54 protein-coding genes and 1 pseudogene (1 of these 55 cut by a window edge) are annotated in these 56372 nt (G+C 68.2%); 20 read left to right on the forward strand and 35 right to left on the reverse strand.

What is annotated here, in order from left to right; genetic code table 11:
• Positions 1-11: 11 nt before the first annotated feature.
• From RM543_RS01700 to leuC, 3 genes and pseudogenes are all read right to left on the reverse strand, one after another.
• Positions 12-326, reverse strand: a pseudogene (locus tag RM543_RS01700) (Gfo/Idh/MocA family oxidoreductase); the annotation flags it as partial.
• A 64-nt stretch (positions 327-390) separates the two neighbouring features.
• On the reverse strand, positions 391-909 hold the full coding sequence (locus RM543_RS01705; RefSeq protein WP_311689019.1) for an HdeD family acid-resistance protein: 519 nt from the start codon (positions 907-909) through the stop codon (positions 391-393).
• Between the two features lie 184 nt (positions 910-1093).
• Positions 1094-2497, reverse strand: coding sequence for a 3-isopropylmalate dehydratase large subunit (gene leuC, locus RM543_RS01710; protein ID WP_311689021.1), 1404 nt, complete (start codon positions 2495-2497; stop codon positions 1094-1096).
• A 355-nt stretch (positions 2498-2852) separates the two neighbouring features.
• Between leuC and RM543_RS01715 the strand changes: the two genes are divergently transcribed.
• A complete protein-coding gene (locus RM543_RS01715) occupies positions 2853-3035 on the forward strand; it encodes a hypothetical protein (protein ID WP_311689023.1) in 183 nt (60 codons plus the stop codon).
• Positions 3036-3126: 91 nt separating this feature from the next.
• Positions 3127-4488, forward strand: a complete 1362-nt coding sequence (locus RM543_RS01720) for a mechanosensitive ion channel family protein (RefSeq protein WP_311689025.1) — start codon at positions 3127-3129, stop codon at positions 4486-4488.
• A gap of 2 nt (positions 4489-4490) precedes the next feature.
• Here the strand turns inward: RM543_RS01720 and RM543_RS01725 are convergent, their stop codons facing one another.
• Positions 4491-5357 carry a CPBP family glutamic-type intramembrane protease gene (locus tag RM543_RS01725; protein WP_311689027.1) on the reverse strand — a complete coding sequence of 289 codons (867 nt, stop codon included), beginning with the start codon at positions 5355-5357 and terminating at the stop codon, positions 4491-4493.
• Positions 5358-5631: 274 nt separating this feature from the next.
• On the opposite strand from RM543_RS01725, the gene ilvD reads away from it, so the two are divergent.
• The 3 genes from ilvD (at position 5632) to RM543_RS01740 (ending at position 8644) form a co-directional block, all read left to right on the forward strand.
• Positions 5632-7395, forward strand: coding sequence for a dihydroxy-acid dehydratase (gene ilvD / locus RM543_RS01730; RefSeq protein ID WP_311689029.1), 1764 nt, complete (start codon positions 5632-5634; stop codon positions 7393-7395).
• An 86-nt stretch (positions 7396-7481) separates the two neighbouring features.
• A complete protein-coding gene (locus tag RM543_RS01735; protein WP_311689031.1) occupies positions 7482-8255 on the forward strand; it encodes a DUF6478 family protein in 774 nt (257 codons plus the stop codon).
• 11 nt (positions 8256-8266) lie between these two features.
• The gene (locus tag RM543_RS01740; RefSeq protein WP_311689033.1) at positions 8267-8644 is read left to right on the forward strand and encodes a hypothetical protein; all 378 of its coding nucleotides are present in this window, start codon (positions 8267-8269) and stop codon (positions 8642-8644) included.
• A 67-nt stretch (positions 8645-8711) separates the two neighbouring features.
• On the opposite strand, the gene uvrC is transcribed toward RM543_RS01740, so the two are convergent.
• The 11 genes from uvrC to RM543_RS01795 form a co-directional block, all read right to left on the reverse strand.
• Complete coding sequence (gene uvrC / locus RM543_RS01745) at positions 8712-10589, reverse strand: excinuclease ABC subunit UvrC (RefSeq protein ID WP_311689842.1); 1878 nt, start codon at positions 10587-10589, stop codon at positions 8712-8714.
• A 327-nt stretch (positions 10590-10916) separates the two neighbouring features.
• Positions 10917-11696, reverse strand: a complete 780-nt coding sequence (locus RM543_RS01750) for an SDR family oxidoreductase (protein WP_311689035.1) — start codon at positions 11694-11696, stop codon at positions 10917-10919.
• Positions 11693-12646, reverse strand: coding sequence for a calcium/sodium antiporter (locus RM543_RS01755; RefSeq protein WP_311689037.1), 954 nt, complete (start codon positions 12644-12646; stop codon positions 11693-11695). Before RM543_RS01755 ends, RM543_RS01750 begins: the two co-directional genes overlap by 4 nt.
• Before the next feature lies 1 nt (position 12647).
• A complete protein-coding gene (locus RM543_RS01760) occupies positions 12648-12827 on the reverse strand; it encodes a hypothetical protein (RefSeq protein ID WP_311689039.1) in 180 nt (59 codons plus the stop codon).
• Between the two features lies 1 nt (position 12828).
• A complete protein-coding gene (locus RM543_RS01765; protein WP_311689041.1) occupies positions 12829-13632 on the reverse strand; it encodes a S49 family peptidase in 804 nt (267 codons plus the stop codon).
• A gap of 75 nt (positions 13633-13707) precedes the next feature.
• On the reverse strand, positions 13708-14634 hold the full coding sequence (locus tag RM543_RS01770) for an electron transfer flavoprotein subunit alpha/FixB family protein (protein WP_311689043.1): 927 nt from the start codon (positions 14632-14634) through the stop codon (positions 13708-13710).
• On the reverse strand, positions 14634-15395 hold the full coding sequence (locus tag RM543_RS01775) for an electron transfer flavoprotein subunit beta/FixA family protein (RefSeq protein WP_311689045.1): 762 nt from the start codon (positions 15393-15395) through the stop codon (positions 14634-14636). The genes RM543_RS01770 and RM543_RS01775 overlap by 1 nt, the downstream gene beginning before the upstream one ends.
• A gap of 135 nt (positions 15396-15530) precedes the next feature.
• The gene (locus RM543_RS01780) at positions 15531-16103 is read right to left on the reverse strand and encodes a cob(I)yrinic acid a,c-diamide adenosyltransferase (protein ID WP_311689047.1); all 573 of its coding nucleotides are present in this window, start codon (positions 16101-16103) and stop codon (positions 15531-15533) included.
• A gap of 3 nt (positions 16104-16106) precedes the next feature.
• Positions 16107-16304, reverse strand: a complete 198-nt coding sequence (locus RM543_RS01785; RefSeq protein WP_311689048.1) for a twin transmembrane helix small protein — start codon at positions 16302-16304, stop codon at positions 16107-16109.
• A 65-nt stretch (positions 16305-16369) separates the two neighbouring features.
• Positions 16370-17200 (reverse strand): SDR family oxidoreductase, encoded by an 831-nt coding sequence (locus RM543_RS01790; protein WP_311689050.1) that lies wholly within the window; start codon positions 17198-17200, stop codon positions 16370-16372.
• Positions 17201-17276: 76 nt separating this feature from the next.
• Entirely contained in the window at positions 17277-17849 is a 573-nt protein-coding gene (locus RM543_RS01795; RefSeq protein WP_311689052.1) for an SH3 domain-containing protein, read from the reverse strand.
• Between the two features lie 151 nt (positions 17850-18000).
• Between RM543_RS01795 and parC the strand changes: the two genes are divergently transcribed.
• The 3 genes from parC (at position 18001) to RM543_RS01810 (ending at position 22838) form a co-directional block, all read left to right on the forward strand.
• Entirely contained in the window at positions 18001-20238 is a 2238-nt protein-coding gene (gene parC, locus RM543_RS01800; protein ID WP_311689054.1) for a DNA topoisomerase IV subunit A, read from the forward strand.
• Between the two features lie 141 nt (positions 20239-20379).
• Positions 20380-21654: a DUF898 family protein gene (locus tag RM543_RS01805; protein ID WP_311689056.1), complete on the forward strand. Its 1275-nt coding sequence runs from the start codon at positions 20380-20382 to the stop codon at positions 21652-21654.
• Positions 21655-21659: 5 nt separating this feature from the next.
• Positions 21660-22838 (forward strand): M48 family metallopeptidase, encoded by a 1179-nt coding sequence (locus tag RM543_RS01810; protein ID WP_311689058.1) that lies wholly within the window; start codon positions 21660-21662, stop codon positions 22836-22838.
• Positions 22839-22861: 23 nt separating this feature from the next.
• Here RM543_RS01810 and RM543_RS01815 read toward each other — a convergent pair whose 3' ends face one another.
• Genes RM543_RS01815 through folK form a run of 4 tightly spaced genes read right to left on the reverse strand, consistent with a single transcriptional unit; the run spans position 22862 to position 26731 of the window.
• Positions 22862-23497, reverse strand: coding sequence for a DUF2062 domain-containing protein (locus RM543_RS01815; protein ID WP_311689060.1), 636 nt, complete (start codon positions 23495-23497; stop codon positions 22862-22864).
• 34 nt (positions 23498-23531) lie between these two features.
• On the reverse strand, positions 23532-25682 hold the full coding sequence (locus RM543_RS01820; protein ID WP_311689843.1) for a RelA/SpoT family protein: 2151 nt from the start codon (positions 25680-25682) through the stop codon (positions 23532-23534).
• A gap of 22 nt (positions 25683-25704) precedes the next feature.
• Positions 25705-26064, reverse strand: a complete 360-nt coding sequence (gene rpoZ, locus RM543_RS01825; RefSeq protein ID WP_311689062.1) for a DNA-directed RNA polymerase subunit omega — start codon at positions 26062-26064, stop codon at positions 25705-25707.
• 40 nt (positions 26065-26104) lie between these two features.
• Positions 26105-26731 carry a 2-amino-4-hydroxy-6-hydroxymethyldihydropteridine diphosphokinase gene (gene folK, locus RM543_RS01830; protein ID WP_311689064.1) on the reverse strand — a complete coding sequence of 209 codons (627 nt, stop codon included), beginning with the start codon at positions 26729-26731 and terminating at the stop codon, positions 26105-26107.
• A gap of 79 nt (positions 26732-26810) precedes the next feature.
• On the opposite strand from folK, the gene RM543_RS01835 reads away from it, so the two are divergent.
• From RM543_RS01835 to rnhA, 5 genes are read left to right on the forward strand one after another with little or no spacing between them, the layout of a single operon-like run.
• Entirely contained in the window at positions 26811-27386 is a 576-nt protein-coding gene (locus tag RM543_RS01835) for a LabA-like NYN domain-containing protein (protein WP_116084969.1), read from the forward strand.
• A gap of 22 nt (positions 27387-27408) precedes the next feature.
• Positions 27409-27864, forward strand: a complete 456-nt coding sequence (locus RM543_RS01840) for a YqaA family protein (RefSeq protein WP_311689066.1) — start codon at positions 27409-27411, stop codon at positions 27862-27864.
• Between the two features lie 49 nt (positions 27865-27913).
• A complete protein-coding gene (ispH, locus tag RM543_RS01845) occupies positions 27914-28864 on the forward strand; it encodes a 4-hydroxy-3-methylbut-2-enyl diphosphate reductase (protein ID WP_311689844.1) in 951 nt (316 codons plus the stop codon).
• The gene (locus tag RM543_RS01850) at positions 28861-29313 is read left to right on the forward strand and encodes a DUF3429 domain-containing protein (protein ID WP_311689068.1); all 453 of its coding nucleotides are present in this window, start codon (positions 28861-28863) and stop codon (positions 29311-29313) included. The genes ispH and RM543_RS01850 overlap by 4 nt, the downstream gene beginning before the upstream one ends.
• 41 nt (positions 29314-29354) lie before the next feature.
• The gene (gene rnhA, locus RM543_RS01855) at positions 29355-29807 is read left to right on the forward strand and encodes a ribonuclease HI (RefSeq protein WP_311689070.1); all 453 of its coding nucleotides are present in this window, start codon (positions 29355-29357) and stop codon (positions 29805-29807) included.
• On the opposite strand, the gene RM543_RS01860 is transcribed toward rnhA, so the two are convergent.
• The 5 genes from RM543_RS01860 to def (RM543_RS01880) all read right to left on the reverse strand — a co-directional run bounded on the left by RM543_RS01860 (position 29797) and on the right by def (RM543_RS01880) (position 33354).
• Complete coding sequence (locus RM543_RS01860; RefSeq protein WP_311689072.1) at positions 29797-30684, reverse strand: serine hydrolase domain-containing protein; 888 nt, start codon at positions 30682-30684, stop codon at positions 29797-29799. The genes rnhA and RM543_RS01860 overlap by 11 nt on opposite strands.
• A gap of 1 nt (position 30685) precedes the next feature.
• Complete coding sequence (gene fmt / locus RM543_RS01865; protein WP_311689074.1) at positions 30686-31585, reverse strand: methionyl-tRNA formyltransferase; 900 nt, start codon at positions 31583-31585, stop codon at positions 30686-30688.
• Positions 31582-32079: a peptide deformylase gene (gene def, locus RM543_RS01870; protein ID WP_311689076.1), complete on the reverse strand. Its 498-nt coding sequence runs from the start codon at positions 32077-32079 to the stop codon at positions 31582-31584. The genes fmt and def (RM543_RS01870) overlap by 4 nt, the downstream gene beginning before the upstream one ends.
• Complete coding sequence (gene def / locus RM543_RS01875) at positions 32076-32573, reverse strand: peptide deformylase (protein ID WP_311689078.1); 498 nt, start codon at positions 32571-32573, stop codon at positions 32076-32078. Before def (RM543_RS01875) ends, def (RM543_RS01870) begins: the two co-directional genes overlap by 4 nt.
• Positions 32574-32832: 259 nt before the next feature.
• Positions 32833-33354: a peptide deformylase gene (gene def / locus RM543_RS01880; RefSeq protein ID WP_311689080.1), complete on the reverse strand. Its 522-nt coding sequence runs from the start codon at positions 33352-33354 to the stop codon at positions 32833-32835.
• 289 nt (positions 33355-33643) lie between these two features.
• On the opposite strand from def (RM543_RS01880), the gene RM543_RS01885 reads away from it, so the two are divergent.
• The gene (locus RM543_RS01885; RefSeq protein WP_311689082.1) at positions 33644-39115 is read left to right on the forward strand and encodes an alpha-2-macroglobulin family protein; all 5472 of its coding nucleotides are present in this window, start codon (positions 33644-33646) and stop codon (positions 39113-39115) included.
• Positions 39112-41139 (forward strand): penicillin-binding protein 1C, encoded by a 2028-nt coding sequence (gene pbpC / locus RM543_RS01890; protein ID WP_311689084.1) that lies wholly within the window; start codon positions 39112-39114, stop codon positions 41137-41139. Before RM543_RS01885 ends, pbpC begins: the two co-directional genes overlap by 4 nt.
• 63 nt (positions 41140-41202) lie before the next feature.
• Here the strand turns inward: pbpC and RM543_RS01895 are convergent, their stop codons facing one another.
• Genes RM543_RS01895 through RM543_RS01905 form a run of 3 tightly spaced genes read right to left on the reverse strand, consistent with a single transcriptional unit; the run spans position 41203 to position 43471 of the window.
• On the reverse strand, positions 41203-41649 hold the full coding sequence (locus RM543_RS01895) for a YaiI/YqxD family protein (protein ID WP_311689086.1): 447 nt from the start codon (positions 41647-41649) through the stop codon (positions 41203-41205).
• Positions 41646-42491 (reverse strand): S-formylglutathione hydrolase, encoded by an 846-nt coding sequence (fghA, locus tag RM543_RS01900; RefSeq protein WP_311689088.1) that lies wholly within the window; start codon positions 42489-42491, stop codon positions 41646-41648. The genes RM543_RS01895 and fghA overlap by 4 nt, the downstream gene beginning before the upstream one ends.
• Positions 42492-42541: 50 nt before the next feature.
• Positions 42542-43471 (reverse strand): AEC family transporter, encoded by a 930-nt coding sequence (locus RM543_RS01905; RefSeq protein WP_311689090.1) that lies wholly within the window; start codon positions 43469-43471, stop codon positions 42542-42544.
• A gap of 164 nt (positions 43472-43635) precedes the next feature.
• On the opposite strand from RM543_RS01905, the gene RM543_RS01910 reads away from it, so the two are divergent.
• Both RM543_RS01910 and RM543_RS01915 read left to right on the forward strand, forming a co-directional pair.
• Complete coding sequence (locus RM543_RS01910; RefSeq protein WP_311689092.1) at positions 43636-43818, forward strand: hypothetical protein; 183 nt, start codon at positions 43636-43638, stop codon at positions 43816-43818.
• A 52-nt stretch (positions 43819-43870) separates the two neighbouring features.
• The gene (locus RM543_RS01915) at positions 43871-44503 is read left to right on the forward strand and encodes a TetR/AcrR family transcriptional regulator (protein WP_311689094.1); all 633 of its coding nucleotides are present in this window, start codon (positions 43871-43873) and stop codon (positions 44501-44503) included.
• A 61-nt stretch (positions 44504-44564) separates the two neighbouring features.
• Here the strand turns inward: RM543_RS01915 and RM543_RS01920 are convergent, their stop codons facing one another.
• The 3 genes from RM543_RS01920 to RM543_RS01930 form a co-directional block, all read right to left on the reverse strand.
• Positions 44565-45281: an NYN domain-containing protein gene (locus RM543_RS01920; RefSeq protein ID WP_311689096.1), complete on the reverse strand. Its 717-nt coding sequence runs from the start codon at positions 45279-45281 to the stop codon at positions 44565-44567.
• Between the two features lie 60 nt (positions 45282-45341).
• Entirely contained in the window at positions 45342-45827 is a 486-nt protein-coding gene (locus RM543_RS01925) for a GNAT family N-acetyltransferase (RefSeq protein WP_311689097.1), read from the reverse strand.
• A 272-nt stretch (positions 45828-46099) separates the two neighbouring features.
• Positions 46100-47212 carry an S-(hydroxymethyl)glutathione dehydrogenase/class III alcohol dehydrogenase gene (locus tag RM543_RS01930; protein ID WP_311689099.1) on the reverse strand — a complete coding sequence of 371 codons (1113 nt, stop codon included), beginning with the start codon at positions 47210-47212 and terminating at the stop codon, positions 46100-46102.
• Between the two features lie 77 nt (positions 47213-47289).
• On the opposite strand from RM543_RS01930, the gene RM543_RS01935 reads away from it, so the two are divergent.
• The 3 genes from RM543_RS01935 to RM543_RS01945 all read left to right on the forward strand — a co-directional run bounded on the left by RM543_RS01935 (position 47290) and on the right by RM543_RS01945 (position 49199).
• Entirely contained in the window at positions 47290-47661 is a 372-nt protein-coding gene (locus tag RM543_RS01935) for an I78 family peptidase inhibitor (protein WP_311689101.1), read from the forward strand.
• A 74-nt stretch (positions 47662-47735) separates the two neighbouring features.
• Positions 47736-48446, forward strand: coding sequence for a hypothetical protein (locus tag RM543_RS01940; protein ID WP_311689103.1), 711 nt, complete (start codon positions 47736-47738; stop codon positions 48444-48446).
• A gap of 84 nt (positions 48447-48530) precedes the next feature.
• A complete protein-coding gene (locus tag RM543_RS01945) occupies positions 48531-49199 on the forward strand; it encodes a hypothetical protein (RefSeq protein ID WP_311689104.1) in 669 nt (222 codons plus the stop codon).
• Positions 49200-49202: 3 nt separating this feature from the next.
• On the opposite strand, the gene RM543_RS01950 is transcribed toward RM543_RS01945, so the two are convergent.
• The 5 genes from RM543_RS01950 to RM543_RS01970 form a co-directional block, all read right to left on the reverse strand.
• Positions 49203-50450, reverse strand: a complete 1248-nt coding sequence (locus RM543_RS01950) for a lytic murein transglycosylase (RefSeq protein WP_311689106.1) — start codon at positions 50448-50450, stop codon at positions 49203-49205.
• A gap of 256 nt (positions 50451-50706) precedes the next feature.
• Complete coding sequence (locus RM543_RS01955; protein WP_311689108.1) at positions 50707-51726, reverse strand: hypothetical protein; 1020 nt, start codon at positions 51724-51726, stop codon at positions 50707-50709.
• Between the two features lie 5 nt (positions 51727-51731).
• The gene (locus RM543_RS01960) at positions 51732-52823 is read right to left on the reverse strand and encodes a PAAR domain-containing protein (protein WP_311689110.1); all 1092 of its coding nucleotides are present in this window, start codon (positions 52821-52823) and stop codon (positions 51732-51734) included.
• Between the two features lie 75 nt (positions 52824-52898).
• The gene (gene rnr / locus RM543_RS01965) at positions 52899-55193 is read right to left on the reverse strand and encodes a ribonuclease R (protein ID WP_311689112.1); all 2295 of its coding nucleotides are present in this window, start codon (positions 55191-55193) and stop codon (positions 52899-52901) included.
• Positions 55194-55439: 246 nt separating this feature from the next.
• Positions 55440-56372, reverse strand: the final stretch of a protein-coding gene (locus RM543_RS01970) for a mechanosensitive ion channel domain-containing protein (protein ID WP_311689114.1). 1557 nt of this gene lie beyond the right edge of the window; only the last 933 of its 2490 coding nucleotides appear in the window; the start codon falls outside the window, past its right edge; its stop codon occupies positions 55440-55442.

Below are 56372 nucleotides of genomic sequence, written 5' to 3' on the forward strand. Positions count from 1 at the left end.
GCCGTTCCCGCCTGCCGGGCGCGCTGCGCCAGATCGAGGGCGGCCGAGACGGTCGGCGCCGGGGGCTTTTCCATCATCACGTCCCGCCCGGCGGCAATGGCCTTGCGCGTCATGGCGAGGCGCGCCTCGGGCGGAGCGGTGAGAGAGAGGGCGCCCTCCGGCCCATCGACCAGGAAGTCATCGTAATCGCTCCAGTTCTCCACGCCCTCGACGCTGTGATGACGGGAGACGGCGGCGCGCAGGGTGAAGTCCTCGGAGGCCGCGATGGCCGGCTCGTGCTTGCTCTGCGCGATATCGCCGATCCCGACGAGGATGAGATCCGTCATGTGCTGCGCCCGTTTGTTCTGGAACCGGCGATCAACCGAAGCGCACGCGGCGGGTTCCCCGCGATCAGCGCGAACCGCCCAATCTCAGGAACAGCGCCAGCGCGATCAGTGCAATCCCGTTGCCCAGAAGCTCGACGCCGAAGAGGATTCCGATGAGGATCGGAGAGACCTCCGCGAAGTTCGCCAGGATCACGCCCGCGATCAGGACGGAGGCGGCGCCGGTCAGCAGGAAGATCCAGAAAATCCGGGTACGCCGCATGCTCCAGGCGAGGACGAGGCGCACGCCCCCTGCAACGGCGAGGATCGCCGTCAGCAGAAGTGCGAGCGTGAATGTGCCGGCGAAAGGATCGGCGATGAGCAGAGCGCCGAGGCAGAACGTCAGACTTCCCAGGACGAGGGAGACGACCCGGTTGTCGTCCCGCCCTGCCAGTGCGGCATAGATCTGCGCCGCGCCCGCGAGCATCAGAAGGATGCCCGTCAGCGTGACTGCGGCGATGGCGGCCGCCACCACATTCGCGAGCGCGATGATGCCGAACGCAGAGGACAGGATGCCCGCGAACAGCCAGCGTTTCCAGGACAGCATGGGAGGTCTCCTTTGCCCTGGGTACGTAGGCCTCGGACGGAAGCGGCCAATGGCGGTCTTAGCGTGACTGACGCAGGGGACCGCGACCGGCGCGAGGGGGGGGCATGAAAAAGGGCCGGTCCGCGGCAACGGACCGGCCCTCTTCAAGGAGAAGGGCGCGCCGGACGCGCCCGCCGTCATCTGGTCACATCAGCTCGCGCACATCCGTCAGCCGCCCGGTGAGCGCGGCGGCCGCAGCCATCTGGGGGGACATCAGGTGCGTCCGGCCCCCGCGGCCCTGTCGACCCTCGAAATTGCGGTTGGAGGTCGCCGCACAGCGCTCGCCGGGGGAGAGCTGGTCGGGGTTCATCGCGAGGCACATCGAACAGCCGGCGAGGCGCCATTCGAAGCCCGCCTCGGTGAAGATATCCGCGAGGCCCTCTTCCTCGGCCTGGGCGCGGACGAGCCCGGAGCCGGGAACGATCATGGCGCGCAGCCCGTCCTTCACCTTCTTGCCCTTCAGGATCGCGGCCGCGGCGCGCAGATCCTCGATCCGGCCATTGGTGCAGGAGCCGATGAAGACCGTGTCGATCTCGATGTCGCTCAGCTTCTGACCCGCCTTCAGCCCCATGTAGTCGAGCGCGCGCTGCGCGGCGGAGACCTTGCCGCCCTCGAAGCTCGACGGGTCCGGCACGGTGGAGGTGATCGGCAGCACGTCCTCGGGGCTGGTGCCCCAGGTCACGACGGGGGCGATGTCCTCGCCGCGGATCGTCACGACCTTGTCCCAGTGCGCGTCGTCGTCGGAATAGAGCGTTTTCCACCAGGCGAGCGCGGCATCCCACTGGGCGCCCTTCGGCGCGTGGGTGCGACCTTCGACATACGCATAGGTGGTCTCGTCCGGCGCGATCAGGCCGGCGCGGGCGCCACCCTCGATCGCCATGTTACAGACGGTCATCCGCCCTTCCATGGAGAGCGAGCGGATCGCCTCGCCGCAATACTCGATGACGTGCCCGGTGCCGCCCGCGGTGCCGGTCTCGCCGATCACGGACAGGGTGATGTCCTTGGCCGTGACGCCCGGCGCGAGCTTGCCGGTGATCTCGACCTTCATGTTCTTGGATTTTTGCTGGATGAGCGTCTGGGTCGCCAGGACGTGCTCCACCTCGGAGGTGCCGATCCCGTGCGCCAGCGCGCCGAAGGCCCCGTGCGTCGCGGTATGGCTGTCGCCGCAGACGACGGTCATGCCCGGCAGCGTCCAGCCCTGTTCGGGGCCGACGATGTGCACGATGCCCTGCCGCACGTCGCTGACGGGATAGTAGTTCACCTCGAACTCGCGGGCATTGCGGTCGAGCGCATCGACCTGGATGCGGCTCTCCTCGTTCTGGATGCCGCCGGCGCGGTCCAGCGTCGTGGGGACGTTGTGGTCCGGCACGGCGATCGTCTTCTCCGGCGCGCGCACCTTGCGGTTCGCCATGCGCAGGCCCTCGAAGGCCTGCGGGCTCGTCACCTCGTGGACGAGATGGCGGTCGATGTAGAGCAGGCAGGTGCCGTCTTCGGCTTCGTCGACGACATGGGCATCCCAGATCTTGTCATAGAGCGTCTTGGGGGACATCGGTCCTCTCCCGGAATTGGCTGGCTTTGGGCTAAGGCGATCGGGCGGCACGCGAGTGGGCCGCACCTGTCTCATAGGTGCGCGAGGATCGTCAGGCGCGCGCCGTAGAAGCGCCAAGGCAGGCGCGCGCGGTCATCCATGTCGAAGATGCGTGTCATGGCCGGCGGAAATACGCCCTTCGCCCCTGTTCATCAAGGGGCGTCCCGCGACCGGCGGCAAAACGCCCGCGCGGAAGGGCACGAGGCGAGGCTGGGCGCGGAGGACAGCCCGCCGCAGGGCCGCACGCTGGCGCAGGGGCGCGCCCGTCGGCTAGACTGCTTCTCAAGAGGACACGAGCGCACCGGAGCCCGGCCACATGACGCGGCACGTCTACAACCTCACGCATGTCGTCCTGATCGCGGGTCTCGTCGCGGGCGCGTGCGTCGTGGCGGCGACGAGCGGCGCGTGGCAGCGCCGCGTCCCGGTGCAGACTCCGGAGGCGCCGGCGCCGCTTCCCGCCGACAGCACGGTCACGGCGCCCGAGCAAGCTCCCCGCTGATCCGTTCCCGCGCTTGAGCATTGCGCGCCGCTCGTGGCAGGCTAACTCCGCAGAGCGCTCGACATGTGGATTGCGGGGAGCCGGACCTCAGATGGACAGCGACTTCTCCAGGCTCCTTCTGAGCGCATGGTCCGACATCTCGGGCTTCGCCGGCACGCTCACGGGGCGCAAGCAGCTCTACCAGCTCGGCCTCATCGCACTCCTCGCGCTGATCGCGCAGCTTATCCGCATGTGGCTCTCGCCCAGGATGCGGTCCTGGATGCGCACCCTCGAGGGGGAAACCAAGTGGCGCCTGCGCGTCCTCCTCACGATCCAGCAGCGGATCCGGATCATCTCCTTCGTCGCGATGATCTACATCGCCAACCTCGTCGTCGCCGAGATCAGCCCCTGGCCGTCCTCCCGCTACCTGCTTGAGCTCGCCGCCTCCATCGCGACCGCCTGGCTCGTCGTCGGCTTCGCCGCGCGGCTCATCCGCAACGTGGTGCTGCGACGGCTGGTGGCCTGGGGCGCATGGATCGTCGTGACGCTCTATTACCTCGGCCTCTTGGACGTCGCGGCCAGCGTACTGGACGGCATGGCGCTGGAATTCGGGCAGTTCCGCCTCTCGCTTCTGATGATCGTGAAGGCGGTGGCGATTGTCGGCCTGCTGATCGCGGCCGCGCGGTTCGTGGCCGGCGCCATCTCGGGCCGGATCCGTCGCAACGAGGAAATCAGCCCCTCGATGCAGGTTCTGGCGGTGAAGTTCCTGCAGGTCGCGCTCTACGGTGCGGCGTTCTTCATCGGGCTGAAAGCCGTCGGGTTCGACCTCACAGGCCTCGCCGTCCTGTCCGGCGCCATCGGCGTCGGCCTCGGCTTCGGCCTGCAGAAGGTCGTCTCCAACCTCGTCTCCGGCATCATCATCCTGCTCGACAAGTCGATCAAGCCGGGGGACGTCATCACCGTCGGCAACACCTTCGGCTGGATCAACTCTCTCGGCGCCCGATACGTCTCGATCACCACGCGGGACGGCAAGGAATACCTCATTCCAAACGAGGACCTGATCACCCAGCAGGTGGTGAACTGGTCCCATACCAACAACTTCGTCCGGCTCGACGTCTATTTCGGCGTCTCCTACGGGGACGATCCGCACCTGGTGCGCCGCCTCGCCATCGAGGCCGCCTCACGGACGGAGCGGGTGATCTCCGCGCGTCCGCCGGTCTGCCACATCGTCGGCTTCGGCGATTCGAGCGTGGATTACATCCTGCGCTTCTGGATCATGGACCCGACCGGCGGTCTGACGAACATCCGCGGCAACGTCTTCCTGGCCCTCTGGGACGCCTTCAAGGACAACGGCATCACCATTCCCTTCCCGCAGCGGGAGGTCCGCGTGCTCGAAGGCTCCACGCTCCGGGCGAAAGCAGGCGACGGGGCGGGCGAAGGCGCGGGGCCGGCCCGCGGGGGAGCGCTCGACTAGGCTCAGACCCGAAGCGCCAGCCGCGCCGCCAGCCACAGCACGAGAAGAAGCGTGAGGTCCGTCGCGGCCGTCAGGACCACACCGGCCTCCTGCAACGCGGACCCTGCATGCCAGAGCGCGAGGGGGGAGATCGACGCGCCCGACGTCACGAAGACCAGCCCCGCGGCGTTCACCACCGCGGTCAGCGCCACGGCCGCCCCGATCGTCCCCGTCCGCCCGGTCAGATCCGCCGCGGCGAGGCCGAAGGCGCCGCCCCAGATCAGTCCCAGCCACGTCGCCTCGGGCGGCCCGCCGGAGGGCAGATAGGCCAGCGCGGAGATCGCCGCGGGCACCACGGCCCACCACGGACCCGTCGGCCAGCGCGCGGCGATCTGCTGTGCGAGATAGCCCCGGAAAAAGATCTCCATCGTCGCGGCCTGAAGCATCACGGCGGCGAGGGACAGCGGCAGAAGCAGGACCCAGGCCCCAATGGGAAGCGGCGTGCGCGCCGTTCCGCCCGCCTGCGGCAGGAGCAGCACCAGCCCCACGAGAAACGCCGCCGGCACGGCAACCCGCCGGGCATCGTCGAGCGCGTCGGGCAGGGAGCCGGCGGCGGAGAGCAGCCCCCGGTCGTGAATCGCGCGGAGCGAAATCGCGAGCCCGGCCGCGAAGAGACCGAAGAGCGAGACATTGATGACAGCCGGCACCGGTCCCGGCCCGATGAACCAGCCTTGCGCCGCGCCCGCCGTCAGGGATGTCAGCGTCATGATCAGAAGCTGGATGAGCGCGATCCCCGACAGGATCGCAATCAGCGCGCCGGCCACCGTCTGCCACGGGGCAGAGGTCTGACGCGCCGGTGCGGCGAACTCTCGAAGGCGGCGGTGTCTCATCCGCCGATGCCTAGGCGAGCCGCGCCGGCGCGGCAACGGGCCTTTGGTGGCCGGGACGTCTCAGCCGGGGCCCAGCCTCCGTCAAAAACGCGGGCGGTCCGAGCCGGGCCTGCCATCCGCACGTCGCATCGCAAGGCCGTCCTGGCGGGCCATCGAAACCGCCGCGCCGCCGGATCCCCCGTGCCCTCTCCCCCCTTCGCGCTTGCTCCGCTTTAAGGCCGGGTCTATGCCACGCGGGATCATAGAAGAGCGTCAGACCCCGGGGAGCCGAGCCATGCTTAAGAGCAAGAGCGACAAGTCCAAACTGCCCAGCCGGCATGTGACGGAGGGGCCGTCCCGCGCCCCGCACCGCTCCTATTACTACGCGATGGGTCTCAGCGAGGAGGAGATCGACCGTCCCTTCGTCGGCGTCGCCACCTGCTGGAACGAGGCCGCGCCCTGCAACATCTCCCTGTCGCGTCAGGCGCAGGCGGTGAAGCTCGGCGTCAAGGCCGCCGCCGGCACGCCGCGCGAGTTCACCACGATCACCGTCACCGACGGCATCGCGATGGGCCATGAGGGCATGCGCTCCTCCCTCGCCTCCCGCGAGGCCATCGCCGACACGGTCGAGCTGACCATGCGCGGGCATTGCTACGATGCGCTCGTCGGCCTCGCCGGCTGCGACAAGTCCCTGCCCGGCATGATGATGGCGATGGTCCGCCTGAACGTTCCCTCGGTCTTCATCTACGGCGGCTCGATCCTGCCCGGGAAGGTCCCCGCCGGCGCCGACGTGCCCGAGGATTTCGCGACCCGCGACCTGACCGTGCAGGACATGTTCGAGGCGGTCGGCCGTCACCAGAACGGCACCCTGTCGGATGCCGCGCTCGCCATCCTCGAGCGGGTCGCCTGCCCCTCGGCCGGCGCCTGCGGCGGACAGTTCACCGCGAACACGATGGCATGTGTCTCCGAAGCCATCGGCCTCGCGCTCTTCAACTCCTCGGGCACGCCCGCGCCCTACGAGAGCCGGGACCAGTACGCGACCGCCTCGGGCGAAGCGGTGATGTCCCTCATCGAGAAGAACATCCGCGCCCGCGACATCGTCACCCGCCAGAGCCTGGAAAACGCCGCCCGCGTCGTCGCCTGCACCGGCGGATCGACGAATGCCGGCCTGCACCTGCCGGCCATCGCCAACGAGGCCGGGATCGACTTCGACCTCTTCGACGTCTGCGAGATCTTCCACGACACGCCCTACTTCGTGGATCTCAAGCCCGGCGGCCAATACGTCGCGAAGGATCTCTACAATGCCGGCGGAATTCCGGTCGTCATGAAGGAGCTGCGCAAGGCCGGCCTCATCCACGAGGATTGCATCACCGCCTCCGGCCGGAGCATCGGCGAAGAGCTGGACCTCACCGCCGGCGAGCCCGATCGCAAGGTGATCCATCCGATCGAGACCCCGATCACGAAGACCGGCGGCGTCGTCGGGCTGCGCGGCAACATCGCTCCCGACGGGGCGATCGTGAAGGTGGCCGGCATGTCCGCAGAAGAGCAGGTCTTCACCGGCCCCGCCCGCGTCTTCGAATCCGAGGAAGAAGCGTTCGAGGCCGTGCAGAACCGCGAATACGAGGAAGGCGAGGTCATCGTGATCCGCAACGAGGGCCCCGCCGGCGGCCCCGGCATGCGCGAGATGCTGTCCACCACCGCCGCCCTGTCCGGGCAGGGCATGGGCAAGAAGGTCGCGCTCATCACCGATGGCCGTTTCTCGGGCGCCACCCGCGGCTTCTGCGTCGGTCACGTCGGACCCGAAGCGGCCCACGGCGGCCCCATCGCGCTGCTGAAGACGGGTGACGTGATCACCATCGACGCGGTGACCGGGAAGATCGACGTCGACCTGTCCGAGGCCGACCTCGCCGCCCGGAAGGACGAATGGGCCGGGCCGAAGCCGACCAACTACGCCTCCGGCGCGCTCTTCAAGTTCGCGCAGCTCGTCGGCGGAGCGCGGTACGGCGCGGTCACGCATCCCGGCGCTTCCGCCGAGACCCACGTTTACATGGATCTCTAAGAGGCTCACGATACCCTCCGAGGTTGCGCGGCTCTGCGGAGCACCCGCGCAGGAGCGGTCTCTGGGAATGCGGTAAAGGCGGCAGCATGGCAGGCAGGTTCGGCTCAGGGATCGACCGGATCGCGGAACGGCGCGCTCTCAGGCGCTGGCGCCGGGCCGCCGATGCCGCCCCGACCATGGAGCCCGCCGATCTCAAACGGGCGCGCGGCGAGGCGCGGGTCCTGCGCCGCGAGATCGACCGCGTTCTGCACGCCGCCGAGGGGCGGCTCGGCTTGAGCGGGCAGGCCCACGGCGCGATCCAGAAGCCGCTCGGGACGGACTGGGCGTGGCGCCCCGAACTCTGGACCGGACCGGTTCACCCGCCCGGCCTTGCCGCCATCGAGAGCCGTCAGGCGGTCGGCTCCGAACTCACGGTCTTCCACGATTGCCGCGTCAGCGAGCTCAGCCTGCGCCAGGTCCGCAATACCGGCGCGCTCGATCTCGCGCCGTTCGGTCTGAGGATGGACGTCTTCGCCTTCGACGGCTCCTTCCTCAGCCTCGTCCTAAACCTGCCTGAAGACGCCGCGAGCGGCCTCACACGCCGCCACCTCCTCGGTCTTCGCATTGCGGCCGAAACGGAGAAGCCGCTCGAGCTGTTCGCGCGCCTCAACGTGCGTCACGGGCCCAACACCGAGCAGCTCGTCCGGGAGATTCCGCTTGGCCGGGAAGAGGCGATGGTGGAGTTCGACCTCGGGTATTCCGACCTGAACGAGAAACGGGTGGAGCAGGCCTGGATCGATCTGATCTTCGAGGGGCCGGAACTGAACCAGATCCTGATCCGGGACCTGACCTTCACCCGACGCCGCCGCGCCGAGCTCTGAAAGGACCTGCCATGACCCTCACGCTGGGCGCGTCCGCCCTCCGCGCCGGAACCTGGATCGCGACCCTCGAGGGGGACGGCCGCTCCGATCCGCCGCGCCTTACCGCCGAAAGCGCCGGGGAGGCGCTGCCCGCACCGGACGTGACAGCGGATCCCGGCCGCCCTGGCACCTGGGAGGCGCGGCTGGCCATCCCGGCCGAGCTGCTGTCGGACGGTGTGCGGACCATCGTCGTGCGGGACGAGGAGACGGGAGACATGCTCGCAAGCTTCGCCATCGTCGCAGGCGCGCCGCTCGACGAGGACCTGCGCGCCGAGATCGACCTTCTGCGCGCGGAGCTGGACATGCTGAAGGGGGCGTTCCGCCGGCATTGCCTCGAAAGTACGGACTAGGCGCGCCCCTCTCGTGCCGCCAGCGAGCGTCCCTCGGCCCGCGTGACGGAGCGGGCGCGCGGCCTGATCAGCCGCGTTCGTGGAAGAAGTCGTAGATCTTCTCCGCGAGGCCGGCGCTGATCCCGTCCACCGCTTTCAGGTCGGCGAGGTCGGCGCGGGAGACAGCCTTGGCCGAACCGAAATGCGTCAGCAGCGCGCGCTTGCGGCCCGCGCCGACGCCCGGGATATCGTCGAGCGGGGTCGCGCCGACGCCCTTGGCCCGCTTCTGCCTGTGCGCGCCGATGGCGAAGCGGTGCGCCTCGTCCCTCATCCGCTGCACGAAGTAGAGCACCGGATCGTTGTGGCGGAGCGCGAAGGGCCGGCCCTTCGGGCGGTGGAACTCCTCCTTGCCGGCATCGCGGTCGATGCCCTTGGCCACGCCGACGAAGGGCACATCCTCCACACCGAGGTCGGCCATGATCTCGGCCACCGCCGAGACCTGACCCGCGCCGCCATCGATCAGCAGAAGATCCGGCCAGGTCTCGCCCTGCCGGTCAGGGTCTTCCTTCAGCAGGCGCTGGAAACGACGTGTCAGAACTTCCTTCATCATCCCGAAATCGTCTCCGGGGGTCAGCTCGGTGCCCTTGATGTTGAACTTGCGGTACTGGCTCTTCAGGAAGCCCTCCGGCCCCGCGACGATCATGCCGCCGACAGCGTTCGTGCCCTGGATGTGAGAGTTGTCGTAAACCTCGATGCGGGAGGGCGGCGCCGGCAGGTCCAGCGCTTCCGCCAGCCCGGCGAGAAGCTTCGTCTGCGCCGCACTTTCGGACATGCGCCGGGCAAGGCTCTCGCGGGCGTTGCGGGACGCGCTCTCGACGAGCTCCGCCTTCTCACCGCGCTGCGGCACGAGGATGGAGACCTTGCGGCCGGCCTTCTCCCCCAGCGCCGACTCCATCAGCTCCCGCTCCTCGATATCGTGGGACAGCAGGAGTTGCCGGGGCGGCTCCTTGCCGGAATAGAACTGGCCCAAGAACGCTTCGAGGACCTCTGTCGGACTCTCCACGCCGCCGAGACGGGGATAGTAGTCCCGGTTGCCCCAGTTCTGGTGCGCGCGGATGAAGAAGACCTGAACGCAGGCCTGCCCCCCCTCCATGTGCAGCGCGACGATATCGGCCTCCGCGACGCCCCTTGGATTGATCCCCTGAACGCCCTGCACCTGCGTGAGCGCACGGATGCGGTCCCGGATCGCGGCTGCGCGCTCGAACTCCATCTCCTCGGACGCCTCCGCCATCTCCTTCGCGAGCTGGCCCTGCACATCGGTGCTCTTGCCTTGCAGGAAGCGCTCCGCATCGCGGACGAGACCGGTATAGCTCTCGGCGTCGATATGGCCGGTACAGGGAGCGCTGCAGCGCTTGATCTGGTGCAACAGGCACGGGCGCGTGCGGCTTTCGAACACAGAATCCGAACAGTTGCGGAGCAGGAAGACCTTCTGCAACTGGTTCAGCGTGCGGTTCACGGCGCCGGCGCTCGCGAAGGGGCCGTAATACGAGCCCTTCTCCGACCGTGCGCCACGATGCTTCTTGATCTGCGGAAAGGCATGATCCTTCGAGACGAGGATGTTCGGGAACGATTTGTCGTCCCGCATCAGCACGTTGTAGCGGGGCTTGAGCTGCTTGATGAGATTCTGCTCGAGCAGCAGCGCCTCCACCTCCGTCCGCGTCGTGAGGAACATCATCGCGGCGGTGTCCAGGATCATGCGGGAGATCCGGGGGGAGTGCTGCGGCGAGGGGCGCGAGTAGCTGGAGACCCGCGCCTTGAGGTTCCGCGCCTTGCCGACATAGAGGACGCGGCTTTCGGAATCGAGCATGCGGTAGACGCCGGGAGAGCTGTCCAGCGTCCTGAGATAGCTTTTGACGCACGCATAGCCGCGCGGGCCGTCGGGCGCCGGGCGGCTGTCCTCGGTCATGGGCGCCTCGCCGGTGGCGTGGGGATCCGTCATCGCGTGCTCCAATCCTGAAGGGCCAGATCAGGGGTCGGGGGACAAGTCTGGAAGCCACCCACAGATTCTGTGGATAAGCCGGGGGATAACGCCCGCCCCAGCCTCATCGCGCCGCCCGGGTCAAGCGCTAAGTGACGGTTCTGTGACAGATGGTCCAAACACAAGTCATTGATTCCATTTCATTTAATATTCAGTCGGCGTTAACCTATTGTAAAGGTTTGCCTTTAAGCGGGTCCTCGAGGATGCCCCTCTGCCGTCTTGGCAACTTCTTGCCGCGAGGGCAGCGGATACCGGCTAGACGCCGCCCGTCATGTCGGGCGTTCGCCAGTTGAGATGCTGTCCCCCGTCGACGCAGAGAAGCTGGCCGGTCACCGCCTTGGCGTCCATGAAATACCCCAGCGCCGCACAGATATCGTCCGGATCGGACCCGCGCCCGAGGATCGTGGCAGCCCGCTGGCGGCGGTAGTGCTCCTCGGACTGGCCGGCGGCCTTCATCGTCGGACCGGGACCGATGGCATTGACGCGGATATCGGGCGCGAGGTCCCGCGCGGCCGTTCGGGTCAGCGTCCAGAGTGCGTCCTTGGCGAGGGTGTAGGTCGCGAAATGTGGCGTCAGCTTGCGGACGCGCTGATCCACCATGTTCACGCACAGCGCACGGGAGACGGGCTCGCCGGCCGCATCAGCTTCCGCCTTGGGAGCACGCTCCGCAAAGGATTGCAGGAGCCAGAACGGCGCTTCGAGGTTGGAGCGCATGTGCCGGTCCCAGCTCTCGGGCGTCGCGCTTGCAAGGCGGTCATATTCGAAGATCGAGGCGCTGTTCACCAGAAGATCGAGCGGCCCTCCAAGGGCGCCCGCGGCATCCGGAACGAGGCGGCGGACGGCTGCGCGATCGAGGAAGTCCGCCTGGACGGTCACGGCCGTCCGTCCCATCGCGCGGATCTCGCCCGCCACGGCGTCCGCGTCCTGCCCGGAGCCGTTGTAGTGAACGGCGACGGCGAGGCCCCGCCCCGCGAGGTAGAGCGCCATCGCCCGGCCGAGCCTCTGGCCGGCCCCTGTCACGAGCGCTCGCTTCATGCCACGGCGGCCACGAGATAGGCGGCGTAGAGAACCAGGAGCACGCCGCCGAAGACGCGGCCCATGCGCTTCTGCCACATCACGGCTGGCAGGAGCAGGAGCGCGGCGGCCGCCATGACCCAGAGGTCCACCCGCAGCAACTGGGGGTCGACCGGGATCGGGCCGACGAGCGCCGCGACGCCGATGATGCCGAGCAGGTTGAAGATGTTCGAGCCGATCACGTTGCCGATCGCCACGTCCGCCTGCCGCTGTTTCACGGCGGAGAAGGTCGTGGCAAGCTCCGGCAGCGACGTGCCGATGGCAACGAGCGTGAGGCCGATCACCGTGTCCGGGACATGCAACGTCTCGGCGATGGAGACGGCGGATGTCACGAGGATCTGGGCGCCTATGGGAAGGCCGACGAGGCCGAGAACGAGGTAGAGCGCGATCTTCTTGCCGGACATCGACGCATCGGCCCCTTCGAGATCCTCCTCGGGGCCCTTCGCCTTGCTTGCCTTCCGGTGGCGCCGCGCATCGAGCGCCGAGTCGGTCAGAACCGCCGCGAGGAGCGCCAGCAGGATCAGGCCGTGAATCCACATGAACGGCCCTGCGAAGGCCATCGCGATGAAGATCGCGGTCGCGCCCAGCATCACGACGAAGGACCGCTTCGAGTCCGGCCCCATGGAACTCATCCCGAAGACGAGCGCCGGCACGCCGATCACGAGGAGCACATTGGCGATGTTGGAGCCGACGACATTGCCGAGCGCCAGTCCGGCCGCATCGTCGAGAACCGCGGCGACGGAGATCAGAAGCTCCGGCGCAGAGGTGCCGAAGGCGACGACGGTGAGGGAGACGATCAGCGCCGGGATGCCGACCCGCAGCGCAAGATTGACCGCGCCCTTCACGAGCGCGTCGCCCGCGAAGAGGAGCAGCGCCAGCCCGACGAGAACGAGGAGGACATCGACGATCATGTCACTTTTCTCCGCAGGGGCACGGGCCGGTGCCGATGCGGGGCGCACCGCAGGCGCGGCACTTCGGCGGGCGCGCGGGCTTTCGGGCGCTGCGATGCGCATGGCCCGGCCAGCGCAGGCGGCCGAACATCGCAAGGACGATCATCGCGATGAGGAAGATGGTGACGATCTTGACGATCATGTCAAAGGCCGAGGCGTGCCCACTGGGCCCGCTCCTCCACGTGGTCGCCGGCGGCGGACAACATCTCCGTCGCCGCACCGAGGCCGATCCGCCGGAAGAGGCTGCGCTTGGGCGCCTGCACGTTGAACCGGACCTTGTCACCGAAACGGCGCTTCATCTCCGGCACGAGGTGCCCCACCCCGTCGGCGAGACCGAGCTCGACGGCGCGTTTGCCGGTCCAGAACTCGCCGGTGAACAGGTCCTCGTCGCTTCTCAGGCGGGCGCCCCGTCGGGCCACGACATGCGCGGTGAACGCCTCGTGGATCTCGTTCTGCAGGCGGCGGAGGCGCTCCACGTCCTCCTCCTTCTCTGCCCGGAACGGGTCGAGGAAGGACTTGGAGCCGACGGAGGTGTGGATCCGCCGTTCGACGCCGTGACGGTCGATGAACTCCTGAAACCCGAAGGAGGAGGAGATCACGCCTATGGAGCCGACGATGGAACTTGGATCGACGAAGATCTCGTCAGCCGCGGCCGCAAGCCAGTAGCCTCCCGAGGCCGCCGCATCCTCGATGAAGGCGATGACCGGAATCTCCTTCTCCTCGGACAGACGGCGGATCCGCGCGCCGATGAGGGAGGATTGCACGGGCGAGCCGCCGGGAGAGTTGATGGAGATCGCGACCGCCTTCGGACGTCGGCGGAAGGCCCGCTCGAGAAGCGGCGCCACTGTGGCGTCGTTCAGGCCGCGCGCATTGGCGGCGATCATGCCCGTGAGACGGACAACGGAAACGGACGGCTTTTTGGGGCCGAAGGGGGGAGGAAGAGCCATGCCGATCATCTATGGCGGCAGGGGCAGTGCGGCAAGGCGGCGCGAGAGATCATGGCCCCCGCGCCGCCATTTGGCTTACGCCTTCTCGGTCAGTTCCGGGACGAGCTCGAAGAGATCGCCGACGAGGCCGTAATCGGCGACCTGGAAGATCGGCGCCTCTTCGTCCTTGTTGATCGCGACGATCACCTTGGAATCCTTCATCCCGGCAAGGTGCTGGATCGCTCCAGAGATGCCGACGGCGATATAGAGATCGGGCGCCACGACCTTGCCGGTCTGACCGACCTGCCAGTCATTGGGCGCGTAGCCGGAATCGACCGCGGCGCGGGACGCGCCGACGGCGCCGCCGAGCTTGTCGGCCAGCTTCTCCACCAGTTCGAACTGCTCCTCGGAGCCGAGGCCCCGGCCGCCTGACACGACGATGGAGGCGGAGGTGAGCTCGGGACGATCGCTCTCGGCAACCTTGTCCTCGACCCATTCGGAGAGGCCCGGATTCTCGGCGGCGTCGATCTTCTCGACGGATGCCGAGCCGCCCTCGCCCGACGCGTCGAAGGTCGAGGTGCGGATCGAGAGGACCTTCTTGGCGTCCCCGCTCTCCACGGTCTGGATGGCGTTGCCGGCATAGACCGGGCGCTCGAAGGTGGAGTCGTTCACGATGCCGGAGACATCGGTGATGACCATCACGTCGAGCAGAGCCGCGACACGGGGCAGCAGGTTCTTGGCGCTCGTCGTTGCCGGCGCGCAGATATGCTCGTAATCGCCCGCGAGGCCGACCACGAGAGGCGCGGTCGCCTCGGGCAGGTTATGCCCGTAGGCCGCATCGGAGCAGCAGAGGACCTTGGAGACGCCATCGAGCTTCGAGGCAGCCTCCGCCGCACCCTCGCACCCTTCGCCGGCGACGAGGACGGTCACGTCGCCGAGCTTCTTCGCCGCGGTCAGCGCCTTGGCGGTGGCATCGAGGACGAGGTCGGCGCCGGAGACTTCGGCAATCAGCAGAACAGCCATCAGAGAACCCCCGCTTCGTTCTTCAGCTTGTCGAGAAGTTCGTCGACCGACGCGACGGTGATGCCGGCCTTGCGCTCCGCGGGCTCGACCGTCTTCACCACCTTCAGGCGCGGCGCGACGTCGACGCCGTAATCCTCGGGCGTCTTCTGATCGAGCGGCTTCTTCTTCGCCTTCATGATGTTTGGCAGGGACGCGTAGCGCGGCTCGTTCAGTCGCAGGTCCGTCGTCACGATGGCCGGCAACTTGACCTTCACCGTCTGTAGACCCCCATCGACCTCGCGGGTCACGGTCGCATCGCCGTCGCCCAGCTCGACGTTGTTCGCAAACGTCGCCTGGCTCCAGCCGAGGAGCGCCGCCAGCATCTGGCCGGTGGCGTTCAGGTCGTTGTCGATCGCCTGCTTGCCGCAGATCACCAGGTCCGGCTTCTCCTCGTCGACGATGGCCTTGAGGATCTTCGCCACCGCGAGCGGCTCGACATCCTGGTGCACGTCGTCCGACGCGGTGACGAGGATCGCGCGGTCAGCTCCCATCGCGAGGGCGGTGCGAAGCGTCTCCTGCGCCTTGGCCACGCCGATGGACACCGCGATGACCTCGTCGGCCTTGCCGGCCTCCTTCAGTCGGATCGCCTCCTCGACGGCGATCTCGTCGAACGGGTTCATGCTCATCTTGACGTTCGCAAGGTCCACGCCGGATCCATCCGACTTGACCCGAACCTTCACGTTATAGTCGATTACCCGTTTCACGGGCACCAGGATCTTCATCCGGCTCTCCCTCCTTCTGTCGAGCGCAGGCCGCTCGCCTTGATCTTGGGTCAAGACTTAGCCTGCACCGGTCCTATGAAAAACCGCGAATATCGGCGAATGGCGCTGGAAACGCGACGTTTCCGGATGGTACCGCTAACGACTTGCACCCGGCACCCAGAGGACGTCCCCCGCCCCGCCATTGTTGGCGTGCCGCGCGGCAACGAAGAACCAATCGCTCAGGCGATTGAGATACCGCACGACCGGGCCGCTCACGCTTTGCTCGTCCGCCAGGGCGACGGCGATGCGTTCGGCCCGCCTCGCGACGGTTCGCGCGACATGGAGGTGCGCCGCGAGGGTGGAGCCGCCCGGAAGGACGAAACTTCGCAGGGGCGCGAGGTCCGCGTTCATCGCGTCGATTTCCGTCTCGAGCCGCGCGGTCTGCGCGTCGGTGACGCGCAGGGGCGGGTACTCCGCCTCCTCTTCTCCCGGCGCGGTCGGACGACACAGATCGGCGCCGAGATCGAACAGATCGTTCTGGATCACCGTCAGGCGCTCGCCCATCTCCCCCTCCGCATGAAGGCGCGCGACGCCGATCGCGGCATTCACCTCGTCCACGGTGCCGTAGGCCTCGACGCGCAGGGACGTCTTCGCAACGCGGCTTCCATCGCCCAGGGCGGTTTCACCGCCATCGCCGCTTCGGGTGTAGATCTTGCTTAGAACGACCATGGCCTATCTCCGTATCAGCACGAACAGCAGGATAAGAACGACCGCGGCGAACTGGGCGATGATGCGCAGGCGCATGATCTTGTTGGCGTTCCTGCGGTTGAACTCGCCGCCCTTGGCGAAGGTGCCGATCCCCACCGCGAGGATCGCGACGACCACGAGCCCGGCCAGGGCGATGGCGATGAACAGCGGATCGTCTCTCATGTCGGCCTCATGTCGGATGCTGACCCGCACGTAGCACCCATGAGGCGGACCGCCAGTGCGACCGATCAGCCGCGGGAAATGATCCTGTCGAGCGCACGGCCGGGAAGGATGCGTCGCAAGACCCCCATCGCCTTCGTCGGGACCGTGACCGCATAGCGCGGCGCCGGGTTTCTCGCGCTCAGCGCCCGGCGGACCGCCTTCACCACCGCTTCCGGCGGCAGCTCGAACGTGTCCTTGCCGCGGCTTTCATAGAGACGTTTCAGCAGCGTTTCGCGGTACTGATCGGCGCGCGGCGAGGCTTCCCAGTCGATCCAGCGTTCGAAATGGGGGATGGAATTGACCCGGATGTTCGACGTGATCGGGCCGGGCTCGATCAGGACGACCCGGATCGGCGTGTCCCGCATCTCGAGCCGCAGCACGTCCGTCATCCCCTCCAGCGCGAACTTGGTAGAGACGTAGGCCCCTCTCCACTTCATCGGAACGAGGCCCAGGACGGAGGAGCAGTTGAGGATGCGGCCCGACCCTTGCGCGCGCATGATCGGAATGACCTGCCGCGTCAGCTCGTGCCAGCCGAAGACGTTGGTCTCGAAGATCGCTCGGAGCCCGTCGGTCGGCAGGTCTTCGAGGGCGCCAGGTAGTGCGAAGGCCCCGTTGTTGAAGAGCGCATCGAGCCGCCCGCCCGTCGCGTCCGTCACATGGGCCACCGCGGAGGCGATGCTTTCGGCGTCGTCGTAATCGAGCCGGATCCCCTCCAGCCCCTCCTGCCTCAGCCGCTCGGCATCCGCCTCCTGCCGACAGGCCGCGAAAACGCGCCACCCATCGGACCGAAGGCCCCGCGCTGCGGCCAGTCCGATCCCGGAGGAACAACCTGTGATGAGGATGGATCTCGTGGTCACTCGGAGCCTGAAACGCGAAAGGGTGGCGGGATCAGCCGCCACCCTCTACGCCCGGTTGCCTGACGGCAAGACGGTTTCAGCCGATCTCGTCGAGGAAGCGGCGGGCCATGAAGCCCTCGCGACCGCCGGACATCCGGATCTTCGCCCATCCGGATGCATCCTCGGAAACGAGTTCGACATCGGTGCCACGAACGAGGGAGTCGATGACACCGTGACCGGTCGACGGACCGGATCTGACATTCACGCGGGAGCCGGAGACTTCCAGCATCTGGGCATCCGCGGCCGGGTCGGCGGCGAGGGCCTCCCAGTCGCGATCAGCGTCGACGACGCCGCCCGCAGCAGCAAGAACGCGGCGCGTTTCGTCGGAAAGCTTCAGCGTGCCACTGGGGTTGGCTTCGGCCTGAGCGGCGGAATCGGGCGCATCGGATGCGACAGCGGGCTTCGCGCCGACGGAGCCCTGCACCGCCGCCTGAACGATATTCCGGGCCTGTTCGAGATCGGCCGGTTCGGCGCTGGCCTTGACGACCGGCGTGGCGAGGGCGGACGGTGCCGTCGCCGCACGGGTCACGTCGACATCACCGGTTCCTGGGACGAGAACCATCGCACCACCGAGGACGAGGAGCGTTCCTGCAACATACTTACCGAGCATTACTTTGCCTCCGCCTGGGTCGACCGTGCCTGGATGGAATAGTTATCGAGCGCGTGTTTCTGCATGGTTGCCGTAATGTCCTGCCCCGCGAGACGGACGCTCCTTTTTCGTTACCCTTGTAGCCACCGGGAGGCTTCGCTAGTCAGACCGCATGAGCGAAAGCGCCGACGAACCGGATCACCCTTCGCCGGCACTTGCCGAGCCGCTTCGCCGAGCCATCGGCGAGCGCTACCTGACGTATGCCCTTTCCACGATCATGAACCGCGCACTTCCCGATGCGCGCGACGGGCTGAAACCAGTCCATCGCCGTATCCTGTATGCAATGCGCGAACTTCGGCTGAGTTCCGCTGGCGGGTATCGAAAATCAGCGAAAATCAGCGGCGACGTGATGGGCAACTATCACCCGCACGGTGACAGCGCGATCTACGACGCGATGGCGCGCCTCGCGCAGGACTTCTCCATCCGCTACCCGCTGGTCGATGGCCAGGGGAACTTCGGAAGCATCGACGGAGACAACCCGGCGGCCGCGCGCTACACCGAAGCCCGCCTGACCGCCGCCGCGGAAGCCCTGATGGACGGCCTGACCGAGGATGCCGTCGATTTCCGGGACAACTACGACGGCACGCTCCAGGAACCCGTCGTCCTGCCCGCCGCCTTTCCGAACCTTCTGGCCAACGGATCCAGCGGCATCGCCGTCGGCATGGCGACGAACATTCCGCCACACAACATCGACGAGCTTCTCGGCGCCTGCCTCCATCTGCTGAAGACCCCGGATGCGCGGGACGAGACGCTGATGAGCTACGTCCAGGGTCCGGACTTCCCGACCGGCGGCGTCATCGTGGAGCCGCCTGCCAGCATGGCCGAGGCCTACCGGACCGGCCGCGGCGCGTTCCGCCTGCGGGCGCGGTGGGAGATCGAGGAACTCGGGCGCGGCCAGTGGCAGGTCGTCGTCACCGAGATCCCCTACCAGGTCCAGAAGTCGAAGCTCATCGAACGGCTCGCCGAGCTGATCCAGCTTAAGAAGATTCCGATCCTCGCCGATGTGCGGGACGAGAGCGCCGAGGACGTGCGTGTCGTCCTGGAGCCCCGCTCCCGCACCGTCGATGCCGACGTGCTGATGGGGATGCTGTTCCGCAACTCGGACCTCGAAGTGCGGTTCTCGATGAACATGAACGTGCTGATCGACGGGCGCACGCCGAAGGTCTGTTCGCTGAAGGACGTGCTGCGGGCGTTCCTCGACCACCGCCGGGACGTCCTTCTGCGTCGCTCGCGCCACCGCCTCGGCAAGATCGACGCGCGGCTGCACATCCTCGAAGGCTACATCGTCGCCTTCCTCAACCTCGACCGGGTGATCGAGACCATCCGCACCGAGGACGAGCCGAAGCCCGTCATGATGGCCGAGTTCGACCTGACGGAGACGCAGGCCGAGGCGATCCTCAACATGCGCCTGCGGTCGCTGCGCCGCCTTGAGGAGATGGAGCTCCGCCGTGAGCGCGACGAGCTGACCGAGGAGCGCGCCGGCCTGATGGATCTTCTCGGCAGCGAGGAGCTCCAGTGGCAGCGCATCGCCGCCGAGCTGAAGGAGGTCCGCAAGACCTTCGGCAAGAACAGCCCCGGCGGCGCCCGCCGCTCCGAGATTGCCGAGGCCAAGGCCGTGGCGGAGGTGCCGGTGGAGGCGATGATCGAGCGCGAGCCGGTCACCGTGGTCTGCTCGAAGATGGGCTGGATCCGGGCGATGAAAGGCCACGTCGCCGCCGATCAGCCGCTGAAGTTCAAGGACGGGGACGAGGGCCGCTTCGCGATCCATGCCGAGACGACGGACAAGCTGTTGCTCCTCGGCTCCAACGGCCGCGTCTATACCCTTCCCGTGACCTCCCTGCCCGGCGGGCGCGGGATGGGGGAGCCGGTGCGCCTCATGGTCGATCTGCCCAACGAGGCGGACATCACCGCGCTGCGGATCCACCGCAAGGGTCAGAAGCTTCTGCTCGCCTCGACCGCCGGCGACGGGTTCGTCGCCAATGCCGACGAGCTCCTCGCGCAGACCAAGGCCGGCAAGCAGGTGCTGAACGTGAAGGCCCCGGCAGCCGCCGCGCTCTGCAAGACCATCGACGGGGACCACGTCGCCGTCGTGGGGGAGAACCGCAAGATGCTGGTCTTCCCGCTGACCGAGCTGCCGGAAATGGCGCGGGGCAAGGGCGTGCGCCTCCAGAAGTACAAGGACGGCGGGATGTCCGACGCGACGACGCTGACGCTGGAGACCGGCCTGTCCTGGACCGATCCTGCGGGCCGGACGCGCACCGAGCGGGATCTCTCCGAATGGGTCGGCAAGCGCGCCGGCTCGGGACGCATGGCCCCCCGCGGCTTCCCGCGCGACAACCGCTTCAACTGACCCGGCGCCTCGCCGCCTGCCCGAAGTGACCCCATTGCCGCATAAGGCTCCGGGGCATACACGGATGCGTGACGCGGGAGGGACCATGGCATTAGGATTGCCCCTGCGTCAGAAGCGACCTTCCCGCGAAAGGCATTTCCGATGAGTGATACAGATACGGGGCCCTCCTCCGCATTCGGGGACGCCCTCGAGGCGCAATATGACGGCGAGGGCGGCCCGCTCTTCTGGCTTGCGCTCAAGACCGGCTTTCTCACGCTCATCACGCTCGGCATCTACCGCTTCTGGGCCAAGACGCGGATCCGCCGCTACCTCTGGTCCTCGATCCGGCCGGGCGGTTCGCCGTTCGAATATACCGGCACGGGCCTCGAGATGCTGCTCGGCTTCCTCCTCGCGGTGGTGGTGCTGGCGGTCTATCTCGGCGTCTTCCAGTTGATCCTCTTCGCCGTCGGTCTTTCCATGTTCTCCGGCGGCACGACGGACGCGGCGATCATGGCCCAGATGGCGACGTCCCTCCTCAGTTTCGCCGCCGTGGCGCCGCTGCTGTTCTTCGCGCGTTACCGGGCGCGGCGCTACCAACTCGCCCGCACGCGCTGGCGCGGCATCCGGTTCGGGATTGAGAAGGGCGCCCTCGGCTATACCTGGCGCGCCGTTTTCTATGCCATCGCCACGCTTCTGAGCTTCGGGCTGCTGCTGCCGCTCATGACCTTCCGCCTCGAGAAGTACATGATCGACAGGACCTATTACGGCACCGCGCGCTTCCAGCAGCACGGCAGGTGGACGATGCTCTATCGTGCCATGCGCCAGGTCTTCATCGCGCTCGCCATCCTGATCGCCGGCGCGGCCTGTTCGGGTTTCGGCACCATGCTCCCCCCCGGCCCGCTCGGCTATTCCTTCCTGTCGGGCCTCGGCATGGTGCTGCTGGCGGTCGGCTATGTCTGGATCTTCATCGGCGCGGTCTCCTACTCCGTCCAGTCCTTCCGCCTCATGGCGGCCGAGAAGGAGCTGGGCAACGGTATCCGCTTCGACGCGCAGCCAAGGACCGGCAGCGTCATCGGCATCTATATCGGTGGGACGATGCTGCTCGGCCTTTGCGTGATGGCGCTCGTGATCCCGCTGATCATCGTGGCGTTCGTGCTGGTCCTCGCCTCCGGAGGCTTCGAGCAACTTGCCTTCATGAACCAGGAGGTCGTCGGCCTCGGCGTCGTGATCCTGACGAGCATCGCCTATGTCGGCTCGATCCTCATGGCCGGAGCGCTGGCCGCCTGCTTCATCACCCAGCCGATCCTGAGGCACTATATCGAGACGCTGACGATCCTGAACGCCGGTCGGCTCGATCTCATCACCCAGCGGGAGCGGGACGAGGTCGTGGATGCCGAAGGCTTCGCCGACGCTCTTGATATCGGTGCGGGCTTCTGAGCGGCATGAAGGGATCCGCTCCTCACGGTCAGACCTCGGTTCCGGCCCTCTTCCACGACGGGCGGACCGCCGGCGAGCGAGCCGTGCGCGCGGTGGCCGATGCCGGGTCCGGCCGGATGACGATCCTCGCCGAAAGCGGTGCGCCCCTCGCGATCTGGCCCCTGAAGGACGTTCGGCAGGTGCGCGACCCCGGCTCGAAGGGCCACGGCGTCTTTCACCTGTCCGGAACGGACGAGGCGCGGCTGGTCGTGGAGGCGGCGCGCGACGTCGCCGCGCTCGCCGCGCTCTGTCCGAACCGCAAGGCCAGCACGACACCGCCCGGAACCGTGCGCAGGATCGTGGTGAGCGGCCTCGCCGCCATCGGCGCCATCCTCCTGATCCTCTTCGTCATCCTGCCACGCCTGTCGGACACGATCGCCCGCATGATCCCGCCCGACCGGGAGGAGCAGATCGGCACCACCGTCGTCGCACAGGTGGAGCGGGCCTTCGGCGCGCGCGGGGAGGACGCGATGTGCTCGACCGCCGAGGGCGATGCGGCGCTGCAGAAGATGCGGGATCGGCTCATCGCCGATCTCGACGTGCCCTACGATGTGAAGATCCGCGTTCTCGACAGCGGCATGGTGAATGCCTTTGCGGCGCCCGGCGGACATGTCGTCATCTTTTCGGCACTGATCTACGCCGCCGAGAGTCCCGAGGAGGTGGCCGGGATCCTGGCGCATGAACTCGGTCACGTCGCATCGCGGGACCCCCTCCGGCTGACGCTGCGGGCCGCGGGCTCGGCCGGGATCCTCTCACTCGTCATCGGCGATTTCGCAGGCGGTGCCGCCGCCGCCGTGATTGCCGAGCAGGTCGCCTCCGCAGCCTACACCAGGGAGGCCGAGGCCGCGGCGGACCGCTTCGCATTCGACATGCTGGCAGCGGCGGAGCTGCCCTCCGAAGCCATCGCCCAATTCTTCGACCGCCTGAGTGAGGAGCACGGGGACATGAACGGTGTGCTGGAATACGTCGCAAGCCATCCCAGTCTCGCCGGCCGCGCTGAGGCCGCCCGATCCGCCGAAACGCAAGGAGATGCCTTCGCCCCGGTCCTGTCCGAGGAGGAGTGGCAGGCCCTCCGCGCGATCTGCGACTGGCCGGAGGACGACATGGCCGAAGAAGCGGACACGGCCCTGCGGGAAGACGAATAAGGCATCCCGCCTGCCCGGTCTTCTTACCCGTTGTCCGGCTGGTGGGCGCCCCTCAGCCGCGCGGCTCGCCGCTTCACGAGGCCCTTGCGGCGCTTCTGATAGGCGGTGACGACAGGCAGGGAGAGGTAGAACGCGATGATCCCGGCGATCAGGCCGGGGAGCAGCCCCCCCACGAGATAGGGCAGGAACACCTCGGAATAGAACCTGTGGAGCCCCAGCCAATTCGCCTTGTCCGGGGTGAAGAGCGCGCCGAGATTGGCCCAGAGATCCGACATCGCCCAGGCGAATTTCTCGAACAGCGAGTTGCGCACCTCGTCCTTGAACTGCGTGCCGAGGATGAAGTGCCCAAGCGTCAGGCTCACCCACGCGATGACGGGGAAGGTGATCGGGTTGCCGAAGAAGGTGGCGATGAGCGCGGCGACGATGTTCGCCCGCATGATCCGGCCGATGATCAGCGCGAGCACGAAGTGAAGCCCGAAGAGCGGCGTGAAGCAGACGAATACGCCCGCGAAGATGCCCCGTGCGATGCGCTCGGGCCTGTCCGGGATGCGGCTTACGCGGTGCTGGACGTACTGGAAGGCGCGGCCGTAACCACCGCGCGGCCAGATCGCTGACCATGCGATTCGGGCCCAGCTCCGCTTTTCTCTCCGCTTGAACACGTCCAGAGGGCCTCGTTCGATTGGGACCGGCGGGTCATGCAGGTCCGCGTTCCAGGTTTCGCATCCGCGATATCTCTGCAACGTCGCTATCGGCCTCAAGTGCCGTCACGACCATGTGCAGATGCTCCACGTCTCGCAGGTCCACATCAATCAGCAACCTGTAAAAGTCAGGTTTCCGATCAAGAAACTGCAGATCCGAGATATTCGCCTTCTGCTCGGCCACAAGGGTGCATATCCGGCCGAGCGCGCCGGTCGCGTTGGCCAGGACCAGCTCGAGACGGACGGTATAGACCGGCGGGTGGGGGCCCGAATGCCAGTGCAGGTCGACCCAGCGTTCGGCCGCCTCCTCGAACTCCACCAGGAGCGGGCAATCGATGGCATGCACCACGACGCCGCGCCCGCGATACGTGATGCCGACGATTCGCTCTCCCGGCACCGGCTGACAGCACGAGGCCCGCTGCGGCGTCTGGTCGGGCGCGAGGCCGAGGACGGCGCGGGTCTGGTCCACCGGCTCCCGCTCGCCGCCGCTGTCGGCAAGCTTCGGATAGAGCGTGGTCACGACGTCCCGCGCGGAGAGCTCCGCGCTGCCGAGACGCGCCAGGAGCGTGTCCGCATCAGGCAGGGTCAGCTTCTTCGCCGCCATGCGCAGGGCCTTGTCCGTCGCCGTTCGTCCGACCTGCTCGAACGCCTGCCTCACGAGCTCCCGCCCCAGCTTGATGTAGCGTTCGCGGTTCTCCTCGCGGAGGGAGCGGCGGATCGCGGACTTCGCGCGGCCCGTCGCGACGATATCGAGCCAGGTCGCCTGCGGCCGCTGGCCCTCGGCGGTGATGATCTCGCAGGACTGGCCGTTCTTCAGCCGCGTCCACATCGGAACCCGGATGCCGTCGATCTTCGCACCGACGCAGGAATCGCCGATCCGCGTGTGGATCGAGTAGGCAAAGTCGAGCGGCGTCGCGCCCTTCGGCAGCTTCACCACTTCGCCCTTCGGTGTGAAGCAGAACACCTGGTCGGAATACATCTCGAGCTTCACATGCTCGAGGAATTCCTCGTGGTCGGTGTCTCCGAAGCGGTCGTTCAGCGTGGAAAGCCACTTGGCGGGGTCGACGGCGAAGGGGTTCTGCGCGCGCACACCGTCGCGGTAGGACCAGTGTGCGGCGACGCCCGCCTCGGCGACCTCATGCATCTGCCGGGTGCGGATCTGCACCTCGACGCGCTTGCCGTCCCGGCCCGAGACCGTGGTGTGGATCGATCGGTAGCCGTTCGACTTGGGCTGGCTGATGTAATCCTTGAAGCGGCCCGGCACGGCGGACCAGCGACGGTGAATCGCGCCGAGGACGGCATAGCAATCCCTCTCGGTATCCACGATGACGCGAAACCCGTAGATGTCCGACAGACGTGAGAAGCCCTGGCTCTTCTCCTGCATCTTGCGCCATATCGAGTAGGGGCGCTTCGCACGGCCGAACACGTCCGCATCGATCTGCGCCTTCGAAAGTTCGAGCCGTATGTCACCCGTGATCTTCTGGATCACGTCGCCGGTTTCGTTCTGGAGCCGCACGAAGCGACGCATGATGGAGAGGCGGCCCTCGGGGTTCAGCACCTGGAAGGCGAGGTCTTCGAGCTCCTCCCGCATCGACTGCATGCCCATCCGCCCGGCCAGGGGGGCATAGATGTCCATCGTCTCGCGCGCCTTCTTCACCTGCTTCTCGTGGCGCTGGAAGCGGATGGTGCGCATGTTGTGAAGCCGGTCCGCCAGCTTCACGAGGATCACCCGCAGATCGCGGGACATGGCGATGAAGAGCTTGCGGAAGTTCTCCGCCTGCCGCGTTTCCGAGGAGGAGAGCTGGAGATTGGTCAGCTTGGTGACGCCGTTCACGAGGTCGGCGATGTCGGCGCCGAACCGGTCGGAGATATCGGTCCAGTTCGCCCGGGTGTCCTCGATCGTATCGTGCAGGAGGGCGGTCACGATCGTCGAATCATCAAGCCGCTGCTCGGTCAGGAGCGCGGCGACGGCAACGGGGTGGATGAAGTAGGGTTCGCCCGAATCGCGAAACTGACCTTCGTGCATCTCCGCACCGTAAGCATATGCGGCGCGGATCAGATCGGTGTCGCTGCGCGGATTGTACGCCTTTATGAGCTCGACGAGATCCTCGACGTCGAGGGACGCGCCGTGATGCGGCGCGGCCAGCGTATGCGAGCTTTCGTTCGTCTTACTTCTGCTCCTGCGCTTCCATCAGGGCGCGCAGCAGCTTCTCTTCGGACATGTCGTCATCGGCCGGACGGTCGGCACTGCTCTCGGAGCCCATGAGGAGGGACATGCTGTCCTCTTCGGGCTCGTCGACTTCGATCTGGGTCTGGTTGGACTCGATCATCCGCTCCCGCAGATCGTCCGCCTGCTGGGTTTCGTCGCCGATCTCGCGCAGCGCGACGACGGGGTTCTTGTCGTTGTCGCGGTCCACGGTGGGTTTGGCGCCCGAGGAGATCTCACGCGAACGGTGCGCGGCGAGCAGGACGAGCTCGAAGCGGTTCGGGACCTTGTCGACGCAGTCTTCGACGGTAACGCGTGCCATGGAACGACTCTCCAGCGATCAGAGTGCGGAAAACGCGTCTCTAACGCCTTGTCGGCCGCTTTGCAAGGGAGAGGCTCATGGCTCGAGGTCCGCCACGCGCGCCGGCGGGGAGGCTTCGGATCATGTCCGCCGGGGTCTGGCCCGTGACGGGATGGTGCCAATCGGGCGCCGCCTCCGCCAGAGGCAGGAGCACGAAAGGCCGATCCGCGATGCGCGGGTGCGGCAGGATGAGCCGGTCCGGTGCCTCGGCCCGCTGCCGCTCCGGCGCCAGCTTGCGCCACCTTTGCCATTCTGCGCGCGCCGGAAGCACGCTGTCTCCCAGCCAGAGTAGGTCGAGGTCGAGCGCCCTCGGCGCCCAGCGCCTGTGCCGCCGCCGCCCGAAGGCCGCCTCGATCTCATGGAGCGCGGCGAGGGCGTCCCGAGGCCCCATTGCCGTGCCGACGCACACCACCACCGCGTTGACGAAGTCGGGTCCGGAGCCGGCGGGGAAGGCCGCGGTGCGATACAGTCGGCTCCGGCGCAGGATCACGAATCCGCACCGCTCCATCGCGCGCATGGCCGCCGTCACCGTCCGCGCAGGCGATCCGGCGCGCGATGCGGCATTCGAGCCCAGTGCGACGCCCCCGATTGTGTCGATAACGTGACGTTCATTGACTTGCAGCACCATGGGCTTTCCCTAGCTCTTGATCGGATGGGCGGACAAAGCCCCTTTTCGTCCTGCCATGCATTTTGAAAGGGCATTTTGAATGTTTTACCGCGACGAGCGCCTGGCGCTCTTCATCGATGGCTCGAACCTCTACGCCGCGGCCAAGTCGCTCGGGTTCGACATCGACTACAAGCTGCTCCGCCAGGAGTTCATGCGCCGCGGCAAGCTCCTCAGGGCCTTCTATTACACCGCCCTTCTGGAGAACGACGACTACTCGCCGATCCGCCCCCTCGTCGACTGGCTGCACTACAACGGCTTCTCAATGGTGACGAAGCCCGCGAAGGAGTACATCGACAGCCAGGGCCGCCGTAAGGTCAAGGGCAACATGGATATCGAGCTGACGGTCGATGCCATGGAGTTGGCTCCGCGCGTCGATCACATCGTGCTCTTCTCCGGGGACGGCGATTTCCGGCCGCTGGTCGAGAGCCTCCAGCGCTCCGGCGTACGTGTTTCGGTGGTGTCCACCATCCGCTCGCAGCCGCCGATGATCGCGGACGAGCTGCGCCGGCAGGCGGACAATTTCATCGAGCTCGACGAGCTGAAGGATGTGATCGGCCGCCCCCCGCGGGAGCCCCGCCCCGAACCGCAGGGCGCAGAGGCCCTGTCCCGGAGCTGACGGCAGGGGGAGATTGCCTGGCGTGACCACCGGCCATCCCCTCGCCGATCTCGCGATCCTGTTCCTCGCCGCCTTCGGGGCGGCGACCATCCTTCCGTTCCAGTCCGAGATTGTCTTCGCCGCGCTGCAATCGGCCGAAACCGCCCCGCTCTGGGTCATCGTTGCGGTCGCGTCCGTCGGCAATACGCTCGGCTCGGTGGTCAACTACGTCATGGGCCTCGGCATCGAGCGGCTGAAGGGGCGGCGCTGGTTTCCCGCCTCGGAGGCGCAACTGGCCCGCGCGCAGGACTGGTATTCGCGCTGGGGCATCTGGTCCCTTCTGCTGAGCTGGGCGCCGCTCGGGGATGCGATAACCGTCGCCGCCGGCATCTTCCGGACCCGGTTCGGGGTCTTCCTCCTCCTCGTGGCCATCGCCAAGACCGGACGATACATCGTCTTCGCCGGACTCGTGGACGGCGCGATCAGGACGTTCGGCTGACGCCTTTACGGCAGGGCCCGGCGGCCTTACCTCTTGGGCCATGACCGAGATGCCCCGCCCCCCGCTCACCATCCATCTCGCCGCCCCGCGCGGCTTCTGCGCCGGCGTGGACCGCGCGATCAAGATCGTCGAGATGGCGCTCGAGAAATGGGGCGCTCCCGTCTACGTGCGGCACGAGATCGTCCACAACCGCTACGTCGTCGACGGCCTGCGGGAGAAGGGCGCGATCTTCGTCGAGGACCTCGAGGAATGCCCGGAGGATCGCCCCGTGATCTTCTCCGCTCATGGCGTCCCGAAGGCGGTCCCGGCCGAAGCTGCGCGGCGGGAGATGATCTTCGTCGACGCGACCTGCCCTCTCGTCTCGAAGGTTCATATCGAGGCGGCGCGGCATTCGGAGGAAGGTCTCCAGATCGTGATGATCGGCCATGCCGGCCATCCCGAGACGGTGGGCACGATGGGGCAGCTCCCGGACGGTGAGGTCCTCCTGGTCGAGACGCCGGAGGACGTGGCGAGCCTGGACGTCCGCGATCCCCAGCGCCTCGCCTTCGTGACGCAGACCACCCTCTCGATCGACGATACCCGCGAGATCGTGGAGGCCCTGACGTCGCGCTTCCCCGCCATCGTCGGACCGCACAAGGAAGACATCTGCTACGCCACCACCAACCGCCAGGAGGCGGTGAAGGCGATGGCGCCGGCGATCGACGCGCTTCTCGTGATCGGGGCGCCGAACTCGTCGAACTCGAAGCGCCTGGTCGAGGTCGGCGCTCGCGCCGGCTGCCGCTATTCCCAGCTCGTCCAGCGCGCCTCCGATATCGATTGGCGTGCCATCGAGGGGGTCGAATCGCTCGGCATCACCGCCGGCGCTTCCGCCCCCGAGGTTCTGGTAAACGAGGTCGTGGACGCGTTCCGCGAGCGGTACGACCTCCGCGTCGAACTGGTCGAGACGGCCGTGGAGCGGGTGGAGTTCAAGGTCCCCCGCGCCCTGCGAGAGCCCGCGTGAGAGCCGTCCCACTTCCTGCGGCCCTCCTCGGTGCCGCGGGGCTCCTGCCATTTTTGTGGGGCGCGGCCTGCGCCCTTGTCCCCGCTCTGAACGACTGGGCCTACCTGTCGCTCGGCGGCCGCTTCACCGCGCCCTACGTCGCCGTCTTCTACGGCGTCGTGATCCTCTGCTTCATGTCCGGCGTTCTCTGGGGCTTCGCGGCGCGAGACGCCGGCGCCCGGTGGCACTGGTACGCCCTTTCGGTCCTTCCGGCCCTCTGGGCCTTCTTCTTCTCAGGCGGCGGAGGGGCGGATGCGGCGCGGGCCGTGATCGCCGGTTTCCTCGCGCTTCTGCTCCTGGACTGGCTCTACCAGCGTGCCGGTCTGGCGCCCGGATGGTGGTTGACCCTGCGCATTCCCCTGACGGCAATCGTCACGATCAGCCTCGGCCTCGTCGCCGCGCTGGCCTGACGGGCTGGACGCCGCTCCGCTCCCGCTCTATCCCCCGCGCCATGCCTCATCTTTTCGCCTTCACCGACGGAGCCTGCTCCGGAAATCCCGGCCCCGGCGGCTGGGGCGCCCTCCTCCAGGCCAAGGAGGGGGAGGCGGTTGTCCGGGAAAAGGAGCTGAAGGGCGGCGAGGCGAACACGACCAACAATCGCATGGAGCTTTTGGCCGCGATCCACGCGCTCGAAAGCCTCAAGCGTCCGACCCGCATCACCGTCGTGACGGACAGCGCCTACGTGAAGAACGGCGTGACCGGCTGGATCCATGGCTGGAAGCGCAACGGCTGGCGCACCGCCTCGAAGAAGCCGGTGAAGAACGAGGAGCTGTGGAAGCGCCTCGACGCGGCGCAGCAGACCCATGACGTGACGTGGGAATGGGTGAAGGGCCATGCCGGCCACCCGGAGAACGAGCGGGCGGACGAGCTGGCCCGCGCCGGGATGAAGCCGTTCAAGCCCTGAAGGACGCGAGGCGCACCGCCTCCGTTTCGGGCACACCCTCATCGGTGCCCGGCGAGAAGACGGCGACCGTCACCGGCGCCGCGAGATCGGCAAAGCGATAGACGGCGCAGCTCCCGATCGGCCCGCCGCCCGAATGACCGACGGCCCGTCCGAGCCTCGCAACCTCGCCCGACATCAAGCCGAGCGCGTAGCCATGCCGCGTCCAGGGGCGGCCCGGAATGCCATCCCCGAGCGGATGGCGCCGCTGCATCCGCTCCAGCGTCTCCGGCCGCAGAAGCCCGCCTCCGAGAATGCCGTCCATCATCCGCGCGGCATCCGTGGCCGTGCCGACGAGGCAGCCGTGATAGACCCAACCCGGATCGTAACCGTCCGCGTCCCAATGGAGCCGTGCGAAGTCCTCGGCTCCCGCAAGGCGCATGGTCTCAAGGCCGAGCGGATCGGCGACGAGGGTTCGGAGCGCCTCCGCGAGCGTCCCTCCCGCCGCGTCCGCCACGATGCGGCCGGCAAGCATGTAGCCGATGTTGGAATAGCGCCAGCCTTGCCCCGGCGGGTAAACGAGCCTCCCGGCCCCGGCGCGGCGCAGCAGTTCCTCCCGCGGCCACGGCGGGGCCCTCCGGGCAACGGCCTCGCGATACTCCGGCAAGGCGCCGTAATCGGGCAGGCCGGCACGATGCTGAAGAAGCTGGGCCATGGAGAACGGCTTGCCGGGAATCCGCGCCTCGATATCGAGCCTGCCCGTTTCGTGAAGCTTCAGCGCGGCAGCGGCGATCGCGGTCTTGGTGACGCTGAACCACGGGAAGAGCGCGTCCGCCGCGCCCCTGCACTCCGTCCGCCCACCGGCAAGCCACGCGGCCGGCAGGTCCGCGCGCGCCGTCATCTCAGCCGATCCGTCCCGGCAGGACGAGGCCGCGCAGGACCTCCTCCGCGGCAAGCGGCTTTCGGCCTTCGCGCTGAACCTCCAGCACCTCCACGGCTCCGGTCCCGCAGGCGATCGTGAACCCCGCCATGACCTGACCCGCCTCGCCGTCCCCCTGATGGGCGCGGGAGCGCAGGAGCTTCACGCGCTCGCCATCGATCTCGGTCCAGGCGCCGGGGAAGGGAGAGAGGCCGCGGATCTGCCGGTCCACCTCTTCGGCCGGGCGGGACCAGTCGATCCTCGCCTCGGCCTTGTCGATCTTGGCCGCGTAGGTGACGCCGTCCTCGGGCTGCGGCAGCGGCGTGAGACCCGCCAGCCCGTCCAGCGCCGCGACGATCGCCGTGGCGCCGATCGCGGCCAGCCGGTCATGCAGGTCGCCAGCCGTATCGGTCGGGCCGATGGGGGTTTCCTGACGCAGAAGGACGGGGCCGGTATCGAGCCCCGCTTCCATGCACATGATGCAGACACCGGTCGCATCGTCCCCGGCCATCACGCTGCGCTGGATGGGCGCCGCCCCGCGCCAGCGCGGCAGGAGCGAGGCATGAATGTTGAGGCAGCCGCGCTCCGGCGCGTCCAGGATCGCACGCGGCAGGATCAGGCCATACGCCACCACGACCGCGACCTCCGCGCCGAGCTCGGCGAAGCGCGCCTTCTCCTCTTCGGGCCTCAGGGAAACCGGATGGCGCACCTCGATGCCGGCCTCTTCGGCACGGCGGTGGACCGGCGTCGGACGGTCTTTCTTGCCGCGGCCCGCGGGGCGGGGCGGCTGGGTGTAGACGGCGACGATATCGTGCCCCGCCTCGATCAGCGCATCGAGCGCAGGGACCGAGAAGTCGGGCGTTCCCATGAAGATCAGTCTCATGCCGTCCGCTTCTCCGCGCGCTTGAGGAGCATCTGCCGCTTCGTGCGGCTCAGACCGTCGAAATACATCTTCCCGTCCAGATGGTCGATCTGATGCTGCAGGGAGGTCGACCAGAGCCCGACGAGGTCGCGCTCCTCGATCTCCCCGGCCGTGTTCAGGAAGCGGACCGTGACCGCCCGCGGCCGTTCCACCTTGGCGGAAACGCCGGGCAGGCAGGGGCTCGCCTCGTCATGAGTCCGGGGCTGGATGGAGGAATGGAGGATCTCGGGGTTGATCATCCGGATCGCTTCGCCCCGCCCCTCGGAGGCGTCCACCACCGCAAGGCGCAGCATGACGCCGATCTGGGGCGCGGCGAGGCCGACACCCGGCATCGCCTCCATTGTGTCCACCATGTCGCCGAGGATGGTCCGGATCTCGTCCGTCACCCCGGCGACAGGGTCCGCGGCCGTCCTGAGCCGCCGGTCGGGCCAGCGCAGGATCGGCCGGACGCTCACTCGGCCGAGGCCGCTTCGAGGCGTTCGCGCTCGGCCGGGTCGATCCGGTCGAGGATGAGCTTGCCGTCGAGATGGTCGATCTCGTGCTGGGCGACGCGCGCCTTGGCGCCGGACAGCTCCTCGGTCTGGCGATTGCCGGAGAGGTCGGTCCAGGCCAGCGTGACCGTTTCGGGGCGCTCGACGGAGGCGTTGATGCCCGGAATCGAAAGGCAGCCCTCGTCCTCGGAAGCAGTCTCGGACCCCTGCTCGGTGATCTCGGGGTCGATGCAGACATAGGGCTGCCGGCGGCCGCCGTCCTGCCAGTCGGACGTGTCCATCACGAACATGCGCGCCTCGCGGCCCACCTGCGTCGCGGCGAGACCACGGCCCGGCGCGGCATACATGGTCTCGAGAAGGTCGGCGGCGAGGATCTGAAGATCGCTCGTCACGCCGCCGCTTTCGGGGGCGGCCTTCGCGAGACGGGGATCGGGGTGGTTCAGAATGGGAAGTATCATGCGTTGTCCTTCATATTAAGGCGGCGGGCATCGTGCCTGCCAGTATTTTGACGGGGTCGGGCGCACCCGACATCATCGCTTCCAGACGGGCCCTGCCGTAGAACGGGTCGAGCCCGGCGCGAGCACGAAATGCCGACATGCGCCCACCAGCCGGCGGCTTCGCAGGCCTTCGGTCCGGCGCTGCCCGGCCTGCAATCCCCGGCCGCGGCAACCACCGCGGGAACGAGGCGCACCGGCCGGGTTCGAGGCACCGGCGGCATCACGCGCGGGCCATTTCCCGCTTCAGCTTCTGCATCCGGCGGGTAATCATCTGGCGCTTCAGCGGCTTGAGGTAGTCGATGAAGAGCCGGCCGTCGAGGTGGTCGATCTCGTGCTGGACGCAGACGGACCAGAGTTCGTCGAACTCGGCCTCCTGAGCCTTGCCGTCCCTGTCCATCCAGCGCACCTGCACCAAGGCCGGACGCTCGACATCGGCGAACTGTTCCGGGATCGACAGGCACCCCTCCTCGTGCACGCGCCGCTCGTCGGAACTGGCCACGATCTCGGGGTTGAACATCACGGTGGGCCGCGGCTCGGCCCCCTCGTCCTTGACGCAGTCCATCACGATGAGCCGCGACATGACGCCGATCTGCGGCGCGGCGAGGCCGATGCCGGGGGCATCGTACATCGTCGCGAGCATGTCGTCCGCGAGTGTCCGCAGATCATCGGTGATGTCCGCGACGGGCGCGGTCACCTTCTTGAGCCGGGGATCCGGGTGAATGAGGATCGGTCTGATCGCCATGCCGCCCGATTTAGGGGATGCCCGGTGGACAAGCAAGGTCAGGGCGCCGCCGGGACGTCGCGGGACGTCTCCGATCAAGGCCCTCGCGGACCCGAAATGCGGGCCGGGTCTATCCCAGCGGAGAACGGAGCCCTGCCCTGCGGACCGGGGGACTTGCCGGAAAGATGACCGTGCGGCGCCCCCTGTTCCCGCAGGAAACCGTTGCCAGCGGGCGCGGCACTTGCGATCCTCCGCGCCGAGAGCGGCGCCCGGCCTTTGAGGCGCGGCCCGGATCATGGGAGGATCCGCCATGCTTCGCCCCATTCTCGCAATAATCGCGTTTGCCGCGCTGACCACGGGCGCCCTCGCGCAGGGACCATCCGAGGCACCGCCGATCCCGGAGCGGCGCATCGTGGTCGAGGAGGGCACGGACTTTCCGGGCGGCGATCTGCGGTCGATCTTCGACACCACCTTCGAAGCCTGCCGAGGCGCCTGCACGGCGGATGCCGAATGCGGCGCCTTCACCTTCAACACGCGCAGCAACTCGTGCTTCCCGAAACGATCGGTGGAGGGGCGGGCGCCTTATGACGGGGCGCTCTCCGCGCGGCTCGTCGAAGCCGGCGCCGAAGCCATCGCGCTGGCGGAGCAAAGGGCGGCGGATCTCGGCGATCTGCCCCGGAGCGACCTCGAGGCGGCACGGGAGGAGGCTCTCGCCCTGCCACGCCGCTATCCCGCGACAGAGCGGCAAGTGCCGGAGCTGATCGCCCTGGCGGCCAATGCGCGGAGCCGGAACGACGTCGCGGCCGCCCTTGCCCTGACCGGCGAGGGGGCGGCGCGGACGGGTCGCGCCGATCTCTGGCTCGATCATGCGAAAGCGGCCCTGGTTGCGGCGCAGCGAGACGGCGATACGCGGCAATACGCCCAGACTGCCATCAACGCCGCGCTGAACGCCTACCTGCGTTCAGACGAGCCTTCCCTCGGCGCCGCTGCGCTGGACACCCTGGCAGCCGCGCTGGAGCGATCCGGCCGGGGGCGCGACACGATCCCCGTGCGGCGGCTGGCGGCGGACCTCGCCCCGGACGGAGCGCGCGATACCGCCCTGAACGAGGCCATCGGCCAGTTCGGCTTCCGCATCACCGAAACGCGGGCCGAGAGCGATCCGGCCATGCCGCGGATCTGCGCCACCTTCTCCGAATCCCTGGCGCGGGGCGTCGATTTCGAGCCTTACGTCCAGGTTCCGGGCACATCGGTCACGGTCGAGGCCGAGGATCAGGAGCTGTGTCTCGAGGGCGTCTCCCACGGAGATCGCTACAGCATCACCTTCCGCGCCGGTCTTCCCGCCGAAGACGGACAGACCATGGCCCGGGACGCGACGGTCACCCTCTACGTGCGGGACAGGACACCCGGCGTGCGCTTTCCGGGGCGGGCCTACGTGCTGCCGAAGACGGGCGATCCGGGCCTGCCGGTGGTCACGGTCAACCTCTCCGAGATCGACCTGACGCTCTACAGCATTCCGGACCGCAACCTGCGCGAACTGATGGTGGATGACCTTTTCGGCCGCAACCTCCAGCCGTGGAACGAGGAGGAGATGCAAGGCACCCTCTCCGACGTGGTCTGGTCCGGAACAGGCGAGGTGGGCGAGGAGCTGAACGCGGACGTGACCACGCGGCTGCCCATGGGCGAGGCCATCGGCGCCCTGCCCGCCGGCCTCTATGCGCTGCAGGCGAGTGTTCCGGGCGCCGATCCCTACGACACGCCGCCCGCAACGCAATGGTTCGTCATCTCCGATATCGGACTGGCGAGCTATGAGGGGACGGACGGCACCCATGTCTTCGCCCGATCGCTGGCGGACGGAACGCCTTCGGAGGGGCTGTCCGTGCAGCTCGTCTCCAGGTCGAACCGGGTTCTGGGCGAGGCTGAGACAGATGAGGCGGGTCATGCCGTCTTCGCGCCGGGCCTGTCGCAGGGCCGGGACGGGGCGGCGCCGGCTCTCGTCGTGGCCGAGGCAAGGACGGACGGAGGGGCCGAGGACATGGCGTTCCTCTCCCTCACCGATCCCGAATTCGACCTCGCCGATCGTGGCGTCGCCGGGCGCGCCGCGCCGGGGCCCCTCGATGTGTTCCTGACCACGGACCGGGGCGCCTACCGCGCCGGCGAAACGGTGCATGCGACAACCCTCGTGCGGGACGGACAGGCGGACGCGGTCCGTGACCTGCCGCTGACCGCGATCCTGATCCGGCCCGACGGCGTCGAGTACTCCCGCATCGCCTCCACGGACGGGGTCGCCGGCGGGCATGTCTTCAATCTTCCCGTCGCGTCGGCAGCGCCGCGCGGCACTTGGCGGCTCGATATCCATGTCGATCCGGAGCGGCCGGCCCTCGCGAGCCAACCCCTGCTGGTGGAGGACTTCCTGCCCGAGCGGATCGACGTGACGCCCAGCCTGCCGGACGGGCCCCTTGCGCTGGACGGGCGGCCGCCGCTCCGGGTCCAGGCGGACTACCTGTTCGGCGCGCCGGGGGCGGACCTGTCCGTCGAGGGCGAGGTGCTCATCGCCGCGAGGCGGACGCTGGAGGACTGGCCGGGCTACGTCTTCGGGCAACCGGATGACAGCTTCTCCGGACGCGCGGCCTCCCTCGCATCGGCCCGGACGGGGGCGGACGGGGCGGTGGCGATCCCCCTCGAGTTCCCCGATTTCGTGCCGCCGCCGCTTCCGCTCGAGGCGCGGGTGACGGTGCGCGTGACCGAAGGGTCCGGGCGCCCGGTCGAGCGGCGGATCACGGCGCCCATCGAGCGCGAGGCTCCGGTGATCGGCATCCGCACGCGCTTCGACGAGACGGCCCCGGAGGGCGGCCCCGCCGGATTCGACGTGATCGCGGTCGGCCCCGATGGCGCACCGGTTCCGATGCAGGCGGAGTGGGCGCTGAACCGGCTCGAAACGCGGTACCAGTGGTATTCCGAGTACGGCGACTGGTCCTGGGAGCCGGTGACGCGCCGGGTGCGGGTCGCAACGGGACGGATCGCGCTCGGAGAGGAACCTGCCGGCATCGAGGCACCCGTCGAATGGGGGCAGTACGAGCTGGTGGTGGAGCGGACGGACGGAGCCTATGTCGCCGCCTCCGCGGAGTTCAGCGCAGGCTGGTATGCCGCGCCCGACGCCTCCGAGACGCCGGACATGCTCGAGGTCTCGCTCGACCGGGAGCGCTATGCCGAAGGCGACACCGCGCGCCTGCGCATCGTGCCCCGCTTCGACGGCACCGCCCTCGTGACGGTGCTGACGAACCGGCTGGTCGGGATGGAAACCGTCGCGGCGAAGGCCGGGGAAGAGACGGTCATCGAGCTTCCGGTGACGGAGGAATGGGGCGCCGGCGCCTATGTCGCCGCGTCCCTGGTGCGGGGCGTGTCGGAAACGGACGGCCGCGATCCAGTGCGCGCGCTCGGCCTTGCCCACGCCTCCGTCGATCCCGGGGCCCGTGCGCTCGTCGCATCCATCGAGGCGCCGGAGACGGCGCGCCCGCGGACGCCCCTCGACGTTGCCCTGAACGTGACGGGGATCGCCCCCGGCGAGACGGCCTATGCCACGATCGCCGCGGTCGATCAGGGTATCCTGAACCTCACCTCCTTCGAGGCGCCGGACCCACGCGAGCACTATTTCGGGCAGCAGCGCCTCGGCGTGGCCCTGCGTGACATCTATGGCCGCCTGATCGACGGGCGGACGGGAGAGATGGGCGCGCTCCGGTCCGGCGGGGATGCGATGGCGCAGCTGCGGATGCAGGCGCCACCGCCGCAGGAGGAACTGGTCGCCTATTTCTCCGGCCCCGTCGAAGTCGGTGAGGACGGCACGGCCCGCGCGACCTTCGACATGCCGAGCTTCAACGGCCAGGTAAAACTGATGGCCGTCGTGTGGTCGGCATCGGGTGTGGGGTCGGCCGAGGACGAGGTTCTGGTGCGCGATCCGGTGGTGGTGAATGCGGGCCTGCCCCGCTTCATGGCGCCAGGGGACACGTCGCGCCTGCGGCTCGAGCTCACCCATGCGGAGGGGCCCACAGGCATTGCCCAGGTCGAGGTCACGGCGGAGGGTGCGTCGCTCGATCTGCCCGACGATTTCGGCGAGGTGGAGCTCGCCGAGGGGCAGTCGCGCGTGATCGAGATCCCGGTGACGGCCGGCGATCCGGGTCTGGCGACGATCGATGTCTCGCTCTTGCCGCCCGGCGCAGAGACCTGGCGGGACAAGCCGCTGACCCTGCCGGTCGAGGTGAACGATCCCGAGATCGCACGCCGCACCCGCCTCTCCCTCGCGCCCGGACAGACGCTGACGCTCGGGGCCGACGCCTTCGCCGGGTTCGTCCCCGGCACCGGCACCGCAACCGTCGCTCTGGGCCCCGTCGCCCGGTTCGATGCGCCGGGGCTCCTGACGGCGCTCGGCCGGTACCCGTACGGCTGCACGGAGCAGGTGGTGAGCGCTGCCATGCCGCTGCTCTACTTCTCCGAGATGGCGTCGATGCTGGATCTGCCGGGGCAGGAAACGGTGCCGAAGCGGATCGAGGGGGCCGTCACGCGCGTCCTCGCCCGCCAATCCGCCGGCGGCGGCTTCGGACTGTGGCAGCCGCTGGACGGCAATCTCTGGCTCGACGCCTATGCGACGGACTTTCTTTCCCGCGCGCGCGCTGGCGGGATCGACGTTCCGGAAGAAGCCTTCACCCGCGCCCTCGACAACCTTCAGAACAAGGTCAACATCGCCCCCGATTTCGATGCCGGGACGAACGAGGGCGGGGTCGATCTGGCCTATGCGCTCATGGTCCTGGCGCGGGAGGGAAAGGCCGCCATCGGCGATCTGCGCTACTATGCCGATGCCAAGGGGCGGGACTTCGGAACACCCCTCGCCGCGGCCCAGATCGGCGCGGCGCTGGCGATGTACGGCGATCCGGAGCGCGCGGATGCGATGTTCGTCCGCGCCGCCACGATGCTGGACCGGACGGAAGACCCGGAGCGCGCGATCTGGCGGAGCGATTACGGCACAAGCCTGCGTGACGCGGCCGGCCTTCTCGCCCTTGCCGCCGGCGCCGGAAGCGAGGCGGTGGACACAGACGCTCTCGCGGCCCGTGTCACGGCGCCGGGCCGGACCCGATCGACGCAGGAAGCCGTCTGGACGCTCCTGGCCGCGCGGGCGGTCGGCGATGCCGTCGCCGCCTCCGGCCTCGAGGTGAACGGCGCCCCGGCAGGCGATGCCCTTGTCCGGGTGCTGGAGGACGACGCGGCCCGCTCTCCCCTGACCGTCACGAATGGCGGCAGCACGGAGACGGACATCACGCTCACGGCCTTCGGCGTTCCGGAGGCGGACGAGCCGGAGGGCGGCTCCGGCTACCGGATCGAGCGGGAGTACTACACGACCGAGGGTGCGCCGGCCGATCCGTCCACCGTGGCCCAGGGGGAGCGCCTCGTCGCCGTCCTCACCGTGACGCCCTTCGGGGATCAGGAGGCGCGGCTGATGGTCGATGATCCGCTGCCCGCCGGCTTCGAGATCGACAACCCGAACCTCCTGCGCGGGGGGGACATCCGGGAGCTTCCCTGGCTGGAGCCTGCCGAGACGCAGCATGCGGAGTTCCGGGAGGATCGGTTCCTCGCTCAGGTGGACTGGCGGTCCGGCTATCCGTTCCGCATCGCCTACATCGTCCGCGCCGTCTCCCCCGGCACCTACCGCCACCCCGCCGCGCTGGTGGAGGACATGTACCGGCCCGAGTTCCGCGGGCGCACCGGCGTCGGCACCGTCACGGTGAACGAGTGAGGAAAGCCGCCCTTGGCCTCGCGGGGCTCGCCCTTGTGCTGGGTCTCGGGGCGGCTCTGCGGGACGGGCTTGATCGCTGGGTGGATCGCACGGTCCTGCCGCCTCTGACGGCCGAGCTGTCCCAGGAAGTGCTGGACCGCGAGGGCCGCCTGATGCGCGCCTACACGGTGGCAGACGGACGCTGGCGCCTGGGGGCCGGCGCTTCGGACGTCGATCCGCTCTACATCGCGATGCTCACCGCCTACGAGGACAGGCGGTTCCGCGATCACCCGGGCATCGATGCCCGTGCCATGCTGCGCGCGGCCCTCTCCGCAGCCAAGGCAGGCCATGTGGTCTCCGGCGGCTCGACCCTTACGATGCAGGCGGCGCGCCTTCTGGAGGAGAGCGGGACAGGGCGATGGGCCGGCAAGATCAGGCAGGCCCGCGTGGCGCTTGCCCTGGAGCGGCGGCTGTCCAAGGACGAGGTCCTCCGGCTCTACCTCGACCGGGCGCCGTTCGGCGGAAACCTCGAAGGCGTGCGTGCGGCGACGTTGGCGTGGTTCGGCAAGGAGCCGCGCCGCCTGACCCCGGCGGAGGCCGCGCTCCTCGTCGCGTTGCCGCAATCCCCGGAGGCCCGCCGCCCGGATCGCGATCCCGCCGCCGCGCGCGCCGCCCGCGACCGGGTCCTACTGCGCGCGGTCCGGGCGGGCGTTCTGGACGCGGAGGCCGCGGAGGCGGCGATGCGAAGCCCCGTGCCCACCCGGCGTCGTGCCTTCCCCGCCCATGCGCCGCATCTGGCGGACCGGCTCAAAGGCAAGGATCCGTCGGCGCAGACGATACGCACCTCTCTCGACCTCGGCTTGCAGACCCGCCTCGAGACCCTTGCCACGCGGGCCGCGCGGGACGGGGGCGACCGGCTGTCCGCGGCAATACTCGTGGCCGACCATCGCACCGGAGAGGTCCTCGCCAGCGTCGGCTCCGCCGGATACCTCTCGATGCGGCGCGGCGGCGCGGTGGACATGACGCGCGCCGTCCGCTCCCCCGGGTCGACGCTGAAGCCGCTGATCTACGGCCTCGCCTTCGCCCGCGGCCTCGCCCATCCCGAGACGCTGATCGAGGACCGCCCCACCGTCTTCGCCGGCGGCTATGCCCCGACCAATTTCGACGGCGCCTGGCGCGGCACGATTCGCGTGCGGCAGGCCCTGCAGCTCTCGCTCAACATTCCGGCCGTGGCGCTCACCGAAGCCGTCGGCCCCGCTCGCCTCCTCGCGCATCTGCGCCGCGCCGGGGCCTCCCCCCGCCTGCCCGGCGGCGAGCCCGGTCTGGCGGTGGCCCTGGGCGGCGTGGGTCTCTCGCTCGAGGACCTGGTGCGCCTCTACGGCGCCTTGGGACGCGGCGGACGGGAAATGCCGCTGAGCTACACGAGCGCGGTGCCGTCGCAGGGGCGCGAGGTCCTGCCAGAGGGCGCGGCCTGGCAGGTGGGGCACATCCTCTCCGGCATCGCACCGCCACCGGCCGCCCCGCGCATCCGCCTCGCCTACAAGACCGGCACGAGCTACGGTCACCGGGACGCCTGGGCCATCGGATATGACGGGCATCACGTGATCGGGGTCTGGCTCGGGCGGCCGGACGGAACGCCGGTGCCTGGCGCGTTCGGCGGCGATCTCGCCGCGCCGATCCTGTTCGAGGCGTTCGGGCGCCTGAAACCCCGGACAGATCCCCTGCCCCCGCCGCCCGCCTCCGTCCTTCTCGGACCGGATCTTCCCGCGCCCCTTCGCCGCTTCGGAGCCGATGGGGGGCCGGAGGCCGACGCGCCGCAACTGTCCTTCCCGCGCGATGGAACGGAGATCGAGGCAGAGGGACTGCTGGTCCTGAAGGTGCGTGACGGAACGCCGCCCTTCACGTGGCTCGCCGGCGGCGCGCCCGTCGCGACCGGGGAGCGCCGCCGGGAAACCGTGATCGACGCGCCCGGCCCAGGGTTCCTGTCCCTGTCGGTGATCGACGCGGAAGGACGGGCCGCGCGGGCGGAGGTCTTCCTGAGATAGGCAAGGCGGGACGGCCCTCGCCCGACCGGCCGTTCAGCCGGGCCTCGGCCAGCTTCGTGCCCCCTACCCGGCCGCCTTCCGCAACGCCTGGTCCAGCGCTGCCGAGAACCGCGCGCGGTCCGCCTTGGAGAACGGGCGCCCGCCCCCCTGCCGCAAGGGATCGGCCGAGCGTAGGTCGGTCATGAGGTCCCGCGTCGCGAGGACGTTGCCGATGTTGCGCTCCGTCAACGCCTCGCCGTCCGGCTTGAGGACCGCCGCGCCGCGCGCCACGCAATCGGATGCGAGCGGGATATCAGCGGTCACCACGATATCGCCGGCGCCCGCGCGCTCGGATATCCAGCGATCGGCAACATCGAGCCCCTCATCCACGTACACCACCTCGATCAGAGGATTGTCTGACGGCCGGAGCCCGCCGTTGCAGACGATCTTCATTTCGGCCCCGTGCCGCGTGGCTGCCCGCTCGCATTCGGCCTTCACGGGGCAGGCATCCCCGTCCACGTAAATGGTCACGGAAGCAGGGCCTCGGCGTGGAAGGCCATATGATCCGCGATGAACGACGAGACGAAGAAGTAGGAATGGTCGTAACCCGGCTGCATCCGGAACGTCCCCTGCTGGCGCTTCGATGCGATCGCTTCGGCCAGCGCCTCCGGCTTCAGCTTGTCGAGGAACTGGTCCTGCGTGCCCTGGTCGACGAGGACCGGTCCGTTGAAGCCGACATCGCGCATCAGGAGCGTCGCATCGGCTTTCGCGTGGGCCGCCGGATCGTCGCCGAGATAAGCTGCGAGCTGCCGCTGCCCCCACTCGGACTGCGTCGTGTGCGCCATCGGCGCGAAGGCGGAAACGGAGGCGAAGCGGTCCTCCAGCGTCATCGCCAGGGTCAGCGCGCCGTGCCCGCCCATGCTGTGTCCGGTGATGGACTGCCGGTTCTTCTCGATCGGGAAGCGATCCACAACGAGACGGGGCAGCTCCTCGGCGACGTAGGTCCGCATCTGGAAATGCTCGGCCCACGGCCCCTCGGTCGCATCGACGTAGAAGCCCGCGCCCTGCCCCATGTCGAAGCTCTCGTCATCGGCCACGCCCTCGCCGCGCGGCGAGGTGTCGGGAAAGACGACGGCGATGCCGTGCCGGGCGGCGAAGGCCTGCGCGCCGGCCTTGGTCATCGCGTTTTCGTGGGTGCAGGTCAGGCCGGAGAGGAACCACAGGACCGGCACCTTGCCGAACTCCGCCTGAGGCGGTTGGTAGAGGCCGAAGGTCATCTCGGTGCCGGTTGCCTCCGACGTGTGCCGGTACACCCCCTGGCAGCCTCCGAAGCTGCGGTTCTCGGACAAGGTTTCCATTGCGCGTCGCTCCATCCCGATATCACCCCTTGCGGCGTAACGGCCGTCCGCCTGCCGGGCAAGCCTCAGCCGGCCGCGGCGAGGGCGACAACCGCCGGAATGGTGAGAATCGAGGCGATGGTGGAGACGAGGATCGCCGCGGACGCGCGCGCCGGCGCGACGTTGTAGTGCTGCGCGAGCATGTAGACGTTGCCGGCGACCGGCAGCGCGGCTGCGGAGATCATCACACCCGCCGCGTAGCGATCGACCTCGAAGACGACCAGTGCCATGACACCGACCGCCGCGGGATGGAGCAGCAGCTTGCAGACCGAGAGCCACGTGGCGACGCTCAATCGCTCCGCGCTCTTGTGCGCCAGGGATCCGCCGATGACGAAAAGCGCGCAGGGCGTCGCTGCCGCCCCGAGGATCCGGACGATCTCCGACACGGGATCCGGCAACGGCACGCGAAGCCCCGCAAGGATGAAGCCCACGCCGATGGCGACCACCATCGGGTTGCGGAAGGGTTCGAGAAGCGCGCGGCCGATGACGGCCGGCGTCAGCCCCCCGCCCCGGCTCGCGCTGAGCAGGATCACGAAGAGCGTCGCGAACACCAGGAGGTCCACCGCCAGCATCAGCAGGAGCGGTCCGATCGCGGCTTCGCCGAGGAGCAGCGTCAGCATCGGGATGCCGAGGAAGCCGGTATTCCCGATCACCGCGATCTGGGATTCCACGGCGGCCTCCGCCATGCCCCGCCGCCGCATCACCGCGGCGCCCGTGGCCGCGGCATAGACCAGCGCCGTGCCACAAAGGTAGGCGGCCACGAAGGACCAGGAGAAGACCTCGGCGATCTGAAGATCCGCGGCGAAGCCGACGAGCATGGCCGGGAGCGCGAAGAAGAAGACGAACCGCGTCAGCGCGTCGTTGGCGGCGCGCGAATAGAACCCCGACCGACCGGCCAGGAAGCCGATACCGACGAGGCCGAAGAAGGGGAGCGTCTGGAGGAAGATCGCGATCATGGCTGCACAGGGCGGTAGCACGGTCGGCGCAGCCTCGCCAGCGCACCACCCTCGGAGGGTGCGTCAAAAAGGTAAACCGTTTGGTTCACTTCTCCCCTTGTTCAGGCCGCCGGGACGTATATCTGAACTTTTGAGTTCAGTTTTCAGTCAAAGGAGTTCCTGCCATGAAAGCCCTCAAGCCGCTCGTTCTCGCCCTCGTCCTCGGCGGGGCCGCTTCCGCCGCCGGCGCCGGCCCGCTCACGATCAGCCTGCCGCACCTCACCTGGCCGCATGGCGAAAGCCAGGGCGTCTCCCCTGCCCCCGCCGTGAGCCGTGATGTCACGATCGAGGTCCGGCCCGCAGGCTGACCCTTGCCGAACAGGGCTCCGGATCACTATCTTCCGCTAAAGGGAGGACCTTATGAACGCGCCCACCGGAAAGATCAGACGAGGCCGGAAGTACGATCAGGTGATCGACGGCGCGCGCCGGGTCTTCCTGCGGGACGGGTTCGAGGGCGCGAGCGTCGATGACATCGCGCGGGAAGCCGGGGTCAGCAAGGCCACGCTCTACAGCTACTTCCCCGACAAGCGCCTCTTGTTCATCGAGATTGGCATCGGCGAATGCCAGATGCAGACCGCCGACGCGATGTGCGAGGTGGACCTGTCCGCAGCGCCCGGCGAAGTGCTGACGCTGGCGGCCACCCGCCTCGTCGCGTTCTTCACGTCCCCCTTCGGGGCCAACCTTTTCCGGACCTGCGTCGCCGAGTGCCAGCGCTTCCCCGAGCTCGGCAACCAGTTCTACGCTTCGGGGCCCCAGCGCGTCCGCGGAATCCTGATGGAATACATCGCCGCGGCCGAGGAGCGAGGTGAACTGCTGGTGGAGGATCATTCCCTCGCCGCCGACCAGTTCATCGAGCTGTGCAAGGCGGATCTTTTCTCGCGCCTGATGGCCGGCCTCTGCACCGGGTTCGACGAGGCGGAGCGGGAGCGGGTGGTCAACGGCGCCGTCGAGATGTTCCTCGCCCGCTACGGCACAGCCGGCAAGGGAAGCTGACGCCGGCCGGGCGAGGCACACCCTGCCCTGATGCGAGGTTCCTGCGGCCGAGCCGCCGGTCTCAGTCGATCCGGCGGACGAGAAGCTGGTTGTTCGTGCCGCGGCGCGTCTCGAAGAGCTTGATCGCCTGAACGAGGTCGGACAGCTTCTTCTTGCCGTAGGTCCGGACGTCGAAATCGGGATTTGCGGCCATGATGAACTGGCCGAGCTGACCGAGCTGATACCAGTCGTCATCCTGCTCGATCCCGTCCATCGCCCGCAGGAACAGATCACGCGCATCCGTCGCCGGGCGCGTCTCCGATGCCTTTTCCTGCTCTCGCTTGTCCGGCGTGTCGGGCAGCGCGCCGATGTTCTCAAGGAAGATGAACCGGCGGCAGGCCTTGCGGAACGCGTCCGGCGTCTTCTTCTGGCCGATGCCGTAGACGTCGAGACCCTGCTCGCGAATGCGGCTGGCGAGGCGGGTGAAGTCGCTGTCCGAGGACACGACGACGAAGCCGTCGAAGCGCCCGGTATGCATCAGGTCCATGGCGTCGATCACGAGGCTGATGTCGGAGCTGTTCTTGCCCACCGTGTTGGCCGGGGAATGGTGCGGGACGAGGCCGTGATCGGCCTGAACCCGGTTCCAGCCGGACATCTGCTGGCTGGAGAAGTCGCCGTAGCAGCGGCGCACGCTGGCCTCCCCGAGCGTGGCGATCTCGTCGAAGATCGCCCCCGCGTGCTTGGGGGAGGTGTTGTCCGCATCGATGAGGACGGCGAGGAGGGGTCTATCTTCGGCCATGGCCCCCCGTACCGCGCCCGTCGCACTCGCGAAAGCCCTTTCGCACCCGATGCCCGGGCGTCAGAGCGTCTTGTGCAGGATGAGCGCGTCGCAGACGGTCCCGTCGGGCAGCCGGAAGCCCTGCGGAATGCGCCCGATCACGCTGAAGCCGCTCATGGTCCACAACGTGACGGCCCTGGCGTTGGCCTCGACGACGAAGTTGAACTGCATCGCGGCGTAGCCCGCCTCGGTCGCCTCGGCGAGAACACGGTCGAGCAGCCGCCGGGCGATCCCCTTCCCGCGATGGGCGGAGGATGTGACGAAGCCCGCGTTGGCGACATGGGATCCGCCACCCGCAGCATTCGGCCGAAGGTACGCCGTTCCGACGATCTCCCCGTCCAGTTCCGCCACGAGCGCCACTTGCCCGCCGAACCAGTAGGCCAACGCATCCGCCTCGGTGATCTCGGGATCGATGGCATAGGTATCCCCGGCGCGGAAGACCGGCTTCAGAAGCGACCAGACGGCGGCCCTGTCGGCGTCCCCGACGCGGCGGATGGTCATGCTCATGGGGCGTCGTATCCTGTCCGAAGGTCTTGCGTCTCAAGGCTCCGGACGCCGCCGCGGGCGTAAACGCCCCGAGACATCGGCGCCGCCTCCGGCCGCGTTTCGTCCCGGAGCGAACATCGCGTCATGGAGGCCGAAGAGGCGTCCCGGACGTGATATGCCCGGGCCGCAAGGCAATCGGCCCCGGGCAGATCGCGGGAGAGCGGGATTCGTCCCCGCCCTCTGCGCTCCCGTCCCGAGTATCATGGCGCCCGTTGCAGGCGCCACGCCTGCGATCAGTAGACCACGACCGAGCGGATCGACTCGCCCGCATGCATCAGCTCAAAGCCCTTGTTGATCTCCTCGAGCTTGAGGTGGTGGGTGATCATCGGGTCGATCTCGATCTTGCCGTCCATGTACCAGTCGACGATCTTCGGCACGTCGGTCCGGCCGCGCGCGCCGCCGAAGGCGGAGCCGCGCCAAGAGCGGCCGGTGACGAGCTGGAAGGGACGGGTGGAAATTTCCTGACCCGCTCCGGCGACGCCGATGATGATGCTCTCGCCCCAGCCCTTGTGCGCACATTCGAGCGCTTGGCGCATGACATTGGTGTTGCCGATGCACTCGAAGCTGTAGTCGGCGCCACCGCCGGTGAGGTCCACGAGATAGGGAACGAGATCGCCCTCGACTTCGCTGGGATTGACGAAGTGGGTCATGCCGAACCGCTCGGCCATCGCCTTCTTGTCGTTGTTCAGGTCAACGCCGACGATCTTGTTGGCGCCGACCATCCGCAGACCCTGGATCACGTTCAGACCGATCCCGCCGAGGCCGAACACGACGCAGTTGGAGCCGGGCTCGACCTTGGCGGTGTTAACCACCGCGCCGATGCCGGTGGTGACGCCGCACCCGATGTAGCAGATCTTGTCGAACGGAGCGTCCTCACGGACCTTCGCCAGTGCGATTTCCGGCATCACCGTGAAGTTCGAGAAGGTGGAGCAGCCCATGTAGTGCAGGATCGGATCGCCGTCTTCGGTGGTGAAGCGGCTGGTTCCATCCGGCATCAGGCCCTGTCCCTGGGTCGTCCTGACGGACTGGCAGAGGTTCGTCTTGGGGTTCAGGCAGTATTCACATTCGCGGCACTCGGGCGTGTAGAGCGGGATGACGTGGTCGCCCGGCTTCACCGACGTGACGCCGCGTCCGACCTCGCGCACGATACCGGCGCCCTCGTGGCCGAGGATCGCGGGGAAATTGCCTTCGGGATCGTCTCCGGAGCGGGTGAACTCGTCCGTATGGCACAGCCCGGTGGCCATGATCTCGACGAGGACTTCACCGTCCCGCGGTCCTTCGAGGTTGACCGTCATCACCTCGAGCGGTGCCCCGGCCTTCAATGCTACTGCCGCGCGCGTCTTCATGTTCGCTTCCCTCTGCCGCCGTTCTAGCTAAGGGATGGCCGAGACGAAGCTTGAACGCAACCAGAGACGAGGCACGAATGAGACGCTGCGCACTACCCATCGTGATCGCTTCCACCGCGATCCTCGGGGCCTGCACATCCTCGATCATCGACGAGGGGTCGGACATGCCCCCTTCCGGATCGACCTTCGACCCCGCGACGCCGCCGGCGACGGGAAGCGGCATCGACCAGTCCCGCAGCGGCCTCGAAACGCGGGAACCGGATACCTGCCAGATCGACGAGTTCAGGGGCTTCACCGGACAGCCGGCAACCGTGGCGGAGTCCGCTGTGTCCGGGCGCCCGGTCCGCGTGATCCCGCCGGATGCCATCGTGACGCAGGAATACCTGCCCCGCCGTGTGAACTTCTTCACCGATGGCGCGGGAACCGTGGTGCGCGTCACGTGCGGCTGATCCCGCCGGCGAAAGGCCGGGAGCCGCGTCCGCGCGGCCTTGCCCCCGGCCAGCGTGCGGATAGGCTCCGCGAAATGAAACACACCACACTCCGCCAGTTCCTCGCCGCGCTCGCCGTCGCTGCGACTGCCCTCCCGGCCGTCGCCCAGCAGACGGAACGTCCGCCGCGCCCGGAATTCCTGTCCGCCATGGGGCTCCTCGAGACCGATCGGACCGAGATCAGGGACGCCGTCAGCGATCTCGACGTGGACCAGCCGTTCGCGCTCGAGGTGCCGAGGGCCGAGGGCGTCGTGGTGCAGGACGACCCCGGACCGGCCCGGCTCTTCGCGGTCAATTTCCTCACCGAAGATGGCGTCTTCATCGAAAGCCTCTCGATCACCGGCGCCGAGATCGAGGCGGAGGACGAGGACGGGCGCCAGTTCGCCCTCGCGAACCTTCTCGTCCTGCGCAGCTTTCCGGCCCTTCGGGACGTGTTCCCGGATGCCGAGATCCTGGCGTTCGGCCCTGCCGAATTCGAAGGGTTCGATGCGGTGCAGATGGTGGGACGATTCACCGAGCCGCAGGCGGGGGAGATCCTGTTCCGCCATGTCGGTCTCATGAAGCCGGACGGCACCGATGCGCTGGTCGCGATCTCGAACATCCGCCCGGCGATGATGCCGGTGGCGAATGACGAGCAGTTCGCGGATACCTATAGCGGGTGGACCCTGGGGACGCTGGAATTCCTCGCCCCGGGTCCCGATGAAGAGACGGACGACGCCCCCGAAGACGGAACGGACACGGACTGAGGGCAGACTGACGGCGGACTGGCGCCGAATCGCCCCCCGGATTAACGTGGGGTCGAGCGATTTGAACGAAGGTCATTCTCCCCGATGCAACTCCGCGCCACCGCCCTCGCCGCAGGCCTCGCGGCCTGCCTCGTCACCGCCGCGGCCACCGCGCAGGAGGCGACCTTCGATCCCGCCAGCCTCGCGGGCGACGATACGCTCCGGCAAGAGACGTTCACCGCCGACGCCGCACTGGCGGAGTCGACTGGCCGAGATATCCCGGTGCCGTTCACGCTCGAGGTTCCCGTCTCGGACAGGTTCCTCACGCTGATCGACAGCGCCCCGTCCGGCGGCGTCGTGAAGATCAGCTTCGCCCTTGGCGGAGAAGAAGGTCGGGTGCGCCTTCTCGAGAATCTCAACATCCTCACCGCGACGCTGCCGGAGGCGGAGGACGGCGCCGGAACCGGGCTTCTCGACCGGCTCCTGACGCAGGACGCCTTTCCCCTCGCGGTTCAGGATTTTCCGGAGGCGAAGCAGATCACCCTCGAGGATGTCGAGATCGGAGGCACCGCCGGGCGTCAGCTCATCGGAACCTACCGGATCCCCTCCCTCGGGCTCATGTACCTGAGGCTCGTCGCCCTGCCGGACGCGGAAGCACAGAATGCGCTGGTCGCCATCGTCAACATCGACGCCCAGCGCGTTCAACTCGCTTCCACGAGCGATCTGGAGAGCACGATCACCGGCCGTGCCCTCGAGAGCCTGTCGCTCCAGTAGTCCTCAGCGCAGCTTCGCCAGGACCGCGGCGGAGGCGAACCCGTCCGGCGCCAGGCCGACGGAGCGTTGCCATTGGCGGATCGCGGCGGTCGTGTCCGGCCCGATCTTCCCGTCGACACCGCCGGTGGAAAAGCCGGCCAGCGTCAACCGTTCCTGGAGTTCCTTGCGCTCGGTGAAGGCCAGCGGGCGCTCCCCCCGCGGCCAGGCACCCCGGATCGGCCCAGCGCCCGCGATGCGGTCGGAAAGGTGGCCCACGCCGATCACGTAGGCGTCGGCGGAGTTGTAGCGCTCGATGACGCGGAAGTTGTCGAAGATCATCAGGGCGGGACCGTTGATGCCCGCCGGGATGAGGATGGACGACTGCCCGTGATCCGGGACCGTGCCGCCCGCGACGGACCGCACGCCGAGCCGCGCCCAGTCGGACGGTCGCCGCTTCGTCTCCTTCCCCGTCAGCGCGGCGTCGAAGCCCTGCGGAAGGACCACTTCGACGGCCCAGGGCTGGCCCCGGTTCCAGCCGTGCTTTGCGAGATAGTTCGCGGTCGAGGCGAGAGCGTCGGTCGGATCGTCGGACCAGATGTCCCGCCGGCCGTCGCCCCTGAAGTCCACGGCGTAATCGAGATAGGAGGTCGGCATGAACTGCGTATGTCCCATCGCACCGGCCCAGCTGCCGGTCATGGAGCGCGGCGCCACGTCTCCCGACTGCAGAATCTTCAGAGCGGCGATGAGCTGCGCCTCGAAGAACTCGCCCCGCCGTCCGTCATAGGCGAGGGTGGACAGGGAGCTGACGATGTCCGACGAGCCGCGCATTGCGCCGTAGGCGCTTTCCATGCCCCAGACCGCCGTGACGACCTCGGCCGGAACGCCGTATCGCGCCTCGATCGCGGAGAGGGTCCCCTGGTGCCGGGCCAGCGCATCGCGGCCGTTCGCGATGCGGGCGGTGCTGACCGCTCCGTCGAGATACTCCCAGATCGCCTTGTGGAACTCGGCCTGGCTGCGGTCCCGCCGGATCGCATCCTCATCGTAGGTCACGCCGGCAAAGGCGCGGGACAGGGTCTCGCCCCGGATGCCCTGGTTCTGCGCCCGTGCGGTGAAGCCCGAAATCCACTGGTCGAATCCCGCGTTGCGGGTCGGTTGAATGCTCACAGGCCCTCCGGCTGGCCGGGCACCCGGCCGTATCGACGTCTCCACCGGTCCGGCGCAGCCCATCGGCCCGAAGGCCACGCCCGCCAGTATGAATCCCGTCGCCATCATTCTTTTCATGTCTCTGCCCTCGTTATTGTCACTGCTCGTGCAGCGTGTTTTTCGGCGAGGATACGCATCGAAGGGCTTTCGCGGAAGGAGACCCGTGCAGCGGCGGGGCAAAACTCGCGAAGCTGTGAGAATGGTTAAGGGCCGGGAGGTCCCGTGGGGGGCCACGGCCCCGGGGGCGACAGACGCGCCGGCTGCCGGCGGGGGTATTTGAAGAAAGATGAACGGGCGGAGGGCGCCCGCATGGGCAGTGCGGCGCTCATCGCGCCGGCTGCATCTCCTCCACCAGCACTTCGAAGGCGCGGCGGGCGATGGCGAAGCCCTGGGGACTCGTATCCTGCGAGGGAGCGACGAGGATGGCGGCGGCAGAGACATCCGGGGTCTCGATCCGTCCCGTCACGAGCGTCACCATGGCATCCCCCTGCTGGCCGATGCCCTGCCGGGAGATGACGTTCATCACCGATCTCGGCACCGCGATGTAGGCGTCGTCCATTCTCTTCACGTCGATCCGGGCACCGATCCGGTCCAGCGCCGCGTCCTCGATCTCTTCCGACGCATCGCATCCGGGCGCCGAGACGACGAGGATGGAGCCGGCCCCGGCATTGTCGAGAAGAAGCCCGGATCCCCCCTCGGGCGCGTCGGGGATCTCGCTCTCCTCCCATGAAGACGGAAACGGGAAGACGAGGGGAACCCGCCCGGGCAGCGCCTTCATGTCGAACGGCTCGGCAAAACGCTCCTTCGTGGCCCGGCTGAGCGCAAAGCTCTGGATTGCTGCGAGAAGGACGTTCTGGACGAAGTTTGCCGCGCCCGCATCCTCCGCCCGGATCCGTGCCTCGATGACGAAAAGGCGAGGCCCATCCTTGATCGTCATGAACCGGCGCACGCCTTTGACATCCCTGTCGGTGGCATGGGTCAGCGCGTCGATCAGGATGCCGTACTCGGTTTTCCAGGTGCGGGCCTCGACGATGCCCTGACCGCCCAGCTCCAGCCACCCGTCGGCCCAGTCCACCGGGTTCACCTCCCGGGTCAGGACGGTGGCGAAGATGCAGAGTTCGATCTGGCGCCCGGCATCGGGACTGGCATGAAGCAGGAGGCGGGGGGAGAGATCGGGCGAGGGCGCTTCCTCGGGATAGGTGCTGATGTCCCAGTTGGCCGGCACGTTCACCGTGAAGCCGAATTCGGGGGCACCGGGATTGACGTAAGGCACCTGAACGAGGGTGCCCCGGAGCTGATCCGCCGGGATCGTGAGGGATGTCAGGAAGGGAACCGGGATATCCATTGGCGTCAGATGGGCCTGTTGCCGCGATCCGTGTAGGGCTTGCCTTCAGACACGTCCCCCGAGATGCCGACCCCGGCGCCGACCTTCACCTCGCCCGTGCCGCCGGTATGGACGCGCCCCGTCTCCTTGTTCTGCACCGCCCAGCCGCCGACCTCGCCGCCCGCCGTTACGAGCGCGCCGCTGGCCTTCGTGCGCTCGCTGACCGTCGTATCCTCGGTGACGGCGACGTTCTTCTCCTCGTAAATATCGCCCGAGACGACCTCCGCCGCCGCCTTTCCCCGCGCACCGATGCCGGTGTAGTAGCCGCCCTCGCCGAGGACCGCCTGCCCGTGCGCCTCGGCTTGAAAGGCATTCCCCGCGACACCGACCTCGAAGGCCGGGTTGTTCGGATCGCTGCCGATGAAGCCGCCCGCGGTGCCCTTCGCGGCCGCGATCCCGGCCTTGCCCTCGATGTCAGCGCCGTGGACGATGCCGCCCTTGAGACTGACCTCGACCGGAACCGCCTGGTACTTTCCGGCCAGACCGACGCCGCCGATGATCGGCACATCGACGTGGCCGACGCCGTCGAGCTCGACCCAGACGAACTCGAACTTGCCCGAGAACTTGCCGAGCCAGCCCTCGGCCTTCGCCTCCGATGTCCACTTCACCGAACCGATCTTCAGCCAGTCGTTCTTGAAGATCTCGATCTCGAAATCGTCGTCGTCATCGTTGAAGGTCTCGAGCTTCTTCAGGACGATGTCCCTCAGCTGCCGCAGCATCCAGGTCGACAGGAGGCCGAGCGTTCCGGGGAAGGAGATGCCCATGACGCCGATGAGGACGGTGGGCTCCCCCTTCGCGATCACGCCGAGCTTGACGACGGGATCGAACATCCGCGCGGCGGGCAGCTTGCCGACGAGGACGGTGGGCGAGCCGAAGACGATGACGTCCGAGCCGGTGGGCAGGGGCGGGATGCACAGGAGCCGGTCGGTCATCCGCGCCTGCGGAAGCTTCGCCGTCAGGACGGTGGGGCAGCAGGGCGGCAGGATCGGGCCGGCGGGAGCGGGGCACAGCGCGCAGACATGCGTGTCCGTCATCCGGGCAGCGGGAAAATTGAGCATCGACAAATCGTCCTCTGAATACCCCGATTAGAGGCAGACGGTGGACGTTGCGTCAAGCTCGGTGAAAGGTCGGGCCTACTTGCGCTTGCGGACGACCTTCCGGGCGCTCTTCTTCTTGGTCGCGTCGCTGCGGGCCTTGGCCTGACCGGGCTTGCGCCGCACCGGGCCTCCGCCGGGTTTGCCGCGTCGCTTGGATCCGCGGCCGGGACGCGCTCCGCCGCCCATGCCTTCGCCCTCGATCTCGAGGAGCTCCAGCATCAGGCCGCCGGTGATCGGCACCGCCTCCACCAGCCGCGCGAGGACACGCTGCCCCAGGGCGATCTCCCGGCCGCTGTCGGCGCCCATCAGCGTCTGCGTTTCGGGATCGTGGTGGAAGAACTCGTTGCCGAGGGACCGGATCGGCACCAGCCCGTCCGCCCCGCTCTCGTCCAGCTTCACGAAGACGCCGAAGCGCGCGATGCCGCTGATCCGCCCGGCCTCCTCGGTGCCGACGCGGTCCGAAAGATAGGCCGCCAGGTAGCGGTCGATCGTGTCCCGCTCGGCCGCCATCGAGCGTCGCTCGGTATCCGAGATGTGTTTCGCGGTCGCCTCGATCTCCTCGATCTCGCTCTCCGACAAACCGTCATTGCCCCAGCCATGCGCCGTGATGAGCGCGCGGTGGACAATGAGATCCGCGTAACGGCGGATGGGCGAGGTGAAGTGGGCGTAGGTTTTCAGGGCAAGGCCGAAATGGCCGAAGTTCTGCGGCGCGTAATAGGCCTGCGTCATGGAGCGCAGGGTGGAGAGGTTGATCAGCTCGGCCGTGTCGCTACCGGCCGCCTGCTCGAGAAGGCGGTTCAGATCCGCGGTGCGCAGGACCTGGCCCTTCGCGAGACCGTAGCCGGACGCCTTCGCCACCTCGCGCAGGGCTTCGAGCTTCTCGGGCGACGGCTCTTCGTGGACCCGGAACAGAAGCGGCGTCTTCTTCTCCGTCAGCGTCTCGCCGGCAGCGACGTTTGCCGCGACCATGAACTCCTCGATGAGCTTGTGTGCGTCGAGCCGGTCCCGGAAGGCGACGGACTGCACCTGCCCGTCGTCATCGAGGATGATCCGCCGTTCGGGCAGGTCCAGCTCCAGCGGTTGCCGCCGGGCGCGCGCGGTCCTGAGAGCGTCGTAGGCGGCGTAAAGCGGGGCGATCACGTCGTCCATCAGCGGGCCGGCCTTGTCGCCGGGGGCGCCGTCCATCGCCTGCTGCACGTCCTCGTAAGTCAGGGACGCGGCGGAGCGCATGAGGCCCCGGTGGAACGTGTGATCCACCTTCGCGCCACCCGCATCGAAGCGCATGCGGACGGCAATCACGGCGCGGGGGACGCCTTCGTGAAGCGAGCAGAGATCGCCCGAGAGCCGGTCAGGCAACATCGGCACGACGCGGTCGGGGAAGTAGGTGGAGTTGCCGCGGCTTCGTGCCTCCCGGTCGAGCGGGGAGCCCGGACGAACGTAGGCGGCGACATCGGCGATCGCGACCCAGACGACATGGCCGCCCTCGTTCTTCGGATCCTCGTCCGCATGGGCATAGACCGCGTCGTCATGGTCCCGCGCATCGGCGGGGTCGATGGTGACGAGAGGCAGATCCCGGAGATCCTCGCGCCCCTTGAGGCCCTGGGGCTTGGCGGCATCCGCGTATTCCAGAACCTCCTTGGGGAAGACGTTCGGGATCCCGTGCTGATGGATCGCGATGAGGGAGACGGAGCGCGGGGCGGAGGGATCGCCGAGGCGCTGCACGATGCGCGCAGCGGGCAGGCCCATGCGGCCGCGGGGACCGGCCTGCTCCGCCTCGACCAGCTCGCCGTCCTTCGCATCGAGCGCGTGGCCGGGGGAGACGTGCCATTCCTTGTCCGAGCCCTTGTCGATCGGGACGATCCGCCCGCCCTCAGCCCCCTTCCGGTAGATGCCGAGCGTGTGGCGCGGGGAGGCCGCGATCTTGCGGATGAGGCGCGCCTCGTAGCGGTGGTCCTCGTCCTTGACCTCGGTCAGGCGCCCGAGAATCCTGTCCCCCGCGCCAAGAGCGGCATCCGCGGTGCGCGGCAGGTAGAGGATCCGCGGCTCCGGTCCCTCGCCATGCCATTCCATCGGCCGTGCGAAAAGGTCGCCATTCGCATCCGGCGCCATCATCGTCAGCACGGTGACGGGCGGCAGTCCATCGGGGTCGCGGTAGGTCTTGCGGCGTTTCTCGAGCTTGCCCTCGTCCTCGAGCGACTTGAGCAGGCGCTTGAGGTCGATCCGGGCCGCGCCCTTCACGCCGAAGGCCTTGGCGATGTCGCGCTTGGAGGTCTGGGTCGGATGCTCCGAGATCCAGTCCAGAACCTGCGCCTTGGTGGGAAGATCAGACATGGGGATGAGGTAGCACGCCGCCGGGGGGCCGTCGATGCGGGGCGATGCGGGAAGATGGAGACGGGGCTGCCGTCCCGATGCGGGGCGTCCGGCTAACCCGCATCGACGCGCCTGCCTCCCCGACTTGAGCGGGCGGAGTGGATGCGGACGCCCGGTATCTCCGGCCGCCCCCCGCGTCCCGGCTCCCTCCGTCCGTCCCGACGCCTGCCGGGAGCCCTCGGGCGAGCATCGGCGGCTCCAGCGCCCTCAGTCCCGCGCCACGTTGCCGTCGGGCGCTTCGGGGGTCGCGACGTCGGCATCCCGCGGCATCGGGCCGGTCGTCTCGGGCTTCGGGGGCTCCGTCCCCGGCCCGCGGCCCGATCCGTGCTCCATGACGACGTGAACGGGCGGTGCCGCGCCGCGCTGGTCCTCGCCGAAATAGATGGTCTGGTGCGGGAAGGGGATCTCGATGCCGTACCGATCGAAGACGCGCTTGAGAATGGCGTTGTAGGCCCGGCCCGTTTCCCACTGGGATCCCGGCAGCGTCTTGATCCGCGCGCGAACGACGAGGGCGCTGTCCCCGAAGCTGTCGAGGCCCATCATCTCGAGATCGTCGAGGATCAGGTCCGCGAAGTAGGAATCCGCGCGAAGCTCGTCGAAGGCCTCGTGCATCGCGAGCTTCACCTCCTCGACGTCCTCGCGATAGGCGACGCCCATGTCGCACAGGTAATAGCTGAAATCGCGCATGAAGTTGGACACCATGGACGCCGAGCTGAACGGGATCATGTGCACCACGCCGGACAGGTCGCGGAGCGTCACGGATCGCACGGTCAGTTTCTCCACCACGCCGGACACGCCGCCGACGGTTACCACGTCCCCGACATTCATCGCGTTCTCGAACTGGATGAAGACACCGGTGATGATGTCCTCCACCAGCTTCTGCGCACCGAAGGAGATCGCGAGGCCGAGGACACCGGCGGAGGCGAGAAGCGGGCCGATGTTCATGCCGAGCTGCGCCAGCGACACCATCAGCGCGACGATCACGAGGGCAATGGTCGCGCCGTTGCGGAACAGGGTGAGCAGCGTCGTTTCCCGCGGCGTCGGAACGGAGCCGACGAAGGGATTGAGCCGGTAATCCACCCATGACGCGAGCGCGAGCCAGATGGCGCCCGTGATCGCGATCACGATGCCGAAGCTGAT

Source organism: Tropicimonas omnivorans, from assembly GCF_031846565.1.
Classification (GTDB): Bacteria; Pseudomonadota; Alphaproteobacteria; order Rhodobacterales; family Rhodobacteraceae; genus Tropicimonas_B; species Tropicimonas_B omnivorans.

Coding starts and splice junctions, on each gene's coding strand:
- RM543_RS01780 (WP_311689047.1), bottom strand. CDS start 16,103: ATGGTCGTTCTAAGCAAGATCTACACCCGAAGCGGCGATGGCGGTGAA.
- RM543_RS01720 (WP_311689025.1), top strand. CDS start 3,127: ATGGACAGCGACTTCTCCAGGCTCCTTCTGAGCGCATGGTCCGACATC.
- RM543_RS01950 (WP_311689106.1), bottom strand. CDS start 50,450: ATGATGGCGACGGGATTCATACTGGCGGGCGTGGCCTTCGGGCCGATG.
- parC (WP_311689054.1), top strand. CDS start 18,001: ATGAGCGAAAGCGCCGACGAACCGGATCACCCTTCGCCGGCACTTGCC.
- RM543_RS01860 (WP_311689072.1), bottom strand. CDS start 30,684: ATGACGGCGCGCGCGGACCTGCCGGCCGCGTGGCTTGCCGGTGGGCGG.
- fghA (WP_311689088.1), bottom strand. CDS start 42,491: ATGGAGCGACGCGCAATGGAAACCTTGTCCGAGAACCGCAGCTTCGGA.
- RM543_RS01915 (WP_311689094.1), top strand. CDS start 43,871: ATGAACGCGCCCACCGGAAAGATCAGACGAGGCCGGAAGTACGATCAG.
- RM543_RS01925 (WP_311689097.1), bottom strand. CDS start 45,827: ATGAGCATGACCATCCGCCGCGTCGGGGACGCCGACAGGGCCGCCGTC.
- RM543_RS01930 (WP_311689099.1), bottom strand. CDS start 47,212: ATGAAGACGCGCGCGGCAGTAGCATTGAAGGCCGGGGCACCGCTCGAG.
- RM543_RS01725 (WP_311689027.1), bottom strand. CDS start 5,357: ATGAGACACCGCCGCCTTCGAGAGTTCGCCGCACCGGCGCGTCAGACC.
- RM543_RS01920 (WP_311689096.1), bottom strand. CDS start 45,281: ATGGCCGAAGATAGACCCCTCCTCGCCGTCCTCATCGATGCGGACAAC.
- rnhA (WP_311689070.1), top strand. CDS start 29,355: ATGCCTCATCTTTTCGCCTTCACCGACGGAGCCTGCTCCGGAAATCCC.
- RM543_RS01735 (WP_311689031.1), top strand. CDS start 7,482: ATGGCAGGCAGGTTCGGCTCAGGGATCGACCGGATCGCGGAACGGCGC.
- rnr (WP_311689112.1), bottom strand. CDS start 55,193: ATGTCTGATCTTCCCACCAAGGCGCAGGTTCTGGACTGGATCTCGGAG.
- RM543_RS01775 (WP_311689045.1), bottom strand. CDS start 15,395: ATGAAGATCCTGGTGCCCGTGAAACGGGTAATCGACTATAACGTGAAG.
- fmt (WP_311689074.1), bottom strand. CDS start 31,585: ATGAGACTGATCTTCATGGGAACGCCCGACTTCTCGGTCCCTGCGCTC.
- RM543_RS01785 (WP_311689048.1), bottom strand. CDS start 16,304: ATGAGAGACGATCCGCTGTTCATCGCCATCGCCCTGGCCGGGCTCGTG.
- uvrC (WP_311689842.1), bottom strand. CDS start 10,589: ATGACCGAGGACAGCCGCCCGGCGCCCGACGGCCCGCGCGGCTATGCG.
- ilvD (WP_311689029.1), top strand. CDS start 5,632: ATGCTTAAGAGCAAGAGCGACAAGTCCAAACTGCCCAGCCGGCATGTG.
- def (WP_311689080.1), bottom strand. CDS start 33,354: ATGGCGATCAGACCGATCCTCATTCACCCGGATCCCCGGCTCAAGAAG.
- RM543_RS01905 (WP_311689090.1), bottom strand. CDS start 43,471: ATGATCGCGATCTTCCTCCAGACGCTCCCCTTCTTCGGCCTCGTCGGT.
- ispH (WP_311689844.1), top strand. CDS start 27,914: ATGCCCCGCCCCCCGCTCACCATCCATCTCGCCGCCCCGCGCGGCTTC.
- RM543_RS01740 (WP_311689033.1), top strand. CDS start 8,267: ATGACCCTCACGCTGGGCGCGTCCGCCCTCCGCGCCGGAACCTGGATC.
- RM543_RS01835 (WP_116084969.1), top strand. CDS start 26,811: ATGTTTTACCGCGACGAGCGCCTGGCGCTCTTCATCGATGGCTCGAAC.
- RM543_RS01750 (WP_311689035.1), bottom strand. CDS start 11,696: ATGAAGCGAGCGCTCGTGACAGGGGCCGGCCAGAGGCTCGGCCGGGCG.
- rpoZ (WP_311689062.1), bottom strand. CDS start 26,064: ATGGCACGCGTTACCGTCGAAGACTGCGTCGACAAGGTCCCGAACCGC.
- RM543_RS01810 (WP_311689058.1), top strand. CDS start 21,660: ATGAAGGGATCCGCTCCTCACGGTCAGACCTCGGTTCCGGCCCTCTTC.
- RM543_RS01945 (WP_311689104.1), top strand. CDS start 48,531: ATGCAACTCCGCGCCACCGCCCTCGCCGCAGGCCTCGCGGCCTGCCTC.
- RM543_RS01940 (WP_311689103.1), top strand. CDS start 47,736: ATGAAACACACCACACTCCGCCAGTTCCTCGCCGCGCTCGCCGTCGCT.
- leuC (WP_311689021.1), bottom strand. CDS start 2,497: ATGTCCCCCAAGACGCTCTATGACAAGATCTGGGATGCCCATGTCGTC.
- folK (WP_311689064.1), bottom strand. CDS start 26,731: ATGGTGCTGCAAGTCAATGAACGTCACGTTATCGACACAATCGGGGGC.
- RM543_RS01960 (WP_311689110.1), bottom strand. CDS start 52,823: ATGCTCAATTTTCCCGCTGCCCGGATGACGGACACGCATGTCTGCGCG.
- RM543_RS01755 (WP_311689037.1), bottom strand. CDS start 12,646: ATGATCGTCGATGTCCTCCTCGTTCTCGTCGGGCTGGCGCTGCTCCTC.
- RM543_RS01770 (WP_311689043.1), bottom strand. CDS start 14,634: ATGGCTGTTCTGCTGATTGCCGAAGTCTCCGGCGCCGACCTCGTCCTC.
- RM543_RS01935 (WP_311689101.1), top strand. CDS start 47,290: ATGAGACGCTGCGCACTACCCATCGTGATCGCTTCCACCGCGATCCTC.
- RM543_RS01955 (WP_311689108.1), bottom strand. CDS start 51,726: ATGGATATCCCGGTTCCCTTCCTGACATCCCTCACGATCCCGGCGGAT.
- RM543_RS01795 (WP_311689052.1), bottom strand. CDS start 17,849: ATGCTCGGTAAGTATGTTGCAGGAACGCTCCTCGTCCTCGGTGGTGCG.
- RM543_RS01805 (WP_311689056.1), top strand. CDS start 20,380: ATGAGTGATACAGATACGGGGCCCTCCTCCGCATTCGGGGACGCCCTC.
- RM543_RS01705 (WP_311689019.1), bottom strand. CDS start 909: ATGCTGTCCTGGAAACGCTGGCTGTTCGCGGGCATCCTGTCCTCTGCG.
- RM543_RS01885 (WP_311689082.1), top strand. CDS start 33,644: ATGCTTCGCCCCATTCTCGCAATAATCGCGTTTGCCGCGCTGACCACG.
- def (WP_311689078.1), bottom strand. CDS start 32,573: ATGATACTTCCCATTCTGAACCACCCCGATCCCCGTCTCGCGAAGGCC.
- RM543_RS01715 (WP_311689023.1), top strand. CDS start 2,853: ATGACGCGGCACGTCTACAACCTCACGCATGTCGTCCTGATCGCGGGT.
- RM543_RS01765 (WP_311689041.1), bottom strand. CDS start 13,632: ATGGCTCTTCCTCCCCCCTTCGGCCCCAAAAAGCCGTCCGTTTCCGTT.
- RM543_RS01760 (WP_311689039.1), bottom strand. CDS start 12,827: ATGATCGTCAAGATCGTCACCATCTTCCTCATCGCGATGATCGTCCTT.
- RM543_RS01910 (WP_311689092.1), top strand. CDS start 43,636: ATGAAAGCCCTCAAGCCGCTCGTTCTCGCCCTCGTCCTCGGCGGGGCC.